Origin of the sequence: Moheibacter lacus (assembly GCF_014042165.1) — a bacterium.
Taxonomy (GTDB): Bacteria; Bacteroidota; Bacteroidia; order Flavobacteriales; family Weeksellaceae; genus Moheibacter; species Moheibacter lacus.
This window is the reverse complement of record NZ_JACDZE010000004.1, coordinates 287,954-345,624: the sequence shown is the minus strand read 5'-3', so window position 1 is coordinate 345,624 and position 57,671 is coordinate 287,954. Positions and strand designations below refer to the sequence as shown.

General features: G+C 36.3%; 52 protein-coding genes (2 of these 52 running past the window's edge). 27 read left to right on the top strand and 25 right to left on the bottom strand.

Features of this window, described 5'->3' with window-relative positions; translation table 11 throughout:
- The 7 genes from HU137_RS12160 to HU137_RS12130 form a co-directional block, all read right to left on the bottom strand.
- On the bottom strand, window positions 1–188 hold the 5' portion of the coding sequence (locus tag HU137_RS12160; RefSeq protein ID WP_246361555.1) for a lycopene cyclase domain-containing protein. The gene continues 490 nt to the left of window position 1, outside the view; only the first 188 of its 678 coding nucleotides appear in the window; its start codon is at window positions 186–188; its stop codon lies beyond the left edge, outside the window.
- The gene (locus HU137_RS12155) at window positions 188–646 is read right to left on the bottom strand and encodes a sterol desaturase family protein (RefSeq protein ID WP_182044120.1); all 459 of its coding nucleotides are present in this window, start codon (window positions 644–646) and stop codon (window positions 188–190) included. Before HU137_RS12155 ends, HU137_RS12160 begins: the two co-directional genes overlap by 1 nt.
- Before the next feature lies 1 nt (window position 647).
- The gene (locus tag HU137_RS12150) at window positions 648–1,109 is read right to left on the bottom strand and encodes an SRPBCC family protein (RefSeq protein ID WP_182044119.1); all 462 of its coding nucleotides are present in this window, start codon (window positions 1,107–1,109) and stop codon (window positions 648–650) included.
- A gap of 6 nt (window positions 1,110–1,115) precedes the next feature.
- Window positions 1,116–1,445: a hypothetical protein gene (locus tag HU137_RS12145; protein ID WP_246361554.1), complete on the bottom strand. Its 330-nt coding sequence runs from the start codon at window positions 1,443–1,445 to the stop codon at window positions 1,116–1,118.
- Between the two features lie 123 nt (window positions 1,446–1,568).
- On the bottom strand, window positions 1,569–2,405 hold the full coding sequence (locus tag HU137_RS12140; protein WP_182044118.1) for a phytoene/squalene synthase family protein: 837 nt from the start codon (window positions 2,403–2,405) through the stop codon (window positions 1,569–1,571).
- Window positions 2,406–2,410: 5 nt separating this feature from the next.
- A complete protein-coding gene (locus tag HU137_RS12135; RefSeq protein WP_182044117.1) occupies window positions 2,411–3,883 on the bottom strand; it encodes a phytoene desaturase family protein in 1,473 nt (490 codons plus the stop codon).
- Complete coding sequence (locus HU137_RS12130) at window positions 3,880–4,536, bottom strand: MarR family winged helix-turn-helix transcriptional regulator (protein WP_182044116.1); 657 nt, start codon at window positions 4,534–4,536, stop codon at window positions 3,880–3,882. The genes HU137_RS12135 and HU137_RS12130 overlap by 4 nt, the downstream gene beginning before the upstream one ends.
- 512 nt (window positions 4,537–5,048) lie before the next feature.
- Between HU137_RS12130 and HU137_RS12125 the strand changes: the two genes are divergently transcribed.
- A complete protein-coding gene (locus HU137_RS12125; protein ID WP_182044115.1) occupies window positions 5,049–5,774 on the top strand; it encodes a DUF4197 domain-containing protein in 726 nt (241 codons plus the stop codon).
- A 2-nt stretch (window positions 5,775–5,776) separates the two neighbouring features.
- Here the strand turns inward: HU137_RS12125 and pncB are convergent, their stop codons facing one another.
- The 6 genes from pncB to HU137_RS12095 all read right to left on the bottom strand — a co-directional run bounded on the left by pncB (window position 5,777) and on the right by HU137_RS12095 (window position 10,240).
- Entirely contained in the window at window positions 5,777–6,943 is a 1,167-nt protein-coding gene (gene pncB, locus HU137_RS12120) for a nicotinate phosphoribosyltransferase (protein ID WP_182044114.1), read from the bottom strand.
- 165 nt (window positions 6,944–7,108) lie between these two features.
- The gene (locus HU137_RS12115; RefSeq protein WP_182044113.1) at window positions 7,109–7,357 is read right to left on the bottom strand and encodes a DUF6952 family protein; all 249 of its coding nucleotides are present in this window, start codon (window positions 7,355–7,357) and stop codon (window positions 7,109–7,111) included.
- Window positions 7,338–7,652 carry a thioredoxin family protein gene (locus HU137_RS12110; protein ID WP_182044112.1) on the bottom strand — a complete coding sequence of 105 codons (315 nt, stop codon included), beginning with the start codon at window positions 7,650–7,652 and terminating at the stop codon, window positions 7,338–7,340. The genes HU137_RS12115 and HU137_RS12110 overlap by 20 nt, the downstream gene beginning before the upstream one ends.
- Before the next feature lie 30 nt (window positions 7,653–7,682).
- Window positions 7,683–8,321: a peroxiredoxin gene (locus HU137_RS12105; protein WP_182044111.1), complete on the bottom strand. Its 639-nt coding sequence runs from the start codon at window positions 8,319–8,321 to the stop codon at window positions 7,683–7,685.
- A gap of 192 nt (window positions 8,322–8,513) precedes the next feature.
- Window positions 8,514–9,356, bottom strand: coding sequence for an isoaspartyl peptidase/L-asparaginase (locus HU137_RS12100; protein ID WP_182044110.1), 843 nt, complete (start codon window positions 9,354–9,356; stop codon window positions 8,514–8,516).
- Window positions 9,356–10,240 (bottom strand): cyanophycinase, encoded by an 885-nt coding sequence (locus tag HU137_RS12095; protein WP_182044109.1) that lies wholly within the window; start codon window positions 10,238–10,240, stop codon window positions 9,356–9,358. The genes HU137_RS12100 and HU137_RS12095 overlap by 1 nt, the downstream gene beginning before the upstream one ends.
- 158 nt (window positions 10,241–10,398) lie before the next feature.
- On the opposite strand from HU137_RS12095, the gene cphA reads away from it, so the two are divergent.
- The 3 genes from cphA to HU137_RS12080 all read left to right on the top strand — a co-directional run bounded on the left by cphA (window position 10,399) and on the right by HU137_RS12080 (window position 16,714).
- Entirely contained in the window at window positions 10,399–13,026 is a 2,628-nt protein-coding gene (gene cphA / locus HU137_RS12090; protein ID WP_182044108.1) for a cyanophycin synthetase, read from the top strand.
- 144 nt (window positions 13,027–13,170) lie between these two features.
- Window positions 13,171–13,920 (top strand): GLPGLI family protein, encoded by a 750-nt coding sequence (locus HU137_RS12085; RefSeq protein ID WP_182044107.1) that lies wholly within the window; start codon window positions 13,171–13,173, stop codon window positions 13,918–13,920.
- Between the two features lie 136 nt (window positions 13,921–14,056).
- Window positions 14,057–16,714 carry a TonB-dependent receptor gene (locus tag HU137_RS12080; RefSeq protein ID WP_182044106.1) on the top strand — a complete coding sequence of 886 codons (2,658 nt, stop codon included), beginning with the start codon at window positions 14,057–14,059 and terminating at the stop codon, window positions 16,712–16,714.
- Between the two features lie 73 nt (window positions 16,715–16,787).
- Here the strand turns inward: HU137_RS12080 and HU137_RS12075 are convergent, their stop codons facing one another.
- From HU137_RS12075 to lpxK, 5 genes are all read right to left on the bottom strand, one after another.
- Window positions 16,788–17,414: a DUF4476 domain-containing protein gene (locus HU137_RS12075; RefSeq protein WP_182044105.1), complete on the bottom strand. Its 627-nt coding sequence runs from the start codon at window positions 17,412–17,414 to the stop codon at window positions 16,788–16,790.
- Between the two features lie 102 nt (window positions 17,415–17,516).
- Window positions 17,517–17,933 (bottom strand): hypothetical protein, encoded by a 417-nt coding sequence (locus tag HU137_RS12070; protein WP_182044104.1) that lies wholly within the window; start codon window positions 17,931–17,933, stop codon window positions 17,517–17,519.
- A 10-nt stretch (window positions 17,934–17,943) separates the two neighbouring features.
- Window positions 17,944–18,243, bottom strand: a complete 300-nt coding sequence (locus HU137_RS12065) for a DUF6787 family protein (RefSeq protein ID WP_182044103.1) — start codon at window positions 18,241–18,243, stop codon at window positions 17,944–17,946.
- 87 nt (window positions 18,244–18,330) lie between these two features.
- Window positions 18,331–19,146 (bottom strand): purine-nucleoside phosphorylase, encoded by an 816-nt coding sequence (locus HU137_RS12060; RefSeq protein WP_182044102.1) that lies wholly within the window; start codon window positions 19,144–19,146, stop codon window positions 18,331–18,333.
- A complete protein-coding gene (lpxK, locus tag HU137_RS12055) occupies window positions 19,118–20,161 on the bottom strand; it encodes a tetraacyldisaccharide 4'-kinase (protein WP_182044101.1) in 1,044 nt (347 codons plus the stop codon). The genes HU137_RS12060 and lpxK overlap by 29 nt, the downstream gene beginning before the upstream one ends.
- 117 nt (window positions 20,162–20,278) lie before the next feature.
- Between lpxK and HU137_RS12050 the strand changes: the two genes are divergently transcribed.
- The 4 genes from HU137_RS12050 to HU137_RS12035 all read left to right on the top strand — a co-directional run bounded on the left by HU137_RS12050 (window position 20,279) and on the right by HU137_RS12035 (window position 25,208).
- The gene (locus HU137_RS12050; RefSeq protein WP_182044100.1) at window positions 20,279–21,133 is read left to right on the top strand and encodes a cobalamin-binding protein; all 855 of its coding nucleotides are present in this window, start codon (window positions 20,279–20,281) and stop codon (window positions 21,131–21,133) included.
- A gap of 147 nt (window positions 21,134–21,280) precedes the next feature.
- Complete coding sequence (locus tag HU137_RS12045; RefSeq protein WP_182044099.1) at window positions 21,281–22,714, top strand: dicarboxylate/amino acid:cation symporter; 1,434 nt, start codon at window positions 21,281–21,283, stop codon at window positions 22,712–22,714.
- A 187-nt stretch (window positions 22,715–22,901) separates the two neighbouring features.
- On the top strand, window positions 22,902–23,339 hold the full coding sequence (locus tag HU137_RS12040) for an META domain-containing protein (protein ID WP_182044098.1): 438 nt from the start codon (window positions 22,902–22,904) through the stop codon (window positions 23,337–23,339).
- A 186-nt stretch (window positions 23,340–23,525) separates the two neighbouring features.
- Window positions 23,526–25,208, top strand: a complete 1,683-nt coding sequence (locus HU137_RS12035; RefSeq protein ID WP_182044097.1) for a glycoside hydrolase family 10 protein — start codon at window positions 23,526–23,528, stop codon at window positions 25,206–25,208.
- 103 nt (window positions 25,209–25,311) lie between these two features.
- Here HU137_RS12035 and HU137_RS12030 read toward each other — a convergent pair whose 3' ends face one another.
- A complete protein-coding gene (locus HU137_RS12030) occupies window positions 25,312–26,154 on the bottom strand; it encodes a dienelactone hydrolase family protein (RefSeq protein ID WP_182044096.1) in 843 nt (280 codons plus the stop codon).
- A gap of 126 nt (window positions 26,155–26,280) precedes the next feature.
- Here HU137_RS12030 and HU137_RS12025 point away from each other — a divergent pair, with 126 nt between their 5' ends.
- A complete protein-coding gene (locus tag HU137_RS12025) occupies window positions 26,281–27,045 on the top strand; it encodes an isocitrate lyase/PEP mutase family protein (protein WP_182044095.1) in 765 nt (254 codons plus the stop codon).
- A gap of 24 nt (window positions 27,046–27,069) precedes the next feature.
- The gene (locus tag HU137_RS12020) at window positions 27,070–27,729 is read left to right on the top strand and encodes an HAD family hydrolase (RefSeq protein ID WP_182044094.1); all 660 of its coding nucleotides are present in this window, start codon (window positions 27,070–27,072) and stop codon (window positions 27,727–27,729) included.
- On the opposite strand, the gene HU137_RS12015 is transcribed toward HU137_RS12020, so the two are convergent.
- Window positions 27,726–29,396 carry a patatin-like phospholipase family protein gene (locus HU137_RS12015; RefSeq protein WP_182044093.1) on the bottom strand — a complete coding sequence of 557 codons (1,671 nt, stop codon included), beginning with the start codon at window positions 29,394–29,396 and terminating at the stop codon, window positions 27,726–27,728. The genes HU137_RS12020 and HU137_RS12015 overlap by 4 nt on opposite strands.
- Window positions 29,397–29,660: 264 nt before the next feature.
- Here HU137_RS12015 and HU137_RS12010 point away from each other — a divergent pair, with 264 nt between their 5' ends.
- From HU137_RS12010 to HU137_RS11985, 6 genes are all read left to right on the top strand, one after another.
- Window positions 29,661–31,247 (top strand): helix-turn-helix domain-containing protein, encoded by a 1,587-nt coding sequence (locus HU137_RS12010; protein ID WP_182044092.1) that lies wholly within the window; start codon window positions 29,661–29,663, stop codon window positions 31,245–31,247.
- Between the two features lie 302 nt (window positions 31,248–31,549).
- Window positions 31,550–34,324, top strand: a complete 2,775-nt coding sequence (locus HU137_RS12005) for a lectin-like domain-containing protein (RefSeq protein ID WP_182044091.1) — start codon at window positions 31,550–31,552, stop codon at window positions 34,322–34,324.
- Window positions 34,325–34,399: 75 nt separating this feature from the next.
- On the top strand, window positions 34,400–34,936 hold the full coding sequence (locus HU137_RS12000) for a hypothetical protein (RefSeq protein ID WP_182044090.1): 537 nt from the start codon (window positions 34,400–34,402) through the stop codon (window positions 34,934–34,936).
- 107 nt (window positions 34,937–35,043) lie between these two features.
- On the top strand, window positions 35,044–35,499 hold the full coding sequence (locus HU137_RS11995) for a hypothetical protein (protein ID WP_182044089.1): 456 nt from the start codon (window positions 35,044–35,046) through the stop codon (window positions 35,497–35,499).
- On the top strand, window positions 35,462–35,905 hold the full coding sequence (locus HU137_RS11990) for a helix-turn-helix domain-containing protein (protein ID WP_246361553.1): 444 nt from the start codon (window positions 35,462–35,464) through the stop codon (window positions 35,903–35,905). The genes HU137_RS11995 and HU137_RS11990 overlap by 38 nt, the downstream gene beginning before the upstream one ends.
- 179 nt (window positions 35,906–36,084) lie before the next feature.
- The gene (locus HU137_RS11985; protein WP_182044088.1) at window positions 36,085–36,414 is read left to right on the top strand and encodes a helix-turn-helix domain-containing protein; all 330 of its coding nucleotides are present in this window, start codon (window positions 36,085–36,087) and stop codon (window positions 36,412–36,414) included.
- A gap of 72 nt (window positions 36,415–36,486) precedes the next feature.
- Here HU137_RS11985 and HU137_RS11980 read toward each other — a convergent pair whose 3' ends face one another.
- Window positions 36,487–36,996, bottom strand: a complete 510-nt coding sequence (locus HU137_RS11980) for a hypothetical protein (protein WP_182044087.1) — start codon at window positions 36,994–36,996, stop codon at window positions 36,487–36,489.
- A 65-nt stretch (window positions 36,997–37,061) separates the two neighbouring features.
- Here HU137_RS11980 and HU137_RS11975 point away from each other — a divergent pair, with 65 nt between their 5' ends.
- Window positions 37,062–38,210, top strand: coding sequence for an aminotransferase class V-fold PLP-dependent enzyme (locus tag HU137_RS11975; RefSeq protein ID WP_182044086.1), 1,149 nt, complete (start codon window positions 37,062–37,064; stop codon window positions 38,208–38,210).
- 132 nt (window positions 38,211–38,342) lie between these two features.
- Here the strand turns inward: HU137_RS11975 and HU137_RS11970 are convergent, their stop codons facing one another.
- Window positions 38,343–40,469, bottom strand: a complete 2,127-nt coding sequence (locus HU137_RS11970; RefSeq protein ID WP_182044085.1) for a TonB-dependent receptor — start codon at window positions 40,467–40,469, stop codon at window positions 38,343–38,345.
- A 163-nt stretch (window positions 40,470–40,632) separates the two neighbouring features.
- Between HU137_RS11970 and HU137_RS11965 the strand changes: the two genes are divergently transcribed.
- The 6 genes from HU137_RS11965 to HU137_RS11940 all read left to right on the top strand — a co-directional run bounded on the left by HU137_RS11965 (window position 40,633) and on the right by HU137_RS11940 (window position 50,295).
- Window positions 40,633–43,077 (top strand): DUF5686 family protein, encoded by a 2,445-nt coding sequence (locus HU137_RS11965; protein WP_182044084.1) that lies wholly within the window; start codon window positions 40,633–40,635, stop codon window positions 43,075–43,077.
- 231 nt (window positions 43,078–43,308) lie between these two features.
- A complete protein-coding gene (locus HU137_RS11960; RefSeq protein ID WP_182044083.1) occupies window positions 43,309–46,365 on the top strand; it encodes a T9SS type A sorting domain-containing protein in 3,057 nt (1,018 codons plus the stop codon).
- A 211-nt stretch (window positions 46,366–46,576) separates the two neighbouring features.
- Window positions 46,577–47,185 (top strand): alpha/beta hydrolase, encoded by a 609-nt coding sequence (locus HU137_RS11955; RefSeq protein WP_182044148.1) that lies wholly within the window; start codon window positions 46,577–46,579, stop codon window positions 47,183–47,185.
- 57 nt (window positions 47,186–47,242) lie between these two features.
- Window positions 47,243–48,037, top strand: coding sequence for a glutamate racemase (gene murI / locus HU137_RS11950; RefSeq protein WP_182044082.1), 795 nt, complete (start codon window positions 47,243–47,245; stop codon window positions 48,035–48,037).
- A gap of 39 nt (window positions 48,038–48,076) precedes the next feature.
- On the top strand, window positions 48,077–49,321 hold the full coding sequence (gene rocD / locus HU137_RS11945; RefSeq protein WP_182044147.1) for an ornithine--oxo-acid transaminase: 1,245 nt from the start codon (window positions 48,077–48,079) through the stop codon (window positions 49,319–49,321).
- A 47-nt stretch (window positions 49,322–49,368) separates the two neighbouring features.
- Window positions 49,369–50,295: a hypothetical protein gene (locus HU137_RS11940; protein WP_182044081.1), complete on the top strand. Its 927-nt coding sequence runs from the start codon at window positions 49,369–49,371 to the stop codon at window positions 50,293–50,295.
- On the opposite strand, the gene HU137_RS11935 is transcribed toward HU137_RS11940, so the two are convergent.
- Window positions 50,287–51,378, bottom strand: coding sequence for a DUF3810 domain-containing protein (locus HU137_RS11935; RefSeq protein WP_182044080.1), 1,092 nt, complete (start codon window positions 51,376–51,378; stop codon window positions 50,287–50,289). The two genes, HU137_RS11940 and HU137_RS11935, sit on opposite strands and share 9 nt — an antisense overlap.
- Window positions 51,379–51,508: 130 nt before the next feature.
- On the opposite strand from HU137_RS11935, the gene HU137_RS11930 reads away from it, so the two are divergent.
- A complete protein-coding gene (locus HU137_RS11930; RefSeq protein WP_182044079.1) occupies window positions 51,509–52,372 on the top strand; it encodes a hypothetical protein in 864 nt (287 codons plus the stop codon).
- A gap of 80 nt (window positions 52,373–52,452) precedes the next feature.
- Here the strand turns inward: HU137_RS11930 and HU137_RS11925 are convergent, their stop codons facing one another.
- Window positions 52,453–53,679, bottom strand: a complete 1,227-nt coding sequence (locus tag HU137_RS11925; protein WP_182044078.1) for an isocitrate dehydrogenase (NADP(+)) — start codon at window positions 53,677–53,679, stop codon at window positions 52,453–52,455.
- A gap of 160 nt (window positions 53,680–53,839) precedes the next feature.
- On the opposite strand from HU137_RS11925, the gene HU137_RS11920 reads away from it, so the two are divergent.
- The gene (locus HU137_RS11920) at window positions 53,840–54,793 is read left to right on the top strand and encodes an isopenicillin N synthase family dioxygenase (RefSeq protein WP_182044077.1); all 954 of its coding nucleotides are present in this window, start codon (window positions 53,840–53,842) and stop codon (window positions 54,791–54,793) included.
- Between the two features lie 71 nt (window positions 54,794–54,864).
- Here the strand turns inward: HU137_RS11920 and HU137_RS11915 are convergent, their stop codons facing one another.
- On the bottom strand, window positions 54,865–55,836 hold the full coding sequence (locus tag HU137_RS11915) for a YpdA family putative bacillithiol disulfide reductase (protein WP_182044076.1): 972 nt from the start codon (window positions 55,834–55,836) through the stop codon (window positions 54,865–54,867).
- Window positions 55,837–55,906: 70 nt separating this feature from the next.
- On the opposite strand from HU137_RS11915, the gene HU137_RS11910 reads away from it, so the two are divergent.
- Together HU137_RS11910 and HU137_RS11905 are read left to right on the top strand one after the other, a co-directional pair.
- The gene (locus tag HU137_RS11910; protein WP_182044146.1) at window positions 55,907–56,272 is read left to right on the top strand and encodes a DUF1304 domain-containing protein; all 366 of its coding nucleotides are present in this window, start codon (window positions 55,907–55,909) and stop codon (window positions 56,270–56,272) included.
- A gap of 44 nt (window positions 56,273–56,316) precedes the next feature.
- Window positions 56,317–57,671, top strand: the 5' portion of a protein-coding gene (locus HU137_RS11905; RefSeq protein WP_182044075.1) for an ABC transporter substrate-binding protein. The gene runs 244 nt beyond the window's last position; only the first 1,355 of its 1,599 coding nucleotides appear in the window; it begins with the start codon at window positions 56,317–56,319; the stop codon falls past the right edge of the window.

Genomic DNA, 57,671 nt, shown 5'->3' with positions numbered 1-57,671 from the left:
TCTGTATTAAACCACCAAACACCTTGAGCCGTAAACCATATATCCCAAGCGATAAAAGGAATGGCTACCAAAATGGCAGCTTTTAGGAATGAACCAAATTGAAGATGGAATTGAATTCTTTTGTCAAAAGATGCTATAAAGCAAATGATGATAGTGAAAAACAATATGAGTGCGTAAGTGTAAGCCATCATGATTTAGCCGATTTAAAATACATTTTAAAATACTTCAACGGCACATATAAAAACCCAAAACATTCTCCATCTTCTTTTCCTAAATGTTTGTGATGCTGCTTGTGTGCTCTGCGAAGTGCTAAAAAATAAGCGTTTTTAGTGTGTGTGAAAAACTTTATCCGTTGATGAATAAAAATATCATGCACAAAAAAATAAGCCATTCCGTAGAGCATAATTCCCAAGCCGATAAAAAACAAATAATTATAGTTTTCTAATGACCCGAAATACATCAACGCAATAGTGGGGATTGCGAAAATCACAAAAAACCAATCGTTTTTTTCTAATTCACCATTGTTGCTATGGTCATGGTGATCTCGGTGTAAAACCCATAAAAATCCGTGCATAATATACTTATGAATAAGCCATGTAGCTCCTTCCATCAGTATAAAAACAAGTATAACAAGTACTATTTTCATTTTAATTTTTGTTGAAGAGGTTTTCTAAAACATGAAACCTATAATTAAATATTTTTTCTAATTTCTTTTTTACAAATAAAGCGTGGGCTATATTTCCTAAAACTCCGAAAGGCAATTCATAATCGACTTTATCTATCATGAACACACCTTTTTCGTTGGGTATAAATTCGTGGTGATGGTTCCATAATTTGTAAGGCCCTTTTTCCTGAAAATCCGTAAAACTCTTATTGGGAATTACCTCGGTAATTCTTGTTTTCCATTTCAAGGGAATGCCAAACAATGGTGAAACCGTGTAATCGATTATCATTCCTTCAAAAATTGTATTTGTTTTTTGTTCAGATAACACGGTAAATGCCATATTTTTTGGGGTTATTTTTGGCAAATTCATCGGTGATGAAAAAAAATCCCAAGCGGTTTGTAAATCACAATTCAATTGTTGTTCTCTGTATAATTCATGTTTCATAATTAATTACTTTAAGAGTGTTTCAATGTTTTTTTGAAGCAAATCTGAATTGATGTTTTTTTTTTTGTTTTTAAGAAAATCCCTGTCTTCTTTTAAGTTGTTGTTGAACCCCAAAAAAGAAGGTGAATTTTTCTGAACCGAAAACCGGATATAACTAATTTCAACATTTTCAGGTTCTTTACTATTGGCTAATTCAATGTTATTCTTTCCTTTCTTAAAAGTAGCAAGTTTGCTCAGTGGATTAAAAACATGATTTGCCCAACTCGTTTGATAAGCACCAAGATAGGCCAAAGCTATCACCGATTTTTCTTTAGAAAGTTCCAATTCCTCAATCATCTTTTCACACAGTTTTTTTATCCAGAACGGCTTTGCTATAACTCGACCTAACCTCGTTCAAATCTGAATTTTTAAAGGAAAAATTCATGAAAAAAATACTTAAAAGCAACATCAAGATTTTCATTACAAAAACGCTACTTTATACCTTAAATAACTTTTAAAAGCCACAAATATTTTTTGATGATTGGAAACCCGAATCCTATTATTTAATATTTCGGAGGAAGTTTTACTTTTTATTTTCTTAAACAAAGAAATGTAATACTTATACGCCAAATACACACCGAACATAGACGAATTTGGAAGTTTTTTAATGCCGATTAATGCTTCTTTAAATTCCTCTTCTATCTCTTTTTCAATTTGGTATTTAAGGTAATTATCAAACACGCACATATCTACATTCGGAAAATAAGTTCTGCCTAAAATTTGATAATCGTCTTTCAAATCTCTTAAAAAATTTATCTTCTGAAAAGCAGAACCTAATTTCATGGCATACGGTTTTAACTCGTCAAATTTCTCTTTGTTTCCTTCCGTAAAAACCTGTAAACACATCAAGCCCACTACTTCGGCAGAACCAAAAATGTATTCATTGTACAATGCTGAGTTGTAATCAATTTTTTGCAGATCCATTTCCATACTATTAAGAAATTGCTCGATAAGAACCGTATCAATTTCATATTTATGCACTGTTTCCTGAAAGGATTGTAAAATGGGATTCAATGAAATCTTTTCTTCTAAGGCGTTTTGAGTTTCAATTTTTAATCTGTTTAACAGTTTTTCTTTATCGTACTCGTGAAAACTATCTACAATTTCATCCGCCAGTCTCACATAGCCGTAAATAGCGTAAATAGCGTTGCGGATAGAAGGCTTTAATGCCAAAATACCCAAGGAAAAACTTGTGCTGTATTTTTCTGTTGTGATCTTACTTACCGAGTAAGAAAGTTCGTCGAATAGCTGTTTCATATTACTCAGTTCTTGAATTTGGTTATTTCGTTAGCTACTATTTTACCCGATATAATGGACGGTGGAACGCCAGGACCTGGAACGGTCAACTGACCGGTATAAAATAGATTATTTACTTTTTTATTTCTCATTTTCGGCTTCAAAACCGCTGTTTGATGAAGGGTGTTTGCCAAACCATACGCATTCCCGCCATAGGCATTGTAATCCTGCACAAAGTCCTTTACGCAGTAACTTCTTTGATACTCAATTTTTGAAGCCAAACCAATCATTCCAGTATGTTTTTCAATTCGAGAAAGCATTTCGGTTAAATACTTTTCCCTGTTTTTTTCATCGTCATTAATACCAATCGCCAAAGGCATCAATAAGAACAGATTTTCTTTACCTTTTGGGGCAACAATCTTATCTGTTTTAGAAGGACAACAAGCATAGAACAGTGGTTTTTCTGGCCATTTTTTTTCTCCATAAATACAATCAATATGCTCGTCTAAATCGTTTTCAAAAAATAGTGTGTGGTGTTTGAGGTTCGAAACAGTTTGATTTATACCCAAATAAAATATCAAACTTGATGGTGCAAAAGTTCTGCTTTGCCAATATTCTTCGGTGTAATTCCTTAATCCCTCCTCTAAAAGTGTTTCGGTGTGATGATAATCTGAAGAAGCGATTACGGTATCAAAAGCTATATTTTCTCCATTTATCTGCAAAGAAGATATTTTGTTATGGCTCGTATTGATTTTCTCAACCGTTTTATTAAAGTGGAAAATTGCTCCTTGTTTTTCTGCAACCTGCTGCATTGCCAATACCAATTGGTAAAATCCTCCCATCGGATAATGCGTACCCAATGCGTAGCCTCCATAATTCATCAGACTGTACAATGCTGGAATATTTTTTGGCGATGCTCCTAAAAAAATAACAGGAAATTCCATCAGCGTTCGTAACTTCTCATCTTTAAAGTAGCTGCCAACATAGGTTCTGAAATTTGTGAGCAAATTTAATTTCAATGCACTTTTCGCAATTTTGGGAGATACAAATTCTAACCAACTGTGGCTAGGTTTTGTAACGAAGTCTTTCATACCTACCTCGTATTTGTACTTTGCCGACTGCATAAATTTTTCTAATTGAACGCCTGCACCTTTTTCTATCGTTTCAAACAGCACTTTTAAGTCTTCAAAATTTTCAGGAACATTCATTTTCTCATCAGAAAAAATCATCTCAAACTGAGGATTTAAGGAAATTAAATCAAAAAAATCAGAAGTTTTATAACCGAAATCAGCAAAAAATTTATCCATAATATCAGGCATCCAATACCAGCTTGGTCCCATGTCAAAAACAAAACCTTGCGCTGTGGTAAATTGTCTGGCTCTACCACCCGGCTGATCGTGTTTTTCAAAAACATGAACTTCATGACCCGCTTTTGCCGCATAAGCAGCAGCCGACAATCCGGAAAACCCTGAACCTATTATGGCAATCTTGTTTTTCATTTTTTGAAATCTTTAAATGCTTCTTCCAATAAATTCTTCGTATCAATATTTCTATCATAAATCGGTTGATGAAAATTATCGAGCTTATTGAGTAAGCGTATCAATTCCATTTTTTCATTTTGTGATAAATTTCCGGTAACGATGGAAGTAGCTTTTCGTATTTTATCCATTTGGTTTCCCAAAGCTTGAAGACCTGTTTCAGAAATTGAAATCACTTTACTTCGCTTATCCGTTTTAGAATTCCGCTGTTCAATCCAACCTTGATTGATTAAACGATTGATAATCTGCATTCCAACCGGCTTTTCGTGTACGTTTTTTTTGATCAAATCCATTTTTGACATTTCGCCAAAAGCTTTGAGATTGATCAGGTAAGTAAAATCTTCCTGCGTAGAAAAATTCGACCCAAAAATTGCTGACTTGGAATAGCTTTTTGCATACCTATTCAAATGCACAATCAAGGTGTTAATAACGCTTTCGGCACTTCTTCCATTTTCTTTCCCTTCCCAATTCGGTTCATTAACGATAGTGTTATTGTTTGTCGAAATCCAATTTTTAAACCCTTGAACAGATGTTTCAAAATCGTTGTTATTGTTGGTTTCAATCTCAAATTCCTGAACTAAATCTATTACATCTTTTACCAAACGATAATTCATTTTAACTGATTTTAGAATACAAATGTACTATTTATTTTTAATTAAAGTACATTAATAGACTATTATTTGAAGGGTTAGTTTACTTTTGTACCAATCAATTGGTTTGTAGTATGAAGAAATTACTTTTAGGATTGTTTTTCTATTGATTTGAAATAATATTTTTGCCCAAACAACGGGTACTATAAATGGTGTTCGTGATTGCGAAAAGCATTTCCCCACAGAGCATTTTTTTAATTCAATTATAGCCAGCCGCACAAACGAAGTTCACGAACACCAGAATAAAATCCCGCACGTACGCAAAGTCACGGAACGTTAGCGGCAATGGTAGGACAACCGTACCAACGAATAACTACACGACAATGTTGACGAATAAACAGTAAAATGTTTCCATTTTTACTGACGATTTACAATTAAATCCTGCTTCCGCTTTTTTTCTAGGTTTTATACGTTTAAAAACCTCTTTTCATTAATCGGTACAAAAATTGTAAAGGGTTCAAACAAAAACCGAAAAAATGAAAAGATCCATATTCACTTTATTGCTTTTGACTGGAATCACTTTCCAATCCTGTACTGAATTACAACAAATCGCTTCGCAAATGCCAACTGACACAAGCACAGCCGGGATCGGAGGCACAACGAGCCTTCGAATTTCACAGGGTCTGAAAAAAGCACTTGAGTTTGGCGTTCAAGAAGGTGTTCAGAAATTAGGACAAAAAGACGGATATTTCGGAAACAGCATGACCAAAATTCTATTGCCACAAGAACTTCAAAAAGTTGATAAAACTTTACGTGATATCGGTTTAGGAAGTTTGGCTGATGAAGGTTTGAAGCTACTAAACCGCGCTGCGGAAGATGCCGTGACAGAAGCCGCTCCTATTTTTACCAATGCCATTACGACGATGACTTTTAATGATGCCAAAGGAATTCTTCTCGGTGGAGACAATTCGGCAACGCAATATTTACAATCCAAAACCTCTACCCAATTGTTCACCGCATTTGAACCCAAAGTCCAAAATTCATTAGGAAAAGTAGGTGCGGATAAAATTTGGAATCAAATAATCACCAAATACAATACGTTTACAGGACAAAATGTAACCACCGATTTGAATGCTTATGTTACAGAACAAGCCATCAACGGTGTTTTCAAAATGGTCGCTGAAAAAGAATCCGGAATCCGGAACAACATAGGAATGCGTACTACCCCACTTTTACAAGAAGTATTTGGATTACAGGATTGATTTTAATCAATCTCTAAAATCTCTTTGGCCAAATGGATCATCCTAGGATCACCGGTATGTTTTCCTTTTTCGTCAGAAAGTTTGACCACATTGGTCCAGGGAATATCGGGCTCGGCGATGGCAATCAATTTCAACACGATGTTCATGGGTTGAAGTCCGACATCATTGGTCAGATTGGTCCCGATTCCAAAGGAAATTCCAATTTTATCTTTGGTCGCTTCAGCTATCGATTTCACCTTTTCGAGATTCAATCCATCTGAAAAAATGATGGTTTTGTGCATGGGATCTATCCCCATTCTTTTGTAATGATCGATGGTTTTTTCTGCGAACTCAATCGGATCGCCGCTATCATGACGAACTCCATCAAAAAGTTTGGCGAGTTTTTTATTGAATTGCGTAAAAAACACTTCGGTCGTGTACGTATCAGTCAGCGCAATTCCCAAATCTCCGTGGTAAACATTCACCCAACGGTCCAAACTCACACCATTTGCTACTTTAAAACCAAATCTTGCACCATGGTACATGAACCATTCGTGCGCATGGGTTCCGATGGGTTTTACGCCAGAAGTCATGGCAAAATGGACATTACTAGTACCTACGTAACTAATTCCACCAAAGTCTTTTAAAGCATCTACGACCAATTGATGAACCGCGTAAGAATGCCTTCTTCTGGTCCCAAATTCCGCTACTTTCACGCCCATTTCTTGATAAGATTCTGCTTTTCTTTTCACGGTCTCCACTACTTTTTCATCAGCATCTCTCTCTTGATTAGTCAATTCATAATACAATTCAGAAATCAAAGATAGAATGGGAACTTCCCATAAAATCGTGCGGTACCAATAGCCATGAATTTTCACCGATACATCTGATCCATTTTGTTCAATTTGAACTTCCGCCGGATCATACCGATAACCCTGTAAAAAATCCAAATAAGCCGAATTCAGATAAGGACAAGTAAATTTCAGGTAGATTTTTTCTTCAGGAGTCAAAACCAATTGCGCCATTTCATGAATTCTTTCTTGAAGGGCTTTTCCAAAACCCTCAGGAAATTCGTGCTTTCCACGGTTGATGAATTCGTATTTGGCTTGGGTATCAGGATACAATTTCACAGCTGCATATTGCATGGTGAATTTGTAAAAATCGTTGTCTAATATGGATTTGAAACTCATTATTTGTTCGTTAATCGAAGTTAGAAATTTGCATAAAGTTCAAATATAAAATAAAAGTTCTGATTAGTTAAATTCAGGTTTAATTTCGATTCCCATAAAAAAATAAAAACCCGAAAATCCTTAAATTTTCGGGTTAAAATCAATCAATTATGAAAAAACTTAAACTTACTTATCGATCGAACTTAAAACGCGTTGCATAAAATGATTGGCTGCATCCCGTTCGCTCATTCCGTTATCCATCATGGATTTCATCTCCATGGCGCCACAGATATTGGAGATGATTTCGCCGATTGCATCTCTTTCCTCCTCTTTTACAGCAGGCGAATCTGCATAAATCTCCAATACTTCCAAAGCATTTTCCATGGCTTCATTGGAAGCTGATTTGGCTAAATTTTTATAAACCGGCAATTTCATTTGTAATCTCTTTTAAATGTTCTTCTTTTGAGGTAACGACCTGATTGACAAACTTTCCATCCTTGAAAATTGCAAATGTGGGCAAATTGTTGACTTCAGCCAGTTTTCTACTTTCCGGAAATTTTTCTGCATCTACATAAATGAATTGAATTTCAGGATAGGCTTCAGCCAAACGCTTTACTTTTGGTTTTAACAACCTACAGTTTCCACACCAAGTCGCTCCGAATTGTACCAAAACCTTTGGGTTCTGATTCAAAACTTCTTGTAAATTATCTTCTGCTATTTCTACAAACATAATTTTCGTTTTTTTTAATTCGAACTTAAATTAATTCAAATTAACATTGGTTGACAAATACTCCGCAACTCCTTCTTTGGTAGCATTCATCGCCGCTTTTCCTTCTTCCCAGTTGGCCGGACAAACTTCTCCAAATTTCTCAACATGCAAAATCGCATCCAACAAACGTACATACTCGTCGATGTTTCTTCCCAACGGCAAATCATTGATCGTTTCATGACGAACAACTCCATTTTTATCGATGATAAAAGTTCCACGATAAGCTATAGGAAGACCTTCAAAAACGATTCTATCTGTCTCATAATCATTCACATATTCGCCCGCCAAAACTCCATAATCCATCGAAATGGTTTTCGCCAAATCAGCTACTACCGGATAGGTAATTCCTTGGATTCCTCCGTTGTCCTTTGCAGTGTTCAACCATGCCAAATGCGTTTCTTCTGAGTCTGTCGAAACACCAACAACCACAGCATCTCTTTTTTCAAATTCTGCCAATTTCTCTTGAAATGCATGCAATTCAGTTGGACAAACAAATGTGAAATCCTTTGGATAAAAGAACAAAACAATGTTTTTCTCACCGATTGGCAATGTAAAATCTGAAACGATTTCTTCTCCATCCAATACTGCTGGAGCTACAAACTGTGGGGCTTTTTTTCCTACTAATGACATATTTATAAAGGTTTTAATTATTTACTGATGCAAATTTACCATCAAATAATTCTATTAAAAACCTTATCTCATAGCTAAACCCTATCCTTAAATTATTGGATTCTATAAACGACTTTAAATGCTGTAAATGAATGAATTAGACTCAATGCATTTACCCAATCATGATATCAATCATCCTTTATTCAAGGAATATCAACTGAAAACTTCATATTCCTTTCCATCAAAAGATGCAAAAACCATCATCGGATGGGAATCTTGATGATATACATTCCCCAAATGATCGATGCCGATTGCTCCTGCAAATCCGTCGAATGGTTTCAATTCATCAAAAGTTTTTTGAAATGCTTCGCCAATTGAGAATCCATCGGTAACCCGCGTTACGATTTTTGCAGCCACTGCTCCACTTACGATGTCCTCTCCCACTCCTGTGCAGCTAACTGCACAAAATGAGTTGGCGTAATTTCCGGCAACCGTTGCCGAATCCGAAATTCTTCCCGGAATTTCAAATCCTTTTCCTCCAGTCGAAGTTGCTACGGCTAATTTCCCTTCACCATCAAGCGCAACACAGCCAACCGTTCCGGTTCCGTTGGATTCTTTTTTAGCCAAATATTCTTCTCGACGTTGCGGAATTTCAGTTGAAAATTCATCAAAACCCTTTTGACGTGCAAAATTGGTCGCTCCTTCTCCTCCCAGAACTTTATCGTCGTATGTCAATAACTTTTCAGCAACTTGAATTGGATTTTTTACATTTTCGATGTTGATCACACCGCTCATTTTTTGTGAACTTCCATCCATCAGAGAAGCACTCATCCTGATTTTACCATCGCTTTGGATTTGAGAACCGATTCCGGCATTAAAAAGTTCGTCATCTTCTAAAAGTGAAACTGCATAAACCACCGTTTCAAGTGCAGTGTGATTTTGAAGAAATTCAAATCCTTTTCGGGCAATTTCTTTTAAAGCCTTTTGTTTGGCAGATTTGGTCGCTTGATTGGTATGGGATTCAGAGAAAAATCCTCCGTGTATAATTATTTTCATCAATCTACAATTTCATTTATAGATTCGCCATGGATGATGAGTTCTCCATTGGAAAGGTTATAAGTATCATTTTGGCTCATCACATGAACCACCAGATTGCTGATGGAAATGGGTTCGCCCAATGAAACATCGGTCAGATTTGTATTTTTGATTTGGGTTCCATCGACCAAAATCACCAATCCTGAACCTACTGCTTCCATTTTGGTTCCACCTGTGATCAAAAGTCCGGTATCTTCTCCTAGCCCAATTCCCAAAACCATTGGATTGGTAACTACGGCTTGAAACAAACGCCCGATTCTTCCCCGTTGCACAAAATGCGTATCGACTATGACATCATCTATAAATCCCAGTCCGCTTGTGATTTTGATTTCTCCTTTTAACAAAGCTTCTTTGCTGGAACCTTGATAAATCATGCTCCCAGAAGAAGCTGCTGCACCGGCAGAAGTTCCTGCGTAAATAAATTCCTCATTTTGATATTTTTCCAATAGGATTTTATGAAACCTAGTTCCACCTAAAATAGAGGTCAATCGAAGTTGATCACCTCCTGTAAACACTGCAACATCTGCTGCTTCAATTCTATCTAAAACTTCCTGTTGTACAGCTTCTTCCCTTTTTTGGATATGCAAAACATCTACATTGTTCGCTCCGAGATAATTGAAGGCTTTTATGTATTCAGCTCCCACTTCCAACGGAATGGTCGATGCTGTCGTGATGACTTCAATTCTAGAATCCAATTTGTGTTTGGATTCGTCTATGATTCTTTTTAAAATTCCTTTTTCAAAGAAATTCAGGTTGTTGGCTACGTTTTCATCAAAACTAACTTCGGTGAAACTTCCTTTGTCAACAGCCCCCCCAATGATGATTAGTTTACCTTTAATATCCATTTGACAAATCTAAAACTATTTTTAAATATGAATTAACATTCAATTCATGCGAAATAATAACAATTTTTCAAGAATTTAAACCGAAAGGCGGATTTATTCAAAAAAAGAATTAATTTTAGCTAAACACATTCAGTAAAGGACAATTTAACACTAAGTTTATGAAGATATTGAAAATTCAAGCCTTACGGGGACCAAACATCTGGAGCATACGGAGAAAAAAATTGATTCAAATGCGATTGGATTTAGAGGATTTGGAACAAAAACCTACCAATAAAATCGACGGTTTTCGTGAGCGATTGGAGTCCATGATCCCCAGCCTTGTCGAACACAGATGTTCGGAAGGTGTTAGAGGTGGATTTTTCATGCGGGTGGATGAAGGAACATGGATGGGGCATGTTATAGAACATATAGCACTTGAAATTCAGACTTTGGCCGGTATGGATACAGGGTTTGGAAGAACTCGCGTTACCAAAGAACCAGGAGTTTACAATGTAGTTTTCAGTTATTTGGAAGAAAATGTCGGTGTATTTGCTGCAGAATCTTCCGTCAGAATTGCACAAGCCATCATAGATGGGACCGAATATGATTTGGAAGCCGATATACAGAAAATGCGCGAAATCCGCGAACGTGTTCGTTTAGGACCAAGTACGGGAAGTATCGTTGAAGAAGCCGTTGCTCGTGATATTCCTTGGATTCGTTTGGGAACAAATTCTTTGGTTCAATTAGGATATGGTGTAAATCAAATGCGTTTTCAAGCTACCATTACGTGTAATACGAGTAACATAGCCGTGGATATTGCCTGTGATAAAGAGGATACCAAACGGATGTTGGAAAATTCTTCCGTTCCGGTGGCTTCCGGTTCTATTTGCGTAGACGAAGAAGATTTAATTGAAACCATCGATAAAATTGGATTCCCAATTGTGATAAAACCACTGGGAGGAAACCATGGAAAAGGGGCTTCCATTAACGTAAAAACATTGGAAGAAGCCAAATCCGGATTGGAACACGCCCAGAAATACGGTCGAAGAGTGATCGTCGAAAAATTTATCACGGGACATGATTTTCGTATGTTAGTGATCAACCATAAATTGGTTGCAGCAGCTCAACGCGTTCCGGCGCATGTAATCGGTGATGGTGAACATACCGTTTCGGAATTAATCCAAATCGAAAACCAAGATCCAAGACGTGGATATGGACATGAAAATGTTTTGACCGAAATCGAAATTGATCGAGATTCATTGGATTTATTAGAAAAGTTAGGTTATACAGCATCTTCTGTACCCAAAAGAGGTGAAATTGTTTATTTAAAATCCACCGCAAATTTAAGTACCGGAGGAACTTCTGTTGATGTAACCGAAATGGTCCATCCGGAAAATATCTTTTTAGCGGAGCGAATTTCAAGAATCATCGGTTTGGATATCTGTGGTATTGATATCATGGCAGAAAATTTAACCCAACCTCTCCAACAAAACGGTGGTGTTATACTGGAAGTAAATGCAGCTCCAGGATTCCGCATGCATTTGGCACCGTCAGAAGGTTTACCAAGAAACGTAGCTTCACCGGTAATCGATATGTTGTATCCGCCGGGAAAACCAAGTCGTATTCCCATTATCGCCGTAACCGGAACCAACGGTAAAACCACCACTACCCGACTCATTGCGCACATGGTGAAAAACAAAGGATACCGGGTTGGGTTTACGACTTCTGATGGAATTTACATCCAAAACCATTTGCTTGAAAAAGGCGATACGACGGGACCGTATAGTGCGGAATATATTTTAAAAGATCCAACGGTTGAATTTGCCGTACTTGAAACCGCTCGTGGTGGGATTTTACGTGCCGGATTGGGATTCAGTAGATGCGACATCGGTGTCATAACCAATATTCAGGAAGATCATTTGGGATTGAGTGATATTCATACTTTGGATGATTTGGCGCGGGTAAAAAGTGTGGTGGTCAGAAGCATCAAAAATGATGGTTGGGCGATTTTAAATGCCGATGACGAATATTGCTTAAAAATCGCAAAAGAATTGGATTGCAACATCGCTTATTTCAGTTTGGATGAAAACCAACCCCATGTTCAAGCCTTATCAAAAGCCGGAAATATCGTGGCGGTTTTTGAAAACGGATATGTAACAATTAAAAAGGGCGATTGGAAAATCCGGATTGAAAAAGTAACCCAAATCCCATTGACCGTAGGTGGAAAAGCGAAATTTATGATCGCCAATGCACTCGCAGCTACTTTAGCCGGATATCTTTCAGGATTCCATTCTGAAGATTTGAGTTTGGCTTTGCAAACGTTTATTCCGAGTGCAGCTCAAACCCCGGGAAGATTGAATATTTTCAATTTTAAGAACTTCCAGGTCATGATCGATTTTGCACATAATCCAAAAGGTTACATGGCGATTGAGGATTTTTTAGGAAACATAGACTCTCCGCATAAAATCGGCATCATCGCCGGAGTTGGTGACAGAAGAGATGAAGACATCAAAGAATGTGGGAAAATAGCCGGTCGTATGTTTGACCATATCATCATACGTCAAGAAAAACACCTGCGTGGCAGAACGGAGGAAGAATTAGTCGGTTTGATACTCGAAGGAATTCAGGAATCCAATAAAGATATCACCTACGAAATCATACCAAAAGAAATCGAAGCCATCAAACATGCCATCAACAACGCAAAAGACGGAACTTTTATTACTGCGTTAAGCGATGTGGTGACCAATGCAATCGAAATCGTCCAAAGCTATTTGGATAAGGAAAATGAAGGTATCCTTTCCAACTAAAATATTCATAAAAACCTCCAAGGTTAATTTCCATAACAATGATAACCTTGGAGGTTATAAAGATTTGACTTTTCATTTTAGAAAAATTTAACGGAAAAATTCTAATTTTTTGAGTGAAATTAAATTCGAAATCAAAACAAAAACATGAAAAACTATTTTATTCTTTTATTTCTCCTCACTCAAATTTCTTTCATATCTGCCCAAAATCTTGAAATCCAATATTTGGCAATCGTCCGAAAAACACTTCCGGATGAAGTCCGAAAAGAATTTATCGACAATGGTTTACGCGACCAACTCAAACAAAACGAAGAACCTGATCCTTGCGAATATAAAATGATCATTTCTGACAAGGAATCTTCTTTTACTTACATAGAAAAAATCAGCAACAACCAAGATCCAAATGCAGCAGTCATCCGTGTTGCGCCAGCGGGATTTGGGACGATTTACAAAAATTTATCAGATTCTACCCGACGTGAAAACCACAATGTCTACGGAAAAAAGTATTTTTCATTAGATCCTTTGAAAAAGTTGGATTGGAAGATCAGAAAAGAGAAAAAAGAAATCCTCGGATTTGAAGTGAGAAAAGCAGAAGCTGAGGATTCGACTGCCAATTATACGGTTTGGTATGCGCCTAAATTATCGATTTCAAATGGACCTGCTGATTATGTTGGATTACCGGGATTGATTTTGGAAGCCGAAAAATCATCTAAAAACAGAATCTACAAAGAAAGATTCATTGCAGAATCCATCCAGCAATTGGACAAAAAACCCAAAATCATCAAACCCGATGAAGGTACTCAAATCAGTATAAATGACATCAGTGGTATTTGGAACGAAGCCAATGAAAAAAGAAACCAAATGTGGAGTGATTCTGAAGGAGTGGATAAAGACTGATTGGATTTACGATATACGAAGTTCGAAGTTCGAAGTTCGAAGTTCGAATTACGAAGTTCGAGTTTTGATTTACATTTTTTTCAAAACCCGTAACAAAACCGATTTTTCAAACACTAATCATTTAAATTCAACTTAAATGTACAAGCCGTATAGTCTATTTTCTTTATTCTTTATTCTATTTTCAACCTGTTCATTTGCTCAAGAAACCTGTAAACTCCGCGGCGAAATCCGCGACAGCATAGGCTTACCGGTTTTTGACGCTTCGGTTTCCGCTTTCAATTCAAAAAATGAAGGGGTAGCTTTTACGTTTACAGATACCGAAGGTGCTTTTGTACTCGAAGTTCCTTGCGGTCAAAATTATGATGTAGAAGTGGAACATATCGATTTTGAATCCTATGCCCAAAATATGTTGGTGGACAAATCCAAATCCGTCACTTTTAAGATGAAAAGAGCCGCGATATCTTTACAAGAAGCCGTTATCCGCGCCAAGCAACCGATTACCGTTAAAGGTGATACGATCGAATACGATGCCGATTCTTTCCGTACAGCTGCCGATGAAAATCTAGAGGATTTATTGAAAAAATTGCCTGGATTGCAAGTCGAAAACGGAAAAGTCTATTACGAAGGAAAAGAAATCAAAACCATAAAAGTAGGCGACCGCGAAGTCCTCGGCGGAAACACAAAACTCCTGACCAAAAACTTACCGGCTGATGCCATAGATAAAATCCAATTGAACAAAAAATTCAAAGCCAATCCTTTTTCCAATTCGCTTTCTGATGACGAAGAAGCCATGCTCAACATTGAACTCAAAGAAGACAAAAAAAGTCTGGTTTTTGGAAATGCAACCCTCGGTGGAGATGCACATGAACATGCCGATGTCCAGTCCAAACTCTTCTATTTCAGTCCGAAAACCGACGGAACTTTCATCACGGATTACAATACATTTGGGAAAGAAGTTTTTACGTACGAAGATTATTTTGCGTTTCTCGGTGGAATGTCCGAACTCATGGAAGATGGGAGCAGTTTCTCCATGCGGGAAGAACCTAATTCTATTTCGCTTGGAACTGCGCAAGATGCAGCAGAAATGGATGCTTTCCTCAGCGCGGTTCATTTCGGATATGAACCCAATAAAAAGCTGTACACCAACGGATTTGTTTTGTTTAATAACAATAATTTACGGTTTAAATCCACACAGGAAAGAATTGGTCAAGATCAAAACGGCCAACCGCTTAACTTTCGTGATGAACAGTTAAACGACCAAAGTTTGTTATCTACATTGGGGCGAGTTCGTTTGGATTATAGTCCGGACGCAAAATCCCAAATCAAATACCGCGTGAATTTCAATTATTTAGAAAATGAAAATGAACAATTTGCCGATACCTATTTGAACGAAAATTCCACAGGAGGACGGGATAATTTGAATGATAAAACGAGTTATAGTTTGCGTCAAAATTTGTCGTACATAAGAAAAATCGGTCGTGACCATAATTTAGGCGTTTATGTACGTCATCAAATTTCAAATGATCAACCGGATTTGTACATCAATTCTGACATGATTCCGCTTGTGATTGACAGTGTAAATTTCTTCAATTTGCGTCAAAACAAAGAATTGAATACCCAGAATTTACAAGTCTATGGAATTTACAATCATTTGTTGACCAACACGAGCAATCTCCGTTTGAAAGCGGGTTCCAACTTCAGTTGGCAAGATTTGAAGAATTCGATTTATGAAAACAATTCTTTGATTACCCAAGATTTATTTCAAACCGATTCCGATTTTAATTTCTCCGAACTCTATGCCGATTTGACTTACACCAAAAAGTTTGGGATTTTAAAAATCGATGTCGGAGCCGGTGTCCATAATTTTCAGGAAAAAACAAATGTAATCGGTGGTGAACAATCGATGAATTTCACCAAAATCCTTCCGCATTTAAATGCTGAACTCAATATTAACAATGCTCAAAATATCAATTTAAGTTATCTTCAAGAGTTCAAATTGCCCAACTTAACGGATTTATCAAATGGATATGAAATCCAAAATTATTATTCGGTTTACCGCGGATTTTTGGGATTGCGTGAAGCTTTGTATCATACCGCTAGCTTGCGATACAGCTATTTTAATTCCTTTAGTTTCTTGAATTTTTATACCGGAGCCACCTATAACAGAAGTGTCGATAACATCCAAAATTCCTCCAATTTAGGCGCTTATCCACAAGTCAATTCCTTGATTAACAATCCGGAAGATGATCAAACTTTGACGGTATATTTAGGAGGTAGTAAAAGGTTTTCAAGGTATTATTCTTTATTTCTAAATGGAAACATCAATTATTCAGATTACTTTACAACGATCAATTCGGATTTGGTGAACAATACTTCTTTTACGCAAAATTATACGTTGACCAATAAATTCAAAATCAAAAAGAAAGTCGAATTTGATTTAGGACTAAATTATTTAAACAGTGATTTTAAATCCTTGAATGACAACCAATTCACAACATGGCGACCATTTGGGAAATTCGCTTGGTCGATTTCAGATAAATTCCTTTTCCAGTCTGATTATTCATACCGAATTCAGTATCAGGACAGTGAATTGATCAATGAAAACCAAGCTTTGAATGCTTCCCTTCGCTATCATCTTGCAAAAAGTACGTATTTGACAGTTCTAGGAGGAAATTTATTGGGGAACGAAACCATCGTCAACAGTAGTTTTGATGCAGTCAACAACCAAACGATCATCAACACCAAAGAAGTGCTGGGAAGATATTTTATCGTACAGTTAAGGTATAAATTTTAAACACCAAATTTGATTGAATAAAAAACGTATCGAAAAATTTAGCATTTTTCGATACGTTCATTTAAATCTTGAATTATTGGTTCAGGATAAATTCCTTCAATTCTCTTTTACTACTGGAAAAACTAAATTCTTCACTTACCAAATAGTAATTATGTGGATCTACGGTTTTCCCAAAAGCTAATTTTGCAATAGCCAATTTATTGGATTCAAATGAGAATTCGTTTAGGACTTGGGCGATTTGGTGAGCTGTGAAAAACTGATAATTCAATTGTATTTCCATCATTTCCAATCGGGAAGAATCAAAGCTTTCATCAGCAATACTATACAAAAACCGATTAAAATCAACGTCACTCATCACAACACCAGAAGGTTCATACAGCGCAACAACTTCCGTCACTTCCAAATTTCCTCTAAAAAATTGAGTATATGTGATAGAACCCGCTGCCAGATTTACTCCACCTTTATACAAAAGTCGTTTTGTACGGATATTGAGTTGGTAAATATGCACCGGATAAAATCCGCTATTTAAATTTTCGAAAGTAATTGTTCCATCATTTGTCAAGAATTCTTCGTTGCCGATCTGAACCAAATACTGTCTTCTGTTTTCAAAATCAATCTGCAAACTTGCATTACCAAAATGACCAAAAACACATAAAGGCAATAAAAAAACCGTAACATAAAAAAATAGATTTGTTCTCATAATCAAAGGTTTTTAGAATTATAATTTTCATAAACCAATGCTTATGCCAACCCAAACGAAATATTGATCGTTTGGAATTTATTAACAAATCAAATTTAAATTTTACAAAACATCTACTACTTCGCCCCAAGTAGCACGGAATTCAGCACCGAGTGCGTCTGAAAATTCCTGTCCATCTTTTTTGTAATTCCGGATGGTGTAAACGATGTTCTTTTTGGGCGTTTTAATCGGCTTGATGGTAATCAAATCACCTTGTACAAATTCGTTGCCCAAACAAGGAACCATGACCGTGATTCTTTCAATTTTATCTTCAATAACAGTCGTTCCGATGATCGTACTATAAAAGTTTTGCTGTTTGGTAGCGCATTCCGGATTGACCATGGTAAAATCTACCACCAAATCAAATTCTTCTTTTAAATCCAAATAAGTGAAATAGGAAGTTTCTTCATCTGTCTTTTCTTGGGCAAATGAAAAATTGATCCAACTAAAAATAAGAACGAGTGAAAATAAAGATTTCATGGTCAATTAACTAAGCTTTTCGTCTGGTAAATCTACTAAACATTTTTTTCTCAAAAGCCCAAAAGAATTGGAACTGACCGAAAATCGTCCCGATGATGATCAGAATGATGTTATAAATCGGGAAAATCAAAATCAATCGCAAAATGGTAAATAAAACCGGATGCATCGATTCACTCGAAATTCCCAACCATTCGACAAAAGGTTTGGAAACCCAAGCTGATGCCGAACCTGTGATTGAAAACACAATCAATATCAAAATCAACTGAAAATTACTTTCTATTTGCCAACGCTTTTTTAGTTTTTCAAACATTTCTTCTATATTTTGAATGTTAAATTCTAAATTTTAAATGAATTTTTTCCAACCATTTAAAAATTCAACATCTAAAATTTATAATTTTCATATTCCACTCTCAATCAAGCCTTTGACCAATGTGATAATTTTCGGCATCGCTTTATTGGCAGCGTTTAAAACTTCTTCATGTGAAACCGGAATTGCAATTTCAGGACCACCTAAATCCGTAATCACGGAAATACAAAAAACACGCATGCCCATATGTCTGGCGACGATCACTTCCGGAACAGTACTCATTCCCACACAATCTGCGCCCAGAATCCTTACCAAACCGTATTCAGAAGGTGTTTCAAACGTAGGACCTTGTAATCCCATATAAACGCCCTGTTTGATTTCAATCCCGTTTTTATTTCCGAAATCAACGACAAATTCACGCATTTTTTTATCATAAGCCTCGGACATATCCACAAATCTAGGCCCCAATTCGTCTATGTTTTTCCCACGCAAGGGATGTTCTGGCATCATGTTGATATGATCTGAAATCACCACGGCATCCCCTACTTCATAATTAGGATTTACACCACCACTGGCATTGGAAAGGATCACTTTTTCGATTCCCAATCCTTTGAAAACCCGCATCGGGAAAGTAACTTCTTCCATCGAATAACCTTCGTAATAATGAAATCTTCCCGCCATCATCAACAAAGGTTTCCCTTCTATTTTCCCAAAAATCAATCTTCCTTTGTGGCCTTCCACTGTAGTTTGTGGGAAATTGGGGATGTTTTTATAATCGATGATCACTTTGTCCTGAACTTCATTTTGAAGTTTCCCTAGCCCAGATCCCAAAACCACGACAAACTCAGGTTGTTCCGTCAAAAAAGGACGGATATACTCAACTGCTTCTTTTATTTTTTCTAACATAATTCAATACATTTTCTTTAAATCCGTCAAAATCATTTAATTCAACTTCAATTGGCAAATAAAACAAAATTTCAATTAATGCCGACTCATCTTTCAGCCGCATATAGTCTTTTTCCGTAGTCAAAATCACCTTTTGCAAAGCCTTGATTTTATCATATTGTTGGTCAATTTTCTGAACATCAGCCACTGAAAAATTATGATGATCGCTAAATTCCAAATGATGAATGGATTTGAATCTTTCTTTCACAAAATCCACAAATGGTTTGGAATTGGCAATTCCCGTCACCAAAACCACTTCATAATCTCGCCATTCGTCAGACTCCAAAGTGAACCGAAATCCAATGGCGGAATTAGAATAAACTATTTTGGAAAAATAAACTTTTTGATGCGGTTTGGGTTTGATTTTAGACAAAATCGCATCTCTTTGTTTCACCGAAAAAGCATCAGGACATTTGGTTACCACAATGATGTCAGCTCTTTTTGCTCCTGACCTTGGTTCACGTAAATTCCCTGCCGGAAGCAGATAATCGGAAGTATAGGGTTCATGAAAGTCGGTCAATAAAATTGAGAATCCGGGTTTTACTTTTCGGTGCTGGAATCCATCATCCATTAAGATTCCTTCGGTTTTATAATGTTTCACCAAATGATTGATCCCTATCGTTCTATTTTCAGAAACTGCGACCACGATTTTATTTCTAAATCGATTGAAAAATTGCAAGGGTTCATCGCCGATATCAAACACTTTGGAACTATAATTGGCAATGACCAAACCCGAAGTTTTTCTTCCATAACCACGGCTTAACATTGCCATTTCCAATTCATCTTTTAACAAATCGGCTACTAAAATCACATGAGGCGATTTTCCGGTTCCACCCGTTGATAGATTCCCAATACAAATCACAGGGATTTTAAATTTTTTGGATTTAAAAAATCCCGTTTTATACAGCAGGTTTCGAGTTGAAACGCCTATCCAAAAAAGACCGGAAAAAGGAAGTAAAAGTTTTCGCCAATTCATATTGCTTAATGAATCGGCAAAATTAAGGATTTAGAAATGCTTTTCTAAGCCATTTTCCTGAATTTTATCAACCAATTTCAATTCACTCCTTTTCAAAATTTCCACTAAATTTATCCCATGTTTCAAGCCAATTTCCCAAATCGCATCATCTGTCTGACTGAAGAAGGAACCGAAATTCTCTATAAAATCGGTCAAGAAGATCGGTTGGTGGGTATCAGTGGATTTACAAGACGACCACCAAAAGCCAGAAAAGAAAAACCAAAAGTTTCCAATTTTATCGATGCGAACTTTGATAAAATCCTCGACTTAAAACCTGATTTGGTTGTTGGTTATTCTGATTTACAACGCGACATCGCAGCAGAACTCATCAAAAACGGGATCAATGTTTTTATTTTCAATCACAGAAGTATCAGCGAAACCCTCAGCATGATTTTGCAATTCTGTTCCTTGATTGGGAATCAAAAAGAAGGAAATGAATTGGTTAACAGATACATTGAAAATTTAGAATCTGCAAAAAAAGATGCTGAAAATTTCCCCTATCGTCCCAAAGTTTTTTTTGAAGAATGGAACGATCCTTTAATTTCTTCCATCCAATGGGTGAGCGAATTAATAGAAATCTGCGGCGGTGAACTTTGTTTCCCTGAATTGAACGATAAAAGTTTAGGGAAAGATCGGATTTTAGATCCTGATTTGGTCATTAAACGAAATCCGGATATCATCATCGGCTCTTGGTGCGGTAAAAAATTCAAACCGGAAAAAGTCCGCGCAAGAAAAGGTTGGGAAGCAATAAATGCCATCAAAAACGACCAATTATACGAAATCAAATCTGAAATCATCCTCCAGCCGGGACCTGCTTGCCTGACTGACGGAATCAAAGAAATTCAGTCCATTTTTAGAAAATTTCACCTTCCCGAAACTACTAAGCAGTTTCGAACTCTCCAAAGGAGAGGTAAAAATGAAACCCCGAGGTAAAGCGTCGAAGATTTGATAAATTAACGTTGAATTTAAGTTTATTTACCGTTTAAAATTTTTTAATTTCGAATAGAGAAATTGCATATTTTTCACATTTATCTATTTTTGTTGAATTATAAAAATGATATTACACTATAATTCGACTATATGAAAAACAGACTTCATGTCCTTATCCCAGTCATACTCATTACTTTAACCGCTATTTTGGTTGGGCTTCATTTTCTTTTTGAAATCATACCAAGTGAAGTTCTTTTTGGAGCGAGATGGATAACACTGTTAAGTTTGGTTTTTTATTGCATCAAAAAAAGATCACTTACGACATGGATTTTGTTCAGTATCATTTTGGGAGCAGTTTTGGGTTATGATTACCCTAATTTCGCCAAATCTTTGCATCCGCTCAGTCAGGGATTCATCCGACTTGTAAAAACCATCGTTGGACCTATCCTATTTGCGACTTTGGTATATGGAATCGCTGGTCATTCAGATTTGAAACAAGTCGGTCGTATGGCTTGGAAGTCATTGGCTTATTTTTATTCGGCTACGACCATCGCACTGTTAATAGGACTTGCCGCAATCAACATTACGCAAGCCGGAAGAGGTGTCGACACGTCCAATATCCCACAGCATCAATTACCCGATAAATCCAGTGCTATAGCAGAAGCTGACAAAGCGGAATTGGCAGAATTACCTGAAAATGTCCAATGGATCTTCAAAACCACAGCTTTTTTCCGTGATGTATTTCCGGAAAACATCATCAAATCCATGCATGAAAACAAAGTACTTCAAATTGTCGTTTTTGCAGTCGTATTTGGAATCGGGCTTGCCTTGGTCGATGAGAAAAAGCGAAAACCATTGGTCGATTTGACCGAAAGTTTGGCAGAAACCATGTTCAAATACACCAATATCATCATGTATTTTGCTCCGATTGGAGTTGGAGCTGCAATGGCTTACACCGTAGGTCACATGGGGATTGAAATCCTTAAAAACCTGATCATGTTGCTTTTAACGCTCTATGGTGCCTTGATCGTATTTTTGACTTGCGTCCTACTCCCGATCGCATTGTACATGAAAGTTCCGATCAGACAATTTGTAGATGCTTTAAAAGAACCGGTTTCCATTGCCTTCGCTACGACCAGTTCAGACGCCGCGCTCCCAAAAGTAATGTCCAACATGGAAGATTTCGGAGTTCCAAGAAGGATCGTATCATTTGTTGTTCCGACCGGATATAGTTTCAATCTCGATGGAACGACTTTGTATTTATCTCTCGCTTCCATTTTCGTCGCTCAAGCCGCCGGAATGGATTTATCTTTTGGACAACAATTGTTGATTTGTTTGACACTCATGATTACCAGTAAAGGAGTTGCAGCGGTTCCTCGCGCTTCGCTCATCATTTTGATTGCCACAGCCGATCAATTTGGGTTACCTGTCATCATCATCGCAGCTATTTTGGGAATTGATGAGCTCATGGACATGGCCAGAACTTCTGTCAATGTGATCGGAAACTGCTTGGCTTCCGTTGTAGTTGCTAAATGGGAAGGAGAATTTGACCAAGAAAAAGCACTGAATTACGAAGCAGAATAATTTTCTATCAATTTTTTGGGCGTGTCAAATGCCTCCGCAAAGCTTCGGCATTTGACCCGGCTATCCGTTGCAATCTTTTTAAAGGCAAACCTTTAAAAAGGATTTTCACTACTATCCGTCACGCAGATTGAGGTCGAAAAAATATTTATGGCACAACCTTTGAAATTTATATTCAAAAATCAGCATTATGAAATATTTATGGACCATTTCAGCCATCATCGGATTTCTATTCCTGAAATCTTGTTCTACAAACCAAACCGGAAACACTGACAACCAAACCTTAAATTTAGATTTAAGTGGGAGTTGGAACTTAAGTCATTTTGATGATGCCTCAGAATTGACGATTTCTGAAGCTTTTCCTACAAAAAAACCAACCTTGGTTTTGGAATCCATCTCAAAAAAATTGACCGGAAACACAGGTTGTAACCAAATGTTTGGAACTTTCACCACTGTGCAAAACAAAGTGAGCTTTAGCAATATAGGTTCGACCAGAATGTATTGTGAAGGTGTGAAAGAAACCGAATATTTAAATTTATTAAAAACTGTAGACACTTATAAAATCGTTGAAAATCAATTGATTTTCATGGACAAAAATGGTAAGGAAATTTTGAAATACACCAAATAACTCCCTCTACCATCCCCCATTGAAGCACTCTTATGGAGTGCTTTTTTGTTCTAAATTGAAGATGAGCAACTCTGAGATTTCTGAAATTGTTAATATCATTAAGATAAATCGTATAAATTTCACAAAATTTAAATACTAATCTCGCTTCCAATTCGTTTATTTTGTGGTTTATAACACAAATTCTGCATGCATCTGAAAAAGATTAAATTTCTAATAGCGGTAACACTCCTGATTGGAACTTTCCATTCATGTGCTACAAAATCTACACAACCTACTGTTCATCAAAGATCTGAAGTAAAAATTCCAGAAAGAAATCAAGATTCAAATTCGCCTTCAGTAACAACAACCAAAGAAAATCCAAAAGAAACCAAAGAGGAAATCAAAACGGTTGAAGAGGAACAGGTAGTTAGAAAACCTAAAAAAGAAGCAGAAAAAGAGAAAGAAAAAATTGAAGAACGAATCAAAATCGCACTTCCTGAAGTCAACCGTGAATTTCGAGCTGCTTGGATCGCAACCGTTGCCAACATCAATTGGCCTTCCAAACGCGGTCTTTCTACCGATCAACAAAAAGCAGAAGTCATCCATATTCTCGATCAATTAAAAGAAAACAATTTCAATGCGGTCATTTTTCAAGCTCGTCCTTCAGCCGATGCGTTGTACGATAGTCCATACGAGCCATGGTCTGTATTTTTAACCGGAGAAAACGGTCAGGCGCCTTCGCCTTATTATGATCCTTTGGAGTTTTGGATTGAAGAATGCCATAAAAGAGGAATGGAACTGCATGTTTGGCTAAATCCTTACCGCGCCCATCATACCAACGGTGGTCGTGTAGCCTCTACTTCTATGGTTCATCAAATGCCATCTGACATCGTCCGTTTAGCCAATGGAATGTATTGGTTTGATCCGGCAAAAAAGACGACACAAGACCATGCCAGTCAAGTAGTGAAAGACATCGTCAAACGTTACGACATAGACGGAATTCATTTTGATGATTATTTCTATCCTTATGCCTCTTATAACAATGGGAAAGACTTTCCGGACAACGATTCTTGGAATGAATACCTGCGAAATGGTGGAGATTTATCACGCGCAGATTGGCGCCGAGAAAATGTCAATCAATTCATCAAACGCATTTATGAAGAAATCAAATCCGAAAAAAACTGGGTGAAGTTTGGCATCAGTCCTTTTGGCATTTGGAAATCAGGTGTACCTTATGGTGTGAGTGGACTTTCCCAATACGACGAACTTTATGCAGACGCCAAATTATGGCTCAATGAAGGTTGGATTGATTATTTTACACCACAGCTTTATTGGCCGGTAGATGCACCGAGACAGAATTTCAGTTCGCTTTTGCAATGGTGGGAATCTGAAAACACGCACAATCGCCATCTTTGGCCAGGACTAAATACGGTTGAAATCAAAACATCGGACAAGCCAACGGAAATTGTCCGACAAATCGAATTGACACGACAATTGGTACCCAACAGCGCCGGAGTTGCACATTGGAGTTATGCAGGATTGAATTCCAATATGCTTTATAAATTGAAAGCAGGTCCCTATAAAGAAAAAGCTTTGGTTCCAAAATCACCTTGGTTAAAACCCTTGATTTCAGAGCGTCCGGATCTTTTTCTAGCGGATCAACAAAATAACATCCAAGTCAATTGGTCACTCAAAAAAGAGGAAAATGTTTCGCACTGGTTGTTGTACAAAAGATATGGTGAAACATGGGAAACCGAAATCCTCGATTCCAAAACCACCGTTCAAACTTTACAAAAACATAAAAACGGAAAAAGACTGGATATGATTGTCATTCAAGCAGTTGACCGTTTGGGAAATGAGAGCGAATATGAAGCGAAAATCGTGAGTTGATTTAGAAAAATACATAGAAAAAAAAGGATTGATTTTAACCAAATCAATCCTTTTTACTTTTGTGAAACTTTGAGACTGCTTAGTGTTGCTTTGTGGAATATTATTACATAAAAATTACGGTCAAGAAATCTTGTAATTCTTTCCATGATTTTTCATCGGCGTCTTTATCGTAGGCAATTTGGAGATTGAACTTCTTCCCTATTTCCGTGGCATCAGGATTGGTAAAAGCATGAACAGCTCCTGGATAATTGATAAATTTATAATCGACTTTGGCAGAATCCATTTCAGCTTTAAATCCGGCAATTTCTTCGGCCGAAACAAACGAATCGGCTTCCCCATTTAGAACCAATAGTTTTACCGAATTATTATTGGGTTTTACACCTGTCAATAAATTCCCGTGAAAACTCACCGCTCCTTTTAAACTCGCATCTTGTCGCGCCATATTCAAAGCTTGCGCCCCACCGAAACAATATCCGATGATCGCCATTTTTGAAGTATCAGCATTTGAGAAATTCGATAGTTCCGATTTCGCAGCATCGTAGGCTTGTTTGGCCAATGCTGGATTTTCATAGAAAGGGGTTGCCAATTTTTGGGCATCTTCCGGATTGTCCACTACTTTTCCATCGCCATAAAAATCCACTGCCATCGCAAAATAACCTTCTTCTGCCAATTGTTTGGCTCTGGTTTTGGCATAGTCGTTAACGCCCCACCATTCCGGAACGACAAGAACGACAGGTTTTGAAACCGTTGAATCCCCTTTAAAAAACACAAAGGATTTGAAATTTTTTCCGTTGGAGTCATAGGAAATTTCTTTTTCGGTCAATATCGAATCATTTACAGCAACCGATTGGGCGGGTTTTTCATTGGGTACATTTTCTTTTTTTTCACACGAAAAAAATAGAAGACCAACAAGTAGAACGAATAAAATATTTTTACTTGATTTCATGAATTTGGGTTTTATTTAATTTCAAATTTAATTCTTTCCACGTGAAAATTTTGTTAAACCCTTGATGAAATCTGATTTCGGATTTGAATTTGAGGTAATTTGAACCTAAATTAAAATCTAAAAATCATGAGTCAATTATCAGAATTCAAAGCATTGCACCAAAACCAAAAACCTCTTTTACTGGGAAATGTTTGGGACGCACATTCAGCGAAATTAGCAGAAAAAGCAGGATTCCAAGCATTGGGAACTTCCAGTCATGCCATTGCGTTTTCCATGGGTTATGAAGATGGTGAAAACATCCGTTTTGAGGAATTGTTTTTCGTCATAGAAAGAATTCTTAAAGCGGTTAAAATTCCGGTGAGTGTAGATTTTGAAGCCGGATATTCGGACGATCCCGATCAGGTTGCCAAAAATGTAGAAAAGTTGGTCGAAATCGGTGTAGTTGGAATCAATTTGGAAGACGGAAAAGTGGTAGATGGGAAAAGACAGTTGGAAGATGCTGAAAAATTAGTTGAGAAAATTAAAGCTATTAAATCCAAAACCGAAATTTTCATCAACGCTCGTCCTGATACTTATACGACCAAACATCCAGATGCTTTAAAAGAAGCCATACGCAGAGCCAATCTTTATGCGGAAGCTGGAGCTGATGGGGTTTTTGTTCCTTTGATTGAATCAGAATCTGATCTGAAAACTTTTTTGAGTGAAGTGAAAATTCCTTTGAATGTTTTTACAACACCTGAACTTCCGGATTATGAAAAATTAGGCGAATTGGGTGTAAAAAGAATCAGCCATGGCGCCAAACAGTATGAGGTTTTGATGAAAAAATCGGAGGAGATTTTTACAGAATTCTATGCTACAAAAAAATACAGTTGGGTTTTGGAAGGAAAATAATCCATTTATCTTTGTCGAAAAAATATGCCTTTAAAAGCCGTATTGTTTGACATGGACGGAGTCATCGTGGATACCGAGCCACTTCACCGAAAAGCCTATTTTCAAATGTTTGAAACATTTGGTGCAAATGTCTCAGACGAATTGTATGCGCAATTTGCGGGTGCTTCTACTAAAAAAGTTTGTCAAACGGTGATTGAAAGATTTCGATTGGATCATACTTTTGAAGAATTACAAAACGTAAAACGCGGGTATTTTAAAGAAATGTTTTACCATGATGCCGATTTTGATTTGATTCCCGGCGTGAGGAAGTTAATCGAACATTATCATGAAAATGGCGTAAAACTGGTGTTGGCTTCTTCAGCTTCGCCTGTTACCATAGAAATGGTTTTTGAAAAATTTGGGTTGGATCCTTATTTTGTTGGGAAAATCAGTGGAGCCGAATTAAAAGAATCCAAACCGCACCCGGAGATCTTTTTGATGGCTGCTGAAATTTCCGGTGAACCAAAAGAAAATTGCATGGTCATCGAGGATTCTTCCAACGGTATTCTGGCCGCTCACCGAGCCGGAATTTTTTGTTCCGGATTTAAAAGTGAACATACACATGGACAGGATTATACATTGGCCAATTTGGTCGTGAATGATTTCAAAGATTTAGAATTGGATAAAATGAAAATTCATTTTTAGATTTTTGAACGTTCCTTTTTATAGGTTTCCCAATCAAAATTCTCCAAATAGGTAAGTGCAGCTTTGATTCCGACCAAAAAAAGGGCTTTTTGTTCGGCTTCACTCAACCCAAAATTTAACCAATTGACTTTGGTTTCATAGGCCGAAATGTCTGCAATCGAATATTTTTTATAAAACGGATTGATGGCCAAAAAGGAATTATCCTCATTGTTGCGAAGGGTATTGATGATTTTACCGGCAAAACCCGTAAAAGACATTTTTTTGGTAATGGGAATTTTTTCTTCCGGGTCTTCATCCATGATGCGCACACCCATGATGGGCATACGAGGTTCTTTTCCTGAGATTTTTGGGTTGTGAAATAGATTGATAGGAAAATTGGAAAGTGAGCCTCCGTCGATTAGAATTCCTTTATCCCGAACTTTATATTTGGGTTTTGCTTTGAATTCTTCCCAAAGTTCTTTTAACTGTTCCGGAATATTTTTCCCAGGATGATTTTTAGTTGGTTTTTCAGGGAAAAACTGCGGTTCAAAAAAGATGGGAATCGCCATAGAAGCTCTTACGTAATTGGAAGGATTGATATTTTTTTGGTTTTCAAAATATAATCGCCCATCAAGCGGAAGCACTACTTTTGTTTCATTGTTAATGTCGGTCGCCACAAAGGAATAATCCCAAGCGATTTCTCCGTATTCGTCCGGCAATTGATTTCCTTCCAACTTATTTTCCACATTTAAATAAAGCGTAAGTTTGGATTTCTTTTTGACTTCGTCTAAATTTTCAACTGGTTGATCTACTTGAACTTCCTGTACCAAATCGGCTGTTGCATCGGGTTCTAAATTTTGAGAAACATTGGATCGATAGGTAGATTCGGGATTAAACTGAAATTGGGTTTTACCCTTTGCTTTTTCATCCAAATGCTCCTGGGATTCTACACCAAAACTTTCCAATTCTTTTTCCAGAAATTCTTGAAATTTCGTTCCCGGATTGATCCCGAAATTGTATTGATTAAATCTGTAAAATAAATAAACCATATACAAACTCGCCAAAACAAAAATCCCAAGTAAACTTCCATAAACGATAAACCAAACTTTGCCTATATGACTCAAAAGCGGTAATGGAAATATAATTGCAAATAATAAAAAGACATAACGCAACAAGATATTTTTGATCAAACCATAACCTTTGCTCAGTGAAAGGATCATTTTCCGAACAATTGTATTTTTTGCATCGATAAAACTCCGCATATCAAATCGACTTGGATTTGTCAACATATCAAAAAGTTCGGGTGTTTTGGGATCATCCTTCTCTCCTATTGCTGCAAGAAAAAGGGTATTGATCGCTCCGGCACTAGTTCCCGCCAATCGTAAAAAACGAATTCCCAAAAATTCAAGCACAAAGGCATAACCCACCAAAGAAATCCCTAAAGTTCCACCTCCTTCTTGTACAAAGTGAACCCAATGTAGTTTTTCTCCATTTTTGTTGAATGAAGTAATGTCCGAATACGTTTTCTTTTCCGATTTTAATCGTTCCAAATGTTCTTTTACCGTTCCATGGAATATTGAATTATTTGGTTGAACCAAATCCATTTTTTCATCTCCAAAAACGGAAAGAATTTTGTCAAAATTGAAATTGATCTCATTTCTGGATTTAATTTCATGGTTACTTTCCATATTTTCGGTTTTAGAACAGAGAGCTAAATTTAATCATTCTCTTAATCTTTACCAATAAAATGAAAACTTAAATTAAATCATTCATATTCAATAATTTAAATTTAAATTATGAGCATAAAATTTATCATTTTCATGATATCGATAAACCGAAATCAGCTGATTGGAAACAAAAAGGACAAATGTCATGGGGAAAATTTGACGAAAATGATACCTTTGAGGCTACTTCCATTCGGAAATACTAATACGATTTCTAATTTTTAAAAAATGCCTAGAACTTTTCTACTGTACTTTTTGGCACTTGGTTTTCTGGCCAAGGCTCAAAATGCTGAGAAATTTGATGCAATTTTCAATAAGACATTTATGGAAGTTGCGCAAAATAACTTTAATAAAGCACTTGAAAATGCAGATTCACTTTACCAGATTTCTGAAACTCCCTATTTTAAGACCAAAAGTTTAATGTTGACTGCAACTTTGTACCAACAATCTGGAGATCTGAATCAATCGATCGCTTATGCACTGAAATCAGAAAAAATAATTACTGAAACTACAAATTATACTTGGATCACACGGGTTTATGGGTTTTTAGCGACTCAATACCGTTTGTTAGGTTTATTTACTGAGTCCAAAAAATATGGAGATTTGGCATTTGAAACGGCTAAAAAAATTGAAGATAAAAGCCGAATCAGTACCGTGGCAATGATCTTACAAGAATTGGCCATCAGAGAGTTTGATCAAAAAAATTATAAAGCCGCGATCCGATATCTTAATGAAGCCAAATCCTATTTAAAAGAAGTTCAGCAAAATCAAGCTTATTTAATTGCACAAAATGAGCAATGGCTTGGCGATTGTTATGTGCGATTAAATGAATTTGAAAATGCTTTAAAGTACTTTCAATCATCCCGTAAGATTTATTGTGATTTACCGGATAATTATGTGAAAGGGTTGATTTTTGATGGAATGGCTTTTAGTTATTTAAGTAAAGAAGAATTTGGTTTGGCAAAAATCTATTTGGACAGTGCAAAAGCTATTGCTGATCAATCCAATTATTTGGAACTTAAAAACAGAGTATTAAATACTTCAGAAGCCTATTATCTCGCAACTAAAGATTTGGAAAATATTTCATTGACCAAACAGGAAAAAGATGCTATCTCCAATCAGATTGATGATAAAAAACTATTGTTTGTAGATGGTTTATTGGCCAAAATCAATCAAGAAAATACTGTAATTAAAGAAGAAGTTCATTTTAAAACCAGGATTTTATTTGTATCAATCGCTTTACTTATTTGCGCTTTGGCTTATTTTATATTTTATAGAATTCAACAACAGAAAAACATCAACAGAATAAAGAAAATCATCACAGAACTTGAACTAAAAAATATCGTTTACAAAGAAACGCGTTTAGAAGATTTGACTTCTTTACAATCAGAAGAATCGAGTCTGGAAGCGGAAATTCCACAAGAGCCGACTTTTATGATGAATCCTGAAACGGAAGAAAAATTGATTCAGAAGCTAGAAGATTTTGAATCCACTACGCTTTTTACAGAAAATGCAATTTCACTTTCTTCGTTGGCCATTTATTGTGAAACCAACACCAAATATCTTTCGTACATCATCAATACATATAAAAAACAGGATTTTTACAATTACATCAATGAACTGAGGATCAACTACATCATCAATCAGTTGAATCAAAATCCGCTTTATCGTAAATACAAAATCGCAACGCTGGCAGAAGAAGCCGGATTTTCTTCTCAAAATAAATTTGCGACAGTTTTCAAAAAAGTAACCAGTATTTCCCCTTCTGTATTCATTAAATATTTGGAAGAAGAAAAGATTGAGTTAAATGCCTGATTTTCAATATTCAAATTGATTTATTTAGGTTACCGATAAACAGAAAACGGTAATACAAAGGCTTTCACAGGGATTTTTGCGCAATTACTTTCGCTGAAAATTTAACCTAATTGCTTAATCACCCTAAATATCATGGTCCTTTTGGATTTTCTCGATGGATCGGGGAAATCCAGGGACTATTTTTATTTAAACTCATCTACTTTTCAAAGTCTATTCAAAATTCGGTAAAGTATGATTCCTTAGTATCTGATAAATTAAAAATTTCCAATTCTATAAAAAATTCACCTAAAAAATTCACAAAAATGAAGAATCAGAATAAACAGATTTACAGAATCATTTTTTTCATCTTCTTGTTTTCATGTCAAACCATTGCACAATCGATCCCACCGACCAATGTCCAAGGAAACAAACCATTACCTTGCTGGGATTGTGCGCCGGCTGATTGGTATGATTTCGGAGGAACACCCGATATGTCCAACCGAAATCAAGCTGCAGCATCTGGCACTTCTGGTGGTGGAGCCACTTGGAATTCTGCCCCACTTCCACTTCCTCCAAATGGACATACGGACTGGATTACGATCCGAGATATAGGAACTGCAGGGACAGAAGAATCTGTTGGAACCAACATTACAGGTTTAACAATCGGAAGAGAATATGAAGTCGTGGTGTATACTTTAACTTCTTTGGCGCCTTCCTATAGCCCAAATTATATTGACTTTTTCGACTTTCAAGTAGGGGCATTTCCTCGCGTAAATGTGACCAATATCAATAGAGACACAGATGGCGAATGGGGCGTCAATCGTTTAAGATTTATTGCAGACCAAACTTCACACCAATTTGCTTTTTTTCCCGGCTCAAACGCTGCCAATAATTCATCCATTGAATCGGTTAATCTTTCTGTTTCCTTAAATGCAGTCAATACGATACCTGTAGCTGAAGACAAAACCGGTACCACGACAAATCTTCCCATCATCATCAATCTGATGGAAGGTGCTCAGGATTTTGATCCGGGACAAAGCGTCGTAGTCAGCAGCATCGATTTGGATCCTACGACTCCAGGAATTCAAGCTAGTATAACAACAGCAGAAGGCGTTTGGACTGTCAACCATACAACGGGTGATGTGACTTTTACGCCTGCGAGCGGATTTATCGGCATTGCAACTCTTCCCTATACTGTTCAGGATGATTATACATTGGACGGAAATCCTTCTCCCGGCACATCTTCGCCTAAAAACATATCAGTAACGGTAAATGCCGCTATAATTGATCTGGATACAGACAATGATGGTATTCCGGATTGTGTGGAAAAAGGTCTTGACGGAGCCATTTTAAATGACTTGTTTGCCCTTGCGGGGGATGCCGTAAGTGATATTCCGGGAGTACCGGACAATGAAGTAAGATTAACAGACGCTATAGGTAACCAAAGCGGCTCTATGTGGTCATTGGGTAAAATTAATTTCGCTGAGGATTTTGTCATCCGGTTTCAGGCTAATTTAGGTACATTGGATGCCACAGGAGCAGACGGAATCGCGTGCGTGTTTCACAATGATCCTGCCGGAACATCTGCCGTGGGTGCGGTAGGAGTAGGAATCGGGGCCGCGGGTATCATAAATGGTCTTGCACTCGAAATGGATACCTGGGCTAACGGAGCAACTTCGGAAGATATACCCAATGATCACGGGATGATTTGGGATACAGACGATTCCGTCGTCACATCCGGTGAGTTTACGACCTTTGTGAGTTTAACCACGGCTGTAGATTTAGGGAATCTGGAAGACGGTAACTGGAAAGATGTGGAAATATCCTGGAACGCCTCTACCCGAACGCTCTCCTATATGGTTAATGGAACAAATGCAGGCTCCTATACACATCCAGGTTCACTTGATGATTTCTGTGAAGAATATTTTAGCATTACACCAACAGAAACCAATAAGTTGGTTTATTACGGATATACAGCTTCTACCGGTGGCAGTTTTAATGATCAGAGAGTCCGGTTCAATAATCTTTGTGAGGACTATCCGATATTCGTTGATACGGATGGAGATGGAATTCCTAATGAATTGGACCTTGATTCCGATGGAGACGGCTGCCCTGATGCCATAGAAGGAGACGGGTATATAACTCAGGGGCAATTGAACCCTGACGGAAGCATTACGGGATCTGAAGATGAGGACGGAATTCCTGTTCTGGCAAACGGAGGGCAGGGAATTGGAACCGCTTATGATGCAGGTTTCAACGAATGCGATGATATCTGTACACAGCAGGTTGCCGGACAAGATTTCGGATGGACATATCCGGATGGCACACCATCACCTGTTACCGAAATCTTCAATCAGCCGTCAACAAATTACGGATTCGTTCTGGATATTTATACGCTGGATAACTCATTTAACATGGAGATCAACGGAACGAATATCGCTAATCAGGAAATAGAGTTTCAATCCTCAGGAACATCCGGAATAAATGTACGTTTTATAGATGGTGACGAGTATGAAACAGATACAGAAGGAGATATATGGGAGATGACAGGAACAGAAGAAAACCCTTTGATCCGTGTTGTCATTAGCCCTTCCGGCACTATATCCCTGTTTGGAAGTAAAACTTCGGGAGGTTCTTTGTTTCCGCTTGAACTCATCAATGGTAATTCTTTGAATAGCATCACGTGGAATGATGGAGCGCCTAACACCATAATTGCAACACAAAACGTGGTGGGTGTAACGAGCATTTCGGGAGAAGGCTACGGATTGAAAATTGTTGCCTGCCCATGTGTAAAACCGGGAGCAACAGGGGCACCTGCCGGATTCAGTAAAGTAGGAATTTTGACCAAAGGAGATCCTTCTATTGCCAACTGGCCAAATGATGTTCCAAACGGATACCTCGTACTGGATGCCGCGCAAAAAGGAATGGTGGTAACCCACATGACGACTGCCCAACGTGATGCCTTGACTCCTGTGGACGGAATGGTTATTTACAATACAGAGGAAGATTGTTTACAACTCTACAGAGGAACTGCTCCGGGAATAGATTCAGACAGAACCGGATGGAACTGTATAGAAAGAGGGTGTAACGAAGAGTAATAGATTAACCAACCTTGCCGGTTCTGCTTGTCGGGGTCGGTAAGGTTTTGTGAAAAATAATTAAATCAAATAATAATGAACTTGAGAAAAAAAATAATCCTGACGACAATTGTTTTAGGCGCTTCTTTTCTGACAAACGAAGCAAAAGCGCAGGTAGCAATAGGAAAATCTGATGTAGCTAACAGCAGTGTTTTACTAGATTTCGGAACAGATGCAAAAGGAATCATTTTACCTTCTGTGGATGCTGCTCCCGGAGCTGTGGGAGGCACCTTCATTTTTGACACAACTGATGATTCCGTCAAGGTTCTGGAGGAGAAAAACGGAGGTGCAAATGATAACTGGACCAACCTGACAGAGAATGACGAACCAGGAGTTGCCCATTCTTTTATAAATACCGGGAGTGATGTGGGAGAAGGCGTAATAATTGGTGCCGATACTACCACCAAACCAGGAGTTTTGGTACTGGAATCCACCACAAAAGCATTGGTTTTACCTCAAGTTGAAAATCCACATTTAACAATGCCTGGCGTTATTGCCGGCACTATGGTGTATGACACCGCTTCAGATATGTTGGCTGTTTTTGACGGTAACAATTGGAGTTATTGGAAATAACATTAAATATACTTTAATCAACCTATATTTCTATTTGCAGAATGCACAACCACCTTAATGTGCATTCTGCAATCTTTAAAATCTCTCAATAACTAAAAACTAAAATCATGAAAATTACCAATCACAAAAAAATGAACCATTCGGCTTGGGGCGTATTAGGATTCTTAATGTTCATCAGCTCCATATTTTTTTTCAACGCTATCCAGATTGAAATCAAATTGACCATCCTTTGTCTTGCCTTGTTCATTTCTATTTTGTTTTTACAAATTACAGCTGTAGAATTAAAATCTACAGAAAACAACATCATCATTAAAAAGAAGCATCCTTTATTTGGTAAAAAACAAATCAAAACCATTGTAAAAATTCCCAAAAAACACCTTGAATTCTACTATATCAATGAAAAAATATTGGGGTACGAATTGATTTTAATGATAAAAAAAGAAAACGGCTTAATTGAAACCATCAAAATAAAGCTTATAGGATTTAGTTGGAAAATGATCATCAGAATGATCAAATCACTGGAAAATGCAAAAAGATCAAGTCAATATGCCAGAGAATTTTAAATCAATTCACATTGGGAAATACATACAAGAATTGGTTACAGAGAAAAAAATTGATATTCGCAGAATTTGTAACTTTTTAGGTTGTTCTGAAAAAAAGATTGAAGAAATCTATAAATCTCCAAATGTAAGTACGGATGAATTATTGAAATTAAGTAAATTGCTTGAATACGATTTTTTCAGAATTTATAGCCAACACCTGATTTTATATGCCCCACCGACCGCTCGGAATCCTGTTGAAAAAAGTCAATTGCCAAAATTTAAAAAGAACATCTATACAAAAGAAATCATCGATTTCATACTGGAAGAAATCAAAAATGGCGAAAAATCCAAAGCCCAAATCATCAAAGAATATGGAATCCCGAAAACCACGCTTTACAAATGGATAAGTAAATATGAAAACCTCTAATTCACATCATTTAGGAAAAACAAAAAATGAAATTGTCTTAGAGTTGGGACAAGAATTTAACTATTACCCATCTTCTATTTGGTCCTATTTTATTAAAACGAATTGGTTGGGTCAAAATAAATTCTTGGTTCTTTATTTCGAAAATGAAAAAGTCATAAAAGTGGAAATAAAATCTAATTATGGAAAATTCAAATCAAATCAAATATAAAAAGATCTACAGTGACCTGATCAAAAAGAAGTTTCCGGAAAAAGCCAACCTTCTCAAGTCTTATTTACACAAGAAAGAACTTTCTCAGTTAGATGTCATCGAGATCAATCAAAAAATATTTGGAAAATCACAGGAAGAATATTCCAAAACCAACCAAAAATTGAAAGCATATAATCCAGAACATATTTATCAAATATTAGAGTTTCAAAAAACGCATCAGTTGAACAATACCGAACTTGCAGAACATTTTAACATGAGCCGAAATACGGTTGCAGCCTGGAAAAGAAAATATCTAGTATAGATATTTAGTTAGTTTAGTTGTGAAAAAAATGCACCTCGTTTGAGGTGCATTTTTTACATTTATAGGGCTAATTTACATTGAAGTCGGATTGGAATCATCGATATTGTAAAATTCTACTACACTATCATAATTGCTATAATCCACAGTCGCATTTTTTCCATAATCTGCCGGCACGATTAAAATACGGAAGGTTTTGTTGTTGACAAATTCAGTCCCAAACAAATCAAAAGTTCCTCCGGCATACAAAACGAAATCATATCTCGAGAAATCAAAGTTATAATCCACTTCATTTCCATCGCTTAAATATTGGGTGATCGGAATCTGTTGCCAAATTGGCGAATTATTATTGGTCGTACCAACGCGCATATACGCGAGCAACATATCGGTATCATAAATCGGTGTATTAAAAGTTCGGGCGATTTGCCAAACACCATTGATTTCTTCAAAATTTACATTGTTCACATCAATAGCTACCGGATAAGTATCATAATCGATGTATTCTTGATTATCATCATCGCTTACACAGCTAAAAGAAATCAAACCAAATACAGCGACAAATAAGAAAGGAATTATTTTTTTCATAATTTTTGGGTTTTATTGTTTTACATTCGTATTTCAAATCACATACCAAATTTTATTTCTACAAAATGAAAAACCAATTTCTTTTAAATCCAAATCTTCATTTTCTAAACTTTGGTTCATTTGGAGCCAGTCCAAAACCCGTTTTTGAAACCTATCAAAACTTCCAAAAAGAACTTGAACTTCAACCTGTAGAATTCATGATTGAAAAAGCACCGCTATATCTGAAGAATTCTCGGATTGCTTTAGCGAAATATTTAAATTGTCATGAAGATGATTTGGTTTGTGTCACCAATCCCTCGTATGGTGTAAACATCGTCGCCAAAAATTTGAGGTTAAAACCGGAGGATGAAATTTTAACAACCGATATCGAATATGGAGCTTGCGACCGCACATGGAAATATTATTCTGAGAAATATGGCGCAAAATACATCCGCCAAAAAACCAATTTCCCCATTCAGTCCAAAGAAGAATTTGTTGAAGAATTTTTAAAAGGCATCACACCCAAAACCAGATTGATATTCATCAGCCATATCACCAGTTCAACTGCGCTGAGATTGCCGGTCGAAGAAATCTGCAAAGCCGCAAGAGAACTGGGCATCATGACGTTTATAGATGGCGCTCATGGTCCGGCCCAAGTCGAAGTCGATTTACAAAAAATGGATTGCGATATCTATGTGGGTGCTTGTCACAAATGGATGATGGCACCAAAGGGAAGCTCCTTTTTGTACGTTCGGAAAGAATGGCAGGATTTTCTCGATCCTTTGGTTATCAGTTGGGGCTATGAGGCCGATTTTCCGAGTCATTCCCAGTTCATCGATTACCATGAAATGCAAGGAACTCGAGATTTATCGGCTTTTTGTACGATTCCGAAAGCCATTGAATTCATGGAAGAAAACAATTGGACAGCAATCAGTAAAAATTGTCGAAAGTTGGTACTGAAAAATGCTTCAACACTATGTGAAATTTTAAACAAAAAACCACTTTCACCCATCAACGATGATTTCATCGCCCAAATGTTCAGTTGTGAAATTGACACAAAAAATCCAAAAGGATTGCATGATCTATTGCTTCAAAAATACCAAATCGAAATTCCGGTAATGCCGCATGGAGACAAATGTTTCATCCGATATTCCATCAATGTATTTAATTCGCAAGAAGATTTAGATCAATTGTTTTCAGCTTTAAAAGAAATTAAAACCATAGAGATTTCCTAAAACTATCAACATTTAACTCCTATTGAGTTGTTGGTTATTTTAATATATGAAAGTCAGTTTTTATACCATTATTTTATTGCATAGATGTTAGTCATTGATAATTCGTAATTCGTAATTCGTAATTCGTAATTCTTACAAATTATCCAACTGATTTCTCATCTTATTTTCACTAATTGTCCAGAAAAACCCGATGAAAAAGAACCTATCCATGGATGGACGAAGTGCCAAACGATCATAAACCCCTTGTTCATTTGGTGAATTGGCATAGGAATATCCGTTTACATTTTTGATTCCAACAGGATTGGAGATAGAGAAATACAAAATTTTCTGTTGGCTTAACAGATAAGCCCAACTCAAATTGATCGTATTGAAAGTTCGGGTTTTTTCTTGTAAAAATCCTTCCAAATTTGGATTGGTATACGGTCTTCCCGACCCAAACTGATAGGTCAGTCCGACCTGAGACCGCCATTCCTGAATCCAATATTTCCCCACAACCGAAACATTGTGATTGGCGACAAAACTCGGTTGGGCTTCGACCGGAAAATCTTTGTACAAACGTTCGGTGTCGATATACGAATAAGATACCCAATATTGTAGATTTTTGATATGGCTTCCATTGTTTCGCCAGAAAACATCAATTCCTCTTGCAAAACCTTCACCATTTTGAATGTAATTGAATTGTCCATCATTTCGCACCAAATCTTCATAATCTTTTTGGTACAGTTCGACACGTATCGTTTGTTTGTCTTTTTGGTAAAAATAATTGACCAAATATTGACGGGATTTCATAAACCCTGAAGGTTCTACATATCCCAATTCTTCCATAGGAGATTGAAAAAATTCCCCATAAAAAGCAGACAAATTATGGTAACGATTCAATTTATACGCCAATGAAATTCTCGGTGAAACATTCCATTCTTTTACAAAATCTGAATATTCAGACCGAACTCCTGATTTCAATCCCCATTTCCGTGCGAAATACCAGGTATATTCAGCATAAGCACCAAATAATTTTTCTTTTAAATCGGAAGTTTGGTTTTGTAAAACGTTTTTGTTTTCATCTGTTCTGCCTACAAACTCAGACCCAATACGAAAATGATTTTTGGAGTTCAATTTCCATTCGACTTCCGCTTTTCCGTTGATTCCGATTTCTTCTGTTTCAAATCGATCAGCTGCTTGATTGACGTTGGTATTGGCTTTGGCCAATGAAAATCCGATAAATCCTTCTAATTTTTTTGAGAATTCATGAACATAAGAATTGTTCCAATATAAATTCGTATTGTTCAATTTAAAATCGATTTTTTCTGGTGAATTTATGTCTTCGTACCTCATTCCCAATTTGGAATATTCCATCGCCACATAAGATTTATACAATCCATTTTTAAATTGATGTCTATAAACCGCTTCTCCACTATAACCTTCCGGTTCATGTGTCCATTCGTCTCGGGTGGAAAGAATCTGAAAAACAGGCCAAAGATTATAATAAGCCGCACTTGCAGTCAACGCATCCTTCTCCCAAACCCGATTGGCAGCCGCACTTACTCCGAGCGACATAAACCCTAAATCATAACTATTTTCTGTCGGAAAATCATTGGTTTCCAACGTTAAAATTCCCGATAAAGCTTGACCGTAAGAAGCATCGTAACCTCCTGTACTGAAATTCATTCCTTTGAATAAAAAGGGCGAATAACGACCGCGAGTTGGAGTATTGGGTGCGGTTTGGGAATAAGGTTGAAAAACCCGCAAACGATCGATGAAAATGGATGTCTCCTCTCCTTCTCCACCTCGTATGAAAAGCCGTCCGTCTTCCGCCACATTATTGGTTCCCGGTAAAGTTTGCATCGCTGCGATGATGTCTCCGTCAGATCCTGCTGTGGTCACAACGTCCAGCGAATTCATCATGGTTTCATTTGTGTTTCCGACGGCTTTCATGGTTCCGGCGGAAAAAACCACTTCATCCAATTCGGTTGCTTCCATGATTTCCAATTCTAATGGATTTTCCAATGGTAAAATGATCGGATATATTTCAGATGAAAAACCCGCTCCTTCCAGTTCCAATTCAAATTCGCCGACTTCTTCCGTTTCAAATGAGAAAAATCCATTTTCGTCAGTAGAAGCACCATCATAAGTACCGACCAATGTAATGTTTACATTTTTCGCTGGTTCTCCCATAGAATTTCTGATGGTTCCAGAAACGGTAGATTGAGCAAATGATAAAATTCCGAAAACTAAAATTAAACTGCAGATGAAAGATTTCATGGTTAATATTTTGATCAAATTTGAACCAAACAAATTTCGATAAAAAATCCAATTAGATGAATTGTGTATTTTCGTGGATGAATTGTTGGTAAGCTATCTAAGGTTCTCCTTAATTTAACATTTAAATTTGATACTTTTGTATACTGAAATAGCTAAACAATTCATGAACAAACCTATATTCCTTTTATTATTTCTCCTTTCTTTCCTCTTATATTCCCAAACCAAAATTACGGTGATGGATGGTTTTATGGAAGACCAACCGATGGAATCTGTCGTTATTTTATCAGAAAACAACATTGAACTAGGAAAAACCAATTCCAAAGGGATTTTCATGGTGCCGGCTGAGGTAAATCTTGTCAAAATTTATTTCGAGGGTTACGAAGAAAAAAAATTATATGTCTATGGACGTGATCTTGTCGTTCAACTGAACCCGATAACCGTTCATTTAACTTCTACCAAAATTACCAACGACGATTCTGAAGCCAAAAGAATCATCCGTTCTGTGATCCAGAATCGAAAAAAAAACAGTTTAGAAAACTTGAAGTCTTATGAATTTAAAAGTTATTCGAAATTTTTGGTTACGGCAAATAAAGACTCGATGCCGTATATCATGATGCCAAAAAATGAGAATGACTCCAGTTATAATGATGTCAGGAGATTATTGGACAAAAGCCATTTGATGCTAGGCGAGCGAGCGATGGACCATAAATTTTCACAAAAATTGGGAGAGAAAAATGTAGTCAAAGCCACCCGAATTTCAGGAACCAAAATTCCACTTTATGAATTTGTGGCCATGCAGCCGATTTCCTATACATTTGACGAAGAAAAATTCAACTTTTTCCTTCGCGAATTTGTCAATCCCGTTTCCAATTCAGGTTTGAACGAATACCGATTCAGAATTTCCGATGAAGAAACTTATGAAGGAAAAGAGATCGTCGTCATTTCCTTTTTTCCGCAAAAAAGAATTCCCAACAAACCCCAAATCAAAGGCAACGTCTGGATCGATAAACAGAAAAAAGCCATCGCCAAATTTTATGCGGAAAACCTTTCTGATACCAATGTAGCAGAACTCGAAGTCGATTGGACCAATTACCGAGATTATTGGTTCCCAAAACAACAAAGATTCCGTATGGATGGCGGCGCAATTTCCTATCCATCTGTAAAAGATACGGTACTGGCTGATGGAACCATTCGACTCGATACGATCAAAAAAAAGGAAAAAGTCTGGTTGCACTTGACCACAACTTTTAAAGATATCGTTTCGCCCAAAGAATTTGACGCCAAAGAATTCAGAGGTTATACCAACGAAATCGATTTGAATTCGATGGAAAATTCTGATGAAACTTTGGAGATGTATCGAGAAGATTCGTTGACTGAAATGGAACAAAACACTTATGTGAAAATTGATTCTATTGGCGAAAAATACAAGATGGACCGGAACATTCGTTTGCTGAGAATCATCGGTTCAGGAGGAAAATATTCCATTGGTAAATTTGATTTAGACCTAACTCGATTGTTTGATTATAATGATTTTGAAGGATTTAGAATCGGTGCTGGTGGCGCAACCAATTACAAACTCAGTGATGATTTTTCCCTCAATGGTTATGTTGCCTATGGATTTAGAGATGAAAAGTTCAAATTTGGAGGAGGCGTTGATTGGTTTGTCAATAAACCTTACTCGGGAAAAATATTTGCAGGTTACGAACAAGATGTAGAACCATCCGGTCGAAATCCGATTCCATTACAAAACAATTATTTACGGTTTATCAATGGAACACTCACAAATATTTACAATGATTATTTCTTCAGTTACCGAAAAGTAAAAGCCGGATACCAACAAGATTTATTTCAAAATGTAACCTTTAGCATTTCAGGTATTTATAATGAAAAGACTGCAGAATTCGCTTATCAATATCTCAACAATCGCCCCGATGAGAAATTCCTTTCATTTGATACGGAATTGGCGCTGCGTTGGGCTCCAAAAGATAAAAATGTAAGAACCCCTTTTGGAAAAGTGACCATTTCGAGCGGAATGCCTGTTTTTTATCTGACACTGACCCAAGGTTGGAATGTTTTCAATGCAGATTATACACCGACGAAATTGGATTTTACCTATTTAGACAATTACCAAACTTTTCTGGGACAAACCGACGTTCAAGTCCGTACCGGAGCTGTTTTTGGAGAAACGCCGATCATGAATATGTTCGAAGGAATGGGAAATGCAAAACGAGGCGACCAAATTTTCAAACATTTCGGAGTTGCAGGATTGAATAATTTTGAGACGATGTTGCCAGGTGAATTTTATTCGGACAAATATTTCATGTTCCATCTTTCACATAAAATTGCCGGATTTAAATTTTTAAACCGAGAAGTTTTCCCAGAATTCATTTACCGTGGTTTGATTGGCGATATGAAAAACCCGAGTAATCATCAAAACATCTCTTTCCAAACACCTGACAAATACTACCAAGAAGCAGGATTGGAGTTTAATCAATTGATTTATGGCGTTTTTGGAGTGGGAACCTATTATCGTTTCGGAACTTATGCGCATGATACATTTGACCAAAATTTCTTTTTGAAATTGACTTTGAAGTTGACTTTTTTTTAAATGGAAATATGCTAATCGCTTTCTATTGGCCGGTCTTTGAGAGTTCGGTGGTGAATATCTGATTTGGCTTTGTGAAAGAAGAAAACCAATTTGATATGGAGGTATTAGTGCAATGGTGTTGGTTTTCTATACTATAGTTTCATTAAAAGGTATTGAAATTATTTATTATGCATCAAGGGATTAAATAACTTTTGTAATAATTACTAAATTTGACCGCTTTAACGAAAAAACATGAAAAAACATTTACTAACCGCTTTTTTCCTGAATTTATTCCTGATTGCTTTTTCCCAAAATATCGTATTTGAGGATATAAATTTTAAAAATAAATTACTTCAATCCAGTCCTACAAACCAAATAGCAAAAGATTTGAATGGAAATTATTTTGCAATTGATGCAAATGGAAATGGGGAAATTAGTCAAAATGAAGCAATTCAAGTCAGTTATTTGGATGTAAGTGATTCCGGTATAAATTCTATGACAGGAATATTATTTTTTGACAATCTTCAATATTTGGATTGTTCCGAAAATGTTCTTTCAAAACTGTACCTCTATGAATATTCCACAGGAGATAATTTGTATCAATTAAAAGAATTAAATACTTCCGGCAATTTCCCATTACATGATTTGGATATAAGACAGCTTCATAATCTTGAAGATATCAATGTTTCTGGAAATGCATTGTCAAACACCATAATAAATTATTACAAATTTGAGGGACTTTTTACGAGAGGAAAAAAAGTTAACGTTTCAAACAATGCATTTACGCAAATTGATTTAAATTCAGTAGAATTAGAGGAGTTTATATTTGATCAAAACCCTTTGCATACTTTAAACATTCAAGACAATAAAATTCAAAATTTATATATTCCAACCTTTGAAGATCTTACAAGCATCACTCTAAATCTTTATGAAGAAACAGAATTAGAAATAGCTGTTCAACCGATTATAGAGACATTGTTTATCGAATCAAATCAAAATTTTAACGGAACAATTGAGCTAAAAGATCAAATCATTACAGACGCTTTAATAATTCGAGCTTTTAATTCAAACGTTATACTTGATAACACCGGAATTGCCGATTTTCAGAATATCGAATTATTTGCTAATTCTTTGGTGGTAAAAAATAGTTCGGTCATAAATATTTTAAATTTACGCAACACGCTTTTGTATAGTTTGAGTTTAGAAAATCTTCCAAATTTAGTAAACTTAACACTTGCAAGACCTGCTGAAAATTTAGATTTAGATGCGTTTCCGAGCTTGGAAAATCTTCATATGGAACAGCATGTAGGATATGCCATACCAGAAGAATTTGAAGACGATTATATCCCTATGAGTTTTGATTTCTCAGAGGATTTGTTTCCGAATTTGAAGAGTTTAGAGGTATTTGCTTTCGATTTAATTTCCGATTTATATATTCATGATTTGAATTCTTTAGAATACATAAATGTAAACATAGGATATTTTGATTGTGAAAATGTAGTGATTCAAAATTTACCATCATTAGAAGTCCTTCTTATAAGTGGCGTAAATCGTCTTAATATGAACGACGAAAATCAATTAATTATTCAAAACTTTCCTCAGTTAAATTCTTTAGATATTTTATTAAAAAACCCGAATGGAAACGATGTAGATGATTTCATTTTCTTCAACTTACCTTCATTGTCAAACGTTATCATTGATTTTTATGAAGTAACTAGTCATTCAGTTAAAACCATAGATTTTTCTGGAGCACCTTCTTTAATTAGTCTGAAATTATTTGAACTCAGAAGCGCAGGAATTGATTTTCTCAACCTAAAAAATGGTAATGAACAAATGGAATATATAAACATCTTGCATACAGGAATTTCACATATTTGTGTTGACAGTGAATTTGAGAGAGACTATATAGATCAAAATTACGATGTACCTACTGTCGAATTCACCTATGACTGCCCATTTCATTCGGGAGGATATTTCAATAAAACAGAAGGTTTGTTAAAAATTGACGTCAATCAAAATAATTGTATCAATTCAAATGTTTTTGCAAATGGATATCGAATTGATAATTTCGCTAATTCCATAAATTTAAAATCTTTTACAAACAGCTTTGGTTATTATAATTTTTTTAATCAATATCTAAATGAAGAAATAACCATTCAACCTCAGTCAAATGATTACTTTCAAATCTCTCCACCTACCCAAACGGTAAATTATTCCGAATATGGAAATATTTCAAATTTTGACTTTTGTCTAAAACCCATTGGGATACATAACGATTTAGATATTGTAATTATTCCTATTGACGATCCTCGCCCTGGATTTGATGTTTCTTATAAAATCCTCTACAAAAATAAAGGGAACACAACGTTATCAGGCGATGTTAAATTACAGTTTCAAGATGACTTTATGGAATTCATTTCTTCCAATCCAAATTTTGACAACCAATCATTTGGACAGCTTACATGGAATTACACTGATTTACATCCATTTGAGTCAAGGGAAATTTTAGTCAAATTTAATTTTAACACACCTACAGATCCCAACTTCCCTTTGAACAACGGTGATTGGATTTCCTTTAATACTACAATTTCTCCGTTTGATGATGACGAAACGGAAAACGATAATTTTTATTCACTACGTCAAGAAGTTATAAATTCATTTGACCCAAATGATAAAATCTGTTTGGAAGGAGAAATCATTGCACCCGAACAAGTCGGTGAATATGTTTACTATAAAATTCGCTTTGAAAATACAGGTACGGCAGATGCCGTCAATATTGTTGTGAAGGACATAATTGATTTAAATAAGTTAGATATGAATTCATTTACACCCGTTACGGCAAGCCATTCCTTTGAAACAAGAATTAAAAACGAAAATATAGTAGAATTCATTTTTGAAAATATAAATCTTCCGTTCGATGATACAAATAATGATGGATACGTCGTTTTCAAAATAAAAACACTAGATACATTAGAGTTAAACGATGTATTTACCAACCAAGCTGAAATATATTTTGATTACAACTCACCTATTATCACTAACAATTACGAAACAACCGTATCGGACGAAATGAATTTATCCGATGTAGAAATAAATGAATTCATTATATATCCCAATCCTATAAAAGATTCTTTTCAAATTTCATCAAAAGAAAAAATTCAAAAAGTAGAAATATTTGATTCACTTGGACGTATTATTAAAAGATTTACTAGCAAAGAATCTTATTCTATACGGGAACTTTCAACTGGAATATATTTTGTGAGAATTTATTTTAATTATTCATTTGTAACAAAAAAAATCATTAAATAATCATTCTTTAAGTTCAGTATAGATTGATAAATAAAATCTTAAAAATAATTCTTGTAATCATTGGAATATAAATTGCAGGATTGCCCCTAATTTATTTCAATCAAGAAAAATTGATATTTCTTCCAACTAAATTAGACAAAAATTTTAATTTCCTTTTTCTCAGGATTTTGAAGAGGTCAGCCTACAAACCGCTGATGGTGTCAATTTAAATCTGATTCACTTCAAAGCCAAAAATCCAAAGGGCGTTGTTTATTATCTGCACGGTAACTCAGGAAATCTATCTGGTTGGGGAGATATAGCCGATACCTATTTAGCATTAGGGTATAATGTTTTGATTTTGGATTATCGGGGATTCGGAAAGAGCGAAGGAGAAATCGAAAGTGAAAAACAATTTTATGATGACGTAGCGCTAGGTTATGGTTTTCTGAAGGAAAGATTCAATGAAGATGAAATCATCGTTATCGGTTATTCAGTCGAAACCAGTGCTGCTTCTCATTTGGCTTCAACCAATTCTCCTAAATTGCTCATCCTTCAAGCACCTTATTATAATCTTACTGAAATCGCAGACACTCGTTTTCCATTTGTTCCGAAATTCATGTTGAAATATAAATTTGAAAATCAAAAACATATTGAAAAGACGAAATGTCCGGTTTATATTTTTCATGGTGATGACGACCAAACGATTTTTTATGAAGATGCAGTGAAATTGAAGGATCATTTAAAAGATAAGGATCGATACATTACTTTAAATGGCCAAGGTCATGTTGGAATGAATGAAAATATTGAGTTTAAAGAAAAATTGCGAGAGCTTTTAAATTGATAAATTCTTTTACACTTCCCAATTTGCAGAATTCCCCATTTTAAATAAATTTGCGAAATGAACGACAACAGGCCGATTGGGGTTTTTGATTCCGGTGTGGGTGGACTGACGGTTGCAAGAGAAATCAAGCGATTGTTACCTCATGAAAACATCATTTATTTTGGGGATACCAAACATCTTCCTTATGGTGACAAATCCAAAGAAACCATTACTAAATTCACCAAAAAAATCACCAAATTCCTGGTCAAACAAAATTGCAAAGCTATCGTTGTAGCTTGTAATTCAGCTACTTCCAATTCCATAGAAGCGATACGAGAGGCTGCAGGAGATACATTGGTGATCGATGTGATCAATCCGGTTGCCAAAAAAGTCGCTTATGAATTGCATCAAAAAATAGGCGTAATTGCGACCAAAGCCACTGTCAACTCACATGCTTATCAAAGTTACATCAAGAAATACAACCGTCACCTAAAGGTAATCGAATTGGCAACACCACTTTTGGTTCCCATCATAGAAGAAGGTTTTCGCAATACACCTGTTTCAAAAAATGCATTGGAGTCCTATCTTTCCTATAAAAAGTTTGAGGATATCGATACCATTATTTTGGGATGTACACATTATCCGTTGATTGAAAAAGAAGTAAACGCAGTCTTTCAAGGTCGTGTGAAAGTTGTGGATTCACCATTAATTGTGGTCAATGAATTGATTCATGAAATGGAAAAAGATAACTTAATGGGCAATTCTCCCAATCCGACTTACCAATTTTATTTATCAGACTACACAGAAAATTTCGCCAAATTGGCCAAACAGATTTTTGGAAAATCCATTTCATTGGAACAAAAAAAACTGTAAACTAAGCGAATCTAGGTGAAATGATTAACTTTGCGCAAAATTAAGTACGTGAATTTATCATCCAAAGAATTAATCGCAATTGAAGATCAGTATGGCGCCCATAATTACCATCCGCTTCCGGTAGTTTTAGACCGTGGAGAAGGTGCATTTGTATGGGATGTGGAAGGAAAAAAGTATTTTGATTTCCTATCCGCTTATTCAGCTGTTAACCAAGGACATAGTCATCCAAGGATCATCAACAAATTGGTGGAACAAGCCAAAAAATTGACATTGACTTCTCGTGCTTTTTATAATTCTGAATTAGGAAAATATGAGAAATTTCTTTCGGAATTATTTGGATTTGATAAGGTTCTACCCATGAACACCGGAGCAGAAGCGGTTGAAACCGCAATCAAAATTGCCCGAAAATGGGGATATGAGAAAAAAGGAATTCCAGCCGGAGAAGCCAAAATAGTGGTTTGTAGCGGGAATTTTCACGGCAGAACCACTACCATCATTTCTTTTTCCAATGATGATGATGCCAGAAAAAATTTCAATCCTTATACGAGCGGATTTATTACTGTGGAATACAATGATGTCGAATCTTTACGTACTGCAATTGAAAAAGACAAAGAAACGATTTGCGGATTTTTGGTTGAACCGATTCAAGGTGAAGCCGGAGTTTATGTTCCGGATGAAGGATATTTGACGGCTTGTTTTGAGATTTGCAAAGCCAACAACGTATTATTTATTGCAGACGAAATCCAAACCGGTATTGCCCGAACCGGAAAAATGCTTGCTGTTGATCACGAAAATTTAAAACCCGATATGTTGATTTTGGGAAAAGCAGTTTCAGGAGGAGCTTATCCTGTTTCAGCTGTTTTAACCGATAATGAAGTGATGAATGTGATCAAACCCGGACAACATGGATCAACTTATGGTGGAAATCCATTGGCTTGTGCAGTTGCTACAGAAGCACTTCAAGTAGTCATCGATGAAGAATTGGCAGAAAAAGCAGAAAATTTGGGGAAAATATTTCGTGCAGAAATTGAAAAAATGATTCCTGAGTTTTCTTTCTTAAAATCGGTAAGAGGAAAAGGATTGTTAAATGCTGTTTTGATCAATGATACTCCTGAAAGTTCCACAGCTTGGGACCTATGTGTTGAGTTGATGAAAAATGGATTACTGGCTAAACCTACCCATGGAAACATCATCAGATTTGCTCCTCCTCTGGTCATTTCCGAATCAGATTTGAAAGAAGCCATAGAAGTTTTGAAAAGAACTTTTATGAAGTTTAAAAAATAATGAATATTTTTACAATTGTTAATAACTGAAACCAACCTTAAAGAAATATGAAAAAACATGTATTAACTGCTGCATTTTTACTTTTAATTGCAAATTCAATTTTTGCGCAGGAACTGAAAACAATCAATTATTCTACAAGCGAAATTAATGATAGTCAATTATCTCTTTCAGAAAATTGGGCTGCATACATCGATCAAAATGTTGTTACGATTTACAATGGAAAAATCCAAAATCAATCTAACTCAAAAGCTAAAAACCTTAATATAGAACTGTATTTAACACCCAAAGGTGCAGAAGAAACGGCTGGAGTCATCCAAGGGTATTCCCTTGCAAAAGTTCCGTTTAAAACGATCGATAAAAACTCAAATTTGGTGGGAGTCCATATTAAAAGTGATTTGACCGAGGTTCCACCTGCCGGGATTTATGATCCGGTATTGGTTTTGACTGATAAAAACGGAAAAGTTTTAAACTACCAAAATGTCCATAATTCGATTGAATCGAAAGACGGCGTTTTAGCTATTTATAAAGTGCCGGTTACACCAGAAGGTGCTGTGACAGCAAAACCGGATTTGTATCCGACTGTAAAAATGGACATTAAAGAGGACAATTCTGTCGTTTTAGAAAAAGACTGGCAAGTTGAAGTTGATTTTAAAAATTTTATGGTAAAAGTAATCGGTGGTGACATTACCAATAAAACAGATCAAGATCTGAACAATTTGGTTTTGGATGTTTTCCTTACCAAAGAAGAACAAACCAAAATCGATTCGAACTTTGATGCTGTTCATATCGCCTCTGCAGAACTTAAAAAAATCGAGAAATTTAAAAAGTTTGTAGACACTACCATTTCGACCAATCTCACTAGAATTCCGGAAACTGGAACTTACCACATCCTTTTAACGCTTTCGGTAAAAGATGACAAAGGAAATCCAGTGGTTAGAACCAAAAGAGCTTTTCTAGAAACGATTTCATTTTAATTGACCGTATTTTCTGTTGAACCCTACCAAAAGTTCAACGAAACGACCATAAGATGCCAAGCCTTCTTGATTATTCAATTTCAAGAAGGCTTCGTTCATCATAGAAAATACCTCATCTCCTTTCCCACTGTATTTTTCATTGATTAACTTTTCGTAATTACGATCTCGTTTCATTCCATCAGAATAGCGGATCAACATCACTTGAACATAAACTGGGTCTACTAATAAAATTCGATTCAAAATACTCCGCATGGCTTTATAATTGGAAACGTAATTGAGTGCTATATTTTTACTTTCTCTTCCCAATAAATATCCCACGAAATTGGCTTCATTTTCAGCAGCAAATCCCCATTGATGCGCCGTTTCATGCATTTGGGTAAAAAGTAATTTGGTGTCGGGCATATTAGAAATGAATTGAGATTCAGCTGTAAAAGGAATATAATAGCCTGCTACTCCCAAATAACTAAATCCCGTACTAAACAACGAAGCTTTAAGGTTGGGTGAACTGGTTGGAATCATTTGAATTTCAGGATAATGCTTTCTCACCAACTCTTGAGATTGATCCAATGTTGTTCTCATTTCTTTTATGGTTAAATTAGATTGAAAAACACCATTTTCATCTTCCAAAACAAATTCGCGCAAAAAAACAGAACGCATGAAATAAATCTCTGCCAAATTTTTTAATTCATCGATTTCTATATTATCAACATCATAGTTCTCTACAATCGGTTTTTTATCATAATTGAATCCCCAAACCAATTGAAAAATCCAATAAAATCCGGTCAAAAGAATTATCAAATGAATGATCCTTTTTTGAACCATTCTCCAATTTTTAACATGAATGGATTTGATAAATTGAACCAAAAAATACAAAATAACTAAGCCTAAAATCAAATAAAAAATATCGCCTATTGAAAAAGGGAAATTCTGACTGATAGATGAAAGAACTTTTGAGATTTGGGCATATATTTTTGGATACAAAAAATCTGGAAATCCTGAAAAACTTAAAAACTTTCCCAATAATAATGAACCCAAAAATAAACCAACGACCAACTTAAATTGGAAAGATTTTAAAAAAAGCATATTGGATTTTAAACTTTTAATCCACTCAAAAACCGTTCCAGCAAAAGAAATTTCAGTTTTAACATTATTTTAAGAACTAGTGGAATAGGTTTTGTTTTTTTGTCAACGTTGAAAATTAAAATTATAAATTATGAAACGAGTATTTGTATTGGCGGCGATGTTAGGATTTTCTTATTATGGATTTGCTCAAGAAAAACCATTATCACCATCAGAGGTTAAAAAAGAAAATGCTGCCACAGCGGTTGAGGAAAAAGAAGTAGCTGCCGAAAAATCGGAAGCCATTAAAGCGATAGAAGAAGGAAAAGAAATTCAAGTAAAATCTGACCCTACAAAAGCTACGTCTGTAAAAGGACAGGAAGTAGATCCTAAAGTAATCAAAGAAAAAGAAAGAAAAGTAAAAAAAGGTAAAAATAAAAAAGTTGCCGATGAAAAACCATTGGATGCTGTAGATGTAGCAAAAGAAAATGCTGCAACCGCTGAAATGGAAAAAAAAGTAGCCGCTGAAAAAACGGAAGCAGAAGTTGCTTTGGCGGAGGGAAAAGAAATCGTGGTGAGAGATTCTACCACAACTCATTCTGCTACTTCGAAGGTAAATAATTCAGGATTTCAGAGAACTGTAGGATTTGATGGAGCTTGGAAATTTGATATGGATTTAGCGGCCAGACAGATCACTTTAACCGGTGGAACACTGAACAACAAAGGAACTGCTTCTTCCAATACGTTAAGATTGATGGTTTATTTGGCAGAAAAACCATTTGACCTCAATAACCCGGAATTCATCGGAACGGTTTATTCTTCTGTAGATATTCCGGCTCTAAATGCAGGTGATGTACAATCTGGTCAAACTTACACGACAGCTTGGGCTTCTGAAACCAATCCTCCTGCAGGAACTTATTATCCTTATATTTTGTTGGGTGAACAAAATCCAACGACACAGGAATTTGAAGTTAAAGACGTAAAAGCTTTTGACAATTCAATTACGATAACTCCTTAAGTTATTTTAGATACCACTTTTAATGAAGAAACCCGCTGATTTAGCGGGTTTTCTTTTTTTTATATAATAATCGTGAATTCTTATGAAAGTTTAGCCTTTAAAGCCGTATCCAATTCATTTAAGAATTCTTGTGTATTTAAATAATCATTTTGCGTCATAGCATCTCCATGAACCAACATCGCCAAATCTTTGGTCATTTTTCCACTTTCCACCGTTTCGATACAAACTTCTTCCAATTTCTCAGCGAAATCAATCAAAGCTTGGTTCTCATCCAACTTTCCTCTATGCGCCAAACCTCTTGTCCAAGCAAAAATAGACGCAATAGGATTGGTCGAAGTTTCTTTTCCTTGTTGATGTTGACGATAGTGACGCGTCACAGTACCATGTGCTGCTTCCGCTTCAACTGTTTTTCCATCTGGCGTTACCAAAACAGAAGTCATCAAACCTAATGAACCAAAACCTTGCGCAACCGTGTCAGACTGAACATCACCATCATAGTTTTTACAAGCCCAAACGAAACCTCCGTTCCATTTCATCGCTGAAGCCACCATATCATCGATCAATCGGTGTTCATAAGTGATACCGATTTCTTCAAATTTGGCCTTATAATCAGATTCATAAACTTCCTGGAAAATATCTTTGAAACGACCGTCGTATGCTTTTAAAATCGTATTTTTTGTAGATAGGTACAAAGGCCATTTTTTGGTCAAAGCCATTTGGAAAGATGAATGAGCAAATCCATAAATCGATTCGTCCGTATTGTACATCGACATCGCTACACCATCTCCTTTGAAGTCATATACTTCCCAAGTTTGGGCTTCTCCTCCTCCTTCCGGTGTGAAAGTCATGGTAAATTTCCCTTTTCCTTTAATGACCGTATCCGTTGCTTTGTATTGGTCTCCAAATGCATGACGTCCGATGACAATCGGCTGTGTCCATCCTTGAACGTATCTCGGAACATTGCTCATGATGATCGGCTCACGGAAAACCGTTCCACCTACGATGTTTCGGATGGTTCCATTTGGTGATTTCCACATTTTCTTCAAACCAAATTCCTTTACACGGTCTTCATCCGGTGTAATAGTAGCACATTTGATCCCAACGTTGTATTTTTTGATGGCTTCCGCTGCATCGATGGTCACTTGATCATTGGTTGCATCCCTATTTTCCATTCCCAAATCATAATATTTGATGTCAATGTCTAAATATGGCAATATCAATTTGTCTTTGATAAATTGCCAAATGATGCGTGTCATTTCATCTCCATCCAAATCCACAACGGGATTGACAACTTTAATTTTTTCCATTATGTAAAAAGTATTTCAATTTTTAAATTCCAAAGTTTACAAAAATAACAAAATACTTCAGTCCGTAAAAATCTTAAGAACTGATAATTAGCAGAATTTTTACTTCAATTCAATAATTTCCCTTAGAATTGTATTAACTTTAATTCAAATTTCAAGAAAAATGAAAAATAACGGCATACCATCAGTCGACTTAAATGACTTTATCTCCAACGACCCTGATAAAAAACAAAAATTTGTAAATGAAATCGGAAAAGCATACGAGGATATTGGTTTTGTAGCGCTTAAAGGTCATTTTCTTTCAGACGAATTGGTTGACAGTTTATATGCTAGCGTCAAAGAATTCTTTGCCCTTCCGGTCGAAACCAAAGAAAAATATGAAGTAGAAGGAATCGGTGGTCAACGTGGTTATACTTCATTTGGAAAAGAACACGCAAAAGACAAACCGGAGGGAGATTTGAAAGAATTTTGGCATTTTGGGCAATACGTAGACGAAGCCGATAAATCCAAATATGATTATCCTGAAAATGTGGATGTGGCAGAAGTCCCAACTTTTAACCAAGCAGGAAAAGAAACCTATCAGCAGTTGGAAAAAACAGGAATCTATGTATTGCGCGCATTGGCAATTTATTTAGGTTTGGACGAATTTTACTTTGATGACAAAGTGAAAAACGGAAATTCCATTCTTCGTCCTATTCATTATCCGCCGATCAAAGAAGAACCAAAAGGTGCTGTTCGTGCCGGTGCACATGGCGATATCAACTTGATCACGCTTCTCATGGGTGCTTCAGCAGGAGGTTTACAAGTTCTACGGAAAGATGGTGTTTGGGTAGATGCCATTGCTGAACCGGACGAATTAGTCATCAACGTGGGCGATATGCTTTCCCGTCATACCAACAATAAATTGAAATCAACCATCCATCAGGTCGTAAATCCTCCTAAAGAAGAATGGGGAAAACCACGATTTTCCATTCCGTTTTTTATGCATCCGGTGAGCGAAATGAAATTGGACGTTTTGGAAAATTGCATTGATGAAGACAATCCCAAACAATATGAAGACATTACTGCAGGTGAATTTTTAACGCAGCGTTTGCGTGAAATTGGGTTGATAAAATAATTCTTGAACCAAATCACAACCTCCAAGGTTAATCTACGTTATGAGAATAACCTTGGAGGTTATATTTGATTCTAAATAGATTTTGCAAAAATATCTTCCAAAATCATCTTTGCGTGCACCCTCGAGTTCTCAATAAACCATTTGTGCGTTTCCATTCCACCGCAAACTACACCTGCAAGATAAATGCCTTTTACGTTGGATTCCATCGTTTCAGGATTGTATTTCGGAATAAATCGTCCATTTTTTGACAAATTAATTCCACAAGACTCCAAAAACTCAAAATTCGGACGATAACCGGTTAACGCCAATACAAAATCGTTCTCAATTTCAATTTCACCATCCGAAGTTGAAATGGTCACCGATTTTTCTTTGATTTCTTTCAGATTCGAATGAAAATAGGCTTTTATACTTCCTTCCGAAATCCGATTTTCGACATCCGGTTTCACCCAATATTTCACGCGTTCGTGAATCTCTCCTTTGCGGATGACCATCGTCACATCAGCTCCTTTGCGCCAACATTCCAGTGCCGCATCGACCGAAGAGTTATTGGCACCAACGACCACTACTTTTTGTCCTGCATATGGATGCGCTTCTTTGTAATAATGCGAAACTTTCGGTAAATTTTCTCCCGGAATATTCAGATAGATCGGGATATCATAAAAACCGGTTGCGATAATTATATTTTTTGAATAATATTCTGATTGATTGGTTTTTATAAATTTTAATTTATCCTTTAATTCAATTGAATTCACTGCTTCATAAAGATGAATATTAAGGTCGAAATGTTGTTGAATTCTCCGATAATATTCTAGTGCATCTTGCCTACCCGGCTTAAAAGAAATACTCGTAAAAGGAACATCCCCGATTTCCAATCTTTCAGAAGTTGAAAAGAAAGTCATATACAATGGATAATTATACAAACTATTTACCAATGCCCCTTTTTCAATCACCAAATACTTCAGATTTTTTCTTTTTGCTTCGATCGCACAAGCCAAACCAATCGGCCCAGCTCCTATTATGATCACATCATATTCCTTTTGCATATTGCGAATTTAGTTATAACCCAAAATTTCACCTAATTAATTCCTATTTTTGATGCATATATTCTTCAATATGGATCTTTTAGCCAAAATTTTTATTGGAATCGTCATCGCGATTCATTTGTACATTTTCTATTTTGAAATGTTTGCGTGGAATACAATTGGTAAAAAAACATTTGAAAAGAAAATGCCGGCAGAAGTTTTCCCTTACACAAAAGGATTGGCTGCCAATCAGGGTTTGTACAATTTATTCCTTGCCGCAGGATTAATTTGGTCGTTGACGATAAAAAATATCATTTGGCAGGAAAATGTTGCCATATTCTTTTTGATTTGCGTAGCAGTTGCCGGATTATACGGCGGAATTACAGCAAGTAAAAAGATTTTCATCGTCCAATTGGTTCCGGCAGGAATTGCACTTTTGGCGATGTTTATAAGTTGATTCAAATCCTTTTTTACTCCGTAAAATCGAATTATCTTAGCGCAATGAATCGATTTTTAAATCTCATTCTTTTTGGCGTTTTTTCCGTTTTGACTTTTACCTCTTGTTCAAATAAACAAGAAATCGACGATTCCCAAATCTTCCGACTCAATCGCTACGATAATATTTCATCACTCGATCCGACTTTTGCACGTACACAAGCCAACAACTGGGTTTGCAATTTGATGTACAATAGTTTGATCAAACTCAACGATAGTTTACAAATCGTTCCCGACATCGCCAAATTTTGGACGATTTCAGAAGATGGAAAAACTTATACGTTCACATTAAGAAACAATGTTTATTTTCATAAAAATCCTGTATTTGGAAAAGATTCTACACGAATTGTAAATGCAAAAGATTTCGAATACAGCTTCCAACGTTTAACTGATCCTGCTGTGGGTGGTGCTGGAAGTTGGGTCCTGAACAACGTTGCTGATTTTAAAGCACTGAACGATTCGGTTTTTCAAATGAATTTGAAAGAACCCTTCCCTCCTTTTCTCGGATTACTGAGCATGAAATATTGTTCCGTCGTTCCCAAAGAAATCTTTGAAAAAGGCCAAGAAGAATTTAGGAAAACACCGATTGGAACCGGTCCGTTTCAATTTCAACTTTGGGAGGACAACGTGAAATTGGTTTTGCGTAAAAATCCTTTGTATTTTGAAAAAGATGAAAAAGGAAAACGCCTTCCCTATCTCGAAGCGGTTTCCATGACTTTTCTACCTGAAAAACACAGCGAATTCCTACAATTAATTCAAGGAAATCTGGACATGATGGCCGACCTCGATCCTTCCTATAAAAATGAAATTTTAACGCCGGTAGGAGAATTAAACCCTAAATATAATAACAACATCAATCTACACAAATACAATTATTTAAGCACTGTTTATTTGTGTTTTTATTTAAGTGATGGAAATGGGTTAGATCTAAGATTGCGAGAAGCGATTAATTATGGAATCGATAAATCAAAAATGGTAAAATACATGATGAACGGTGTGGCAACAGCAGCTGAAGGAGGGTTTATCCCCAAAGGACTTCCGGGCTACAATGAAAATTCCGGATATTCCTTTCAGCCTCAAAAAGCCAGAGAATTGGTCAATAGTTACAAAAAGGAAAAAGGAAATGTACCTACTGTTCAGTTGACCACGGTTCAGGAGTATGCGGACATTTGTGAGTACATCCAATCCCAATTGGCAAAAGTTGGTTTGAATATTGCGATAAATGTTGTGCCGGGACCGACCATGCGGGATGGAAAAGCCACAGGGAAATTTGAATTTTTCAGAGCCAATTGGGGCGCAGATTACCCAGATGCAGAGAACTTTCTTTCCCTGTATTACAGCAAAAATTTCGCGCCGGAAGG

Bases quoted from the DNA above. Each gene is read 5' to 3' on its own strand.
- HU137_RS12155 (WP_182044120.1), bottom strand. From the start codon at position 646: ATGAAAATAGTACTTGTTATACTTGTTTTTATACTGATGGAAGGAGCT.
- HU137_RS12150 (WP_182044119.1), bottom strand. From the start codon at position 1,109: ATGAAACATGAATTATACAGAGAACAACAATTGAATTGTGATTTACAA.
- HU137_RS12145 (WP_246361554.1), bottom strand. From the start codon at position 1,445: ATGATTGAGGAATTGGAACTTTCTAAAGAAAAATCGGTGATAGCTTTG.
- HU137_RS12140 (WP_182044118.1), bottom strand. From the start codon at position 2,405: ATGAAACAGCTATTCGACGAACTTTCTTACTCGGTAAGTAAGATCACA.
- HU137_RS12135 (WP_182044117.1), bottom strand. From the start codon at position 3,883: ATGAAAAACAAGATTGCCATAATAGGTTCAGGGTTTTCCGGATTGTCG.
- HU137_RS12130 (WP_182044116.1), bottom strand. From the start codon at position 4,536: ATGAATTATCGTTTGGTAAAAGATGTAATAGATTTAGTTCAGGAATTT.
- HU137_RS12125 (WP_182044115.1), top strand. From the start codon at position 5,049: ATGAAAAGATCCATATTCACTTTATTGCTTTTGACTGGAATCACTTTC.
- pncB (WP_182044114.1), bottom strand. From the start codon at position 6,943: ATGAGTTTCAAATCCATATTAGACAACGATTTTTACAAATTCACCATG.
- HU137_RS12115 (WP_182044113.1), bottom strand. From the start codon at position 7,357: ATGAAATTGCCGGTTTATAAAAATTTAGCCAAATCAGCTTCCAATGAA.
- HU137_RS12110 (WP_182044112.1), bottom strand. From the start codon at position 7,652: ATGTTTGTAGAAATAGCAGAAGATAATTTACAAGAAGTTTTGAATCAG.
- HU137_RS12105 (WP_182044111.1), bottom strand. From the start codon at position 8,321: ATGTCATTAGTAGGAAAAAAAGCCCCACAGTTTGTAGCTCCAGCAGTA.
- HU137_RS12100 (WP_182044110.1), bottom strand. From the start codon at position 9,356: ATGAAAATAATTATACACGGAGGATTTTTCTCTGAATCCCATACCAAT.
- HU137_RS12095 (WP_182044109.1), bottom strand. From the start codon at position 10,240: ATGGATATTAAAGGTAAACTAATCATCATTGGGGGGGCTGTTGACAAA.
- cphA (WP_182044108.1), top strand. From the start codon at position 10,399: ATGAAGATATTGAAAATTCAAGCCTTACGGGGACCAAACATCTGGAGC.
- HU137_RS12085 (WP_182044107.1), top strand. From the start codon at position 13,171: ATGAAAAACTATTTTATTCTTTTATTTCTCCTCACTCAAATTTCTTTC.
- HU137_RS12080 (WP_182044106.1), top strand. From the start codon at position 14,057: ATGTACAAGCCGTATAGTCTATTTTCTTTATTCTTTATTCTATTTTCA.
- HU137_RS12075 (WP_182044105.1), bottom strand. From the start codon at position 17,414: ATGAGAACAAATCTATTTTTTTATGTTACGGTTTTTTTATTGCCTTTA.
- HU137_RS12070 (WP_182044104.1), bottom strand. From the start codon at position 17,933: ATGAAATCTTTATTTTCACTCGTTCTTATTTTTAGTTGGATCAATTTT.
- HU137_RS12065 (WP_182044103.1), bottom strand. From the start codon at position 18,243: ATGTTTGAAAAACTAAAAAAGCGTTGGCAAATAGAAAGTAATTTTCAG.
- HU137_RS12060 (WP_182044102.1), bottom strand. From the start codon at position 19,146: ATGTTAGAAAAAATAAAAGAAGCAGTTGAGTATATCCGTCCTTTTTTG.
- lpxK (WP_182044101.1), bottom strand. From the start codon at position 20,161: ATGAATTGGCGAAAACTTTTACTTCCTTTTTCCGGTCTTTTTTGGATA.
- HU137_RS12050 (WP_182044100.1), top strand. From the start codon at position 20,279: ATGTTTCAAGCCAATTTCCCAAATCGCATCATCTGTCTGACTGAAGAA.
- HU137_RS12045 (WP_182044099.1), top strand. From the start codon at position 21,281: ATGAAAAACAGACTTCATGTCCTTATCCCAGTCATACTCATTACTTTA.
- HU137_RS12040 (WP_182044098.1), top strand. From the start codon at position 22,902: ATGAAATATTTATGGACCATTTCAGCCATCATCGGATTTCTATTCCTG.
- HU137_RS12035 (WP_182044097.1), top strand. From the start codon at position 23,526: ATGCATCTGAAAAAGATTAAATTTCTAATAGCGGTAACACTCCTGATT.
- HU137_RS12030 (WP_182044096.1), bottom strand. From the start codon at position 26,154: ATGAAATCAAGTAAAAATATTTTATTCGTTCTACTTGTTGGTCTTCTA.
- HU137_RS12025 (WP_182044095.1), top strand. From the start codon at position 26,281: ATGAGTCAATTATCAGAATTCAAAGCATTGCACCAAAACCAAAAACCT.
- HU137_RS12020 (WP_182044094.1), top strand. From the start codon at position 27,070: ATGCCTTTAAAAGCCGTATTGTTTGACATGGACGGAGTCATCGTGGAT.
- HU137_RS12015 (WP_182044093.1), bottom strand. From the start codon at position 29,396: ATGGAAAGTAACCATGAAATTAAATCCAGAAATGAGATCAATTTCAAT.
- HU137_RS12010 (WP_182044092.1), top strand. From the start codon at position 29,661: ATGCCTAGAACTTTTCTACTGTACTTTTTGGCACTTGGTTTTCTGGCC.
- HU137_RS12005 (WP_182044091.1), top strand. From the start codon at position 31,550: ATGAAGAATCAGAATAAACAGATTTACAGAATCATTTTTTTCATCTTC.
- HU137_RS12000 (WP_182044090.1), top strand. From the start codon at position 34,400: ATGAACTTGAGAAAAAAAATAATCCTGACGACAATTGTTTTAGGCGCT.
- HU137_RS11995 (WP_182044089.1), top strand. From the start codon at position 35,044: ATGAAAATTACCAATCACAAAAAAATGAACCATTCGGCTTGGGGCGTA.
- HU137_RS11990 (WP_246361553.1), top strand. From the start codon at position 35,462: ATGCAAAAAGATCAAGTCAATATGCCAGAGAATTTTAAATCAATTCAC.
- HU137_RS11985 (WP_182044088.1), top strand. From the start codon at position 36,085: ATGGAAAATTCAAATCAAATCAAATATAAAAAGATCTACAGTGACCTG.
- HU137_RS11980 (WP_182044087.1), bottom strand. From the start codon at position 36,996: ATGAAAAAAATAATTCCTTTCTTATTTGTCGCTGTATTTGGTTTGATT.
- HU137_RS11975 (WP_182044086.1), top strand. From the start codon at position 37,062: ATGAAAAACCAATTTCTTTTAAATCCAAATCTTCATTTTCTAAACTTT.
- HU137_RS11970 (WP_182044085.1), bottom strand. From the start codon at position 40,469: ATGAAATCTTTCATCTGCAGTTTAATTTTAGTTTTCGGAATTTTATCA.
- HU137_RS11965 (WP_182044084.1), top strand. From the start codon at position 40,633: ATGAACAAACCTATATTCCTTTTATTATTTCTCCTTTCTTTCCTCTTA.
- HU137_RS11960 (WP_182044083.1), top strand. From the start codon at position 43,309: ATGAAAAAACATTTACTAACCGCTTTTTTCCTGAATTTATTCCTGATT.
- murI (WP_182044082.1), top strand. From the start codon at position 47,243: ATGAACGACAACAGGCCGATTGGGGTTTTTGATTCCGGTGTGGGTGGA.
- HU137_RS11940 (WP_182044081.1), top strand. From the start codon at position 49,369: ATGAAAAAACATGTATTAACTGCTGCATTTTTACTTTTAATTGCAAAT.
- HU137_RS11935 (WP_182044080.1), bottom strand. From the start codon at position 51,378: ATGCTTTTTTTAAAATCTTTCCAATTTAAGTTGGTCGTTGGTTTATTT.
- HU137_RS11930 (WP_182044079.1), top strand. From the start codon at position 51,509: ATGAAACGAGTATTTGTATTGGCGGCGATGTTAGGATTTTCTTATTAT.
- HU137_RS11925 (WP_182044078.1), bottom strand. From the start codon at position 53,679: ATGGAAAAAATTAAAGTTGTCAATCCCGTTGTGGATTTGGATGGAGAT.
- HU137_RS11920 (WP_182044077.1), top strand. From the start codon at position 53,840: ATGAAAAATAACGGCATACCATCAGTCGACTTAAATGACTTTATCTCC.
- HU137_RS11915 (WP_182044076.1), bottom strand. From the start codon at position 55,836: ATGCAAAAGGAATATGATGTGATCATAATAGGAGCTGGGCCGATTGGT.
- HU137_RS11910 (WP_182044146.1), top strand. From the start codon at position 55,907: ATGGATCTTTTAGCCAAAATTTTTATTGGAATCGTCATCGCGATTCAT.